At 63.9% G+C, this 56,607-nt stretch carries 53 protein-coding genes (1 of these 53 only partly in view); 28 read left to right on the forward strand and 25 right to left on the reverse strand.

What is annotated here, in order from left to right; translation table 11 throughout:
* From Mgrana_RS08690 to kynA, 6 genes are all read left to right on the forward strand, one after another.
* Positions 1-698 (forward strand): alpha/beta hydrolase (locus Mgrana_RS08690; protein WP_147371290.1); only part of this gene is annotated, 698 nt, incomplete at its 5' end.
* A complete protein-coding gene (locus tag Mgrana_RS08695) occupies positions 695-1,387 on the forward strand; it encodes a TerC family protein (protein WP_119357222.1) in 693 nt (230 codons plus the stop codon). The genes Mgrana_RS08690 and Mgrana_RS08695, both read left to right, overlap by 4 nt.
* 127 nt (positions 1,388-1,514) lie before the next feature.
* Positions 1,515-2,243: a TerC family protein gene (locus Mgrana_RS08700; protein ID WP_119357223.1), complete on the forward strand. Its 729-nt coding sequence runs from the start codon at positions 1,515-1,517 to the stop codon at positions 2,241-2,243.
* Between the two features lie 80 nt (positions 2,244-2,323).
* Positions 2,324-4,630, forward strand: coding sequence for a xanthine dehydrogenase family protein molybdopterin-binding subunit (locus Mgrana_RS08705; protein ID WP_119357224.1), 2,307 nt, complete (start codon positions 2,324-2,326; stop codon positions 4,628-4,630).
* Between the two features lie 54 nt (positions 4,631-4,684).
* The gene (kynU, locus tag Mgrana_RS08710) at positions 4,685-5,923 is read left to right on the forward strand and encodes a kynureninase (RefSeq protein ID WP_119357225.1); all 1,239 of its coding nucleotides are present in this window, start codon (positions 4,685-4,687) and stop codon (positions 5,921-5,923) included.
* Complete coding sequence (gene kynA / locus Mgrana_RS08715) at positions 5,920-6,750, forward strand: tryptophan 2,3-dioxygenase (RefSeq protein ID WP_119357226.1); 831 nt, start codon at positions 5,920-5,922, stop codon at positions 6,748-6,750. The genes kynU and kynA overlap by 4 nt, the downstream gene beginning before the upstream one ends.
* A 35-nt stretch (positions 6,751-6,785) precedes the next feature.
* Here the strand turns inward: kynA and guaB are convergent, their stop codons facing one another.
* Positions 6,786-8,300, reverse strand: coding sequence for an IMP dehydrogenase (gene guaB, locus Mgrana_RS08720; RefSeq protein ID WP_119357273.1), 1,515 nt, complete (start codon positions 8,298-8,300; stop codon positions 6,786-6,788).
* A gap of 79 nt (positions 8,301-8,379) precedes the next feature.
* On the opposite strand from guaB, the gene galE reads away from it, so the two are divergent.
* Positions 8,380-9,384, forward strand: a complete 1,005-nt coding sequence (gene galE / locus Mgrana_RS08725; protein ID WP_119357227.1) for a UDP-glucose 4-epimerase GalE — start codon at positions 8,380-8,382, stop codon at positions 9,382-9,384.
* Here the strand turns inward: galE and Mgrana_RS08730 are convergent.
* From Mgrana_RS08730 to Mgrana_RS08750, 5 genes are all read right to left on the reverse strand, one after another.
* Positions 9,375-10,250, reverse strand: a complete 876-nt coding sequence (locus Mgrana_RS08730; protein ID WP_119357228.1) for an alpha/beta fold hydrolase — start codon at positions 10,248-10,250, stop codon at positions 9,375-9,377. The genes galE and Mgrana_RS08730 overlap by 10 nt on opposite strands.
* A gap of 22 nt (positions 10,251-10,272) precedes the next feature.
* The gene (locus Mgrana_RS08735) at positions 10,273-12,741 is read right to left on the reverse strand and encodes a putative bifunctional diguanylate cyclase/phosphodiesterase (RefSeq protein ID WP_240631296.1); all 2,469 of its coding nucleotides are present in this window, start codon (positions 12,739-12,741) and stop codon (positions 10,273-10,275) included.
* A 155-nt stretch (positions 12,742-12,896) separates the two neighbouring features.
* Entirely contained in the window at positions 12,897-15,146 is a 2,250-nt protein-coding gene (locus Mgrana_RS08740) for an autotransporter outer membrane beta-barrel domain-containing protein (protein WP_119357230.1), read from the reverse strand.
* Between the two features lie 298 nt (positions 15,147-15,444).
* A complete protein-coding gene (locus Mgrana_RS08745) occupies positions 15,445-15,663 on the reverse strand; it encodes a hypothetical protein (RefSeq protein ID WP_240631297.1) in 219 nt (72 codons plus the stop codon).
* Between the two features lie 15 nt (positions 15,664-15,678).
* Entirely contained in the window at positions 15,679-16,290 is a 612-nt protein-coding gene (locus Mgrana_RS08750) for a hypothetical protein (protein WP_119357231.1), read from the reverse strand.
* An 87-nt stretch (positions 16,291-16,377) separates the two neighbouring features.
* Between Mgrana_RS08750 and Mgrana_RS08755 the strand changes: the two genes are divergently transcribed.
* The 9 genes from Mgrana_RS08755 (at position 16,378) to Mgrana_RS08795 (ending at position 28,427) form a co-directional block, all read left to right on the forward strand.
* Positions 16,378-17,181 (forward strand): metallophosphoesterase family protein, encoded by an 804-nt coding sequence (locus Mgrana_RS08755; protein WP_119357232.1) that lies wholly within the window; start codon positions 16,378-16,380, stop codon positions 17,179-17,181.
* Positions 17,182-17,200: 19 nt separating this feature from the next.
* Positions 17,201-18,088 (forward strand): hypothetical protein, encoded by an 888-nt coding sequence (locus Mgrana_RS08760; protein ID WP_119357233.1) that lies wholly within the window; start codon positions 17,201-17,203, stop codon positions 18,086-18,088.
* A gap of 93 nt (positions 18,089-18,181) precedes the next feature.
* Positions 18,182-18,961 (forward strand): PSP1 domain-containing protein, encoded by a 780-nt coding sequence (locus Mgrana_RS08765; RefSeq protein WP_119357234.1) that lies wholly within the window; start codon positions 18,182-18,184, stop codon positions 18,959-18,961.
* Between the two features lie 159 nt (positions 18,962-19,120).
* Positions 19,121-20,314, forward strand: a complete 1,194-nt coding sequence (locus Mgrana_RS08770; RefSeq protein ID WP_119357235.1) for a sugar ABC transporter substrate-binding protein — start codon at positions 19,121-19,123, stop codon at positions 20,312-20,314.
* 121 nt (positions 20,315-20,435) lie between these two features.
* Positions 20,436-21,791, forward strand: a complete 1,356-nt coding sequence (locus Mgrana_RS08775; RefSeq protein WP_119357236.1) for a carbohydrate ABC transporter permease — start codon at positions 20,436-20,438, stop codon at positions 21,789-21,791.
* 1 nt (position 21,792) lies between these two features.
* Positions 21,793-23,175, forward strand: a complete 1,383-nt coding sequence (locus Mgrana_RS08780) for a sugar ABC transporter permease (RefSeq protein ID WP_119357237.1) — start codon at positions 21,793-21,795, stop codon at positions 23,173-23,175.
* A gap of 36 nt (positions 23,176-23,211) precedes the next feature.
* Entirely contained in the window at positions 23,212-24,945 is a 1,734-nt protein-coding gene (locus tag Mgrana_RS08785) for a glycoside hydrolase family 13 protein (protein WP_119357238.1), read from the forward strand.
* An 18-nt stretch (positions 24,946-24,963) separates the two neighbouring features.
* A complete protein-coding gene (locus tag Mgrana_RS08790; protein WP_119357239.1) occupies positions 24,964-25,947 on the forward strand; it encodes an aldo/keto reductase in 984 nt (327 codons plus the stop codon).
* A gap of 215 nt (positions 25,948-26,162) precedes the next feature.
* Positions 26,163-28,427: an endonuclease MutS2 gene (locus tag Mgrana_RS08795; RefSeq protein ID WP_119357240.1), complete on the forward strand. Its 2,265-nt coding sequence runs from the start codon at positions 26,163-26,165 to the stop codon at positions 28,425-28,427.
* Here Mgrana_RS08795 and Mgrana_RS08800 read toward each other — a convergent pair.
* Positions 28,424-30,232 (reverse strand): hypothetical protein, encoded by a 1,809-nt coding sequence (locus Mgrana_RS08800; RefSeq protein ID WP_119357241.1) that lies wholly within the window; start codon positions 30,230-30,232, stop codon positions 28,424-28,426. The two genes, Mgrana_RS08795 and Mgrana_RS08800, sit on opposite strands and share 4 nt — an antisense overlap.
* Before the next feature lie 22 nt (positions 30,233-30,254).
* Here Mgrana_RS08800 and Mgrana_RS08805 point away from each other — a divergent pair, with 22 nt between their 5' ends.
* The 5 genes from Mgrana_RS08805 to Mgrana_RS08825 all read left to right on the forward strand — a co-directional run bounded on the left by Mgrana_RS08805 (position 30,255) and on the right by Mgrana_RS08825 (position 36,040).
* On the forward strand, positions 30,255-31,013 hold the full coding sequence (locus tag Mgrana_RS08805; protein WP_119357242.1) for a PP2C family protein-serine/threonine phosphatase: 759 nt from the start codon (positions 30,255-30,257) through the stop codon (positions 31,011-31,013).
* Positions 31,010-33,043, forward strand: a complete 2,034-nt coding sequence (locus tag Mgrana_RS08810; RefSeq protein ID WP_119357243.1) for a serine/threonine-protein kinase — start codon at positions 31,010-31,012, stop codon at positions 33,041-33,043. Before Mgrana_RS08805 ends, Mgrana_RS08810 begins: the two co-directional genes overlap by 4 nt.
* Positions 33,044-33,161: 118 nt before the next feature.
* Positions 33,162-33,560, forward strand: a complete 399-nt coding sequence (locus Mgrana_RS08815) for a hypothetical protein (protein WP_240631298.1) — start codon at positions 33,162-33,164, stop codon at positions 33,558-33,560.
* Between the two features lie 152 nt (positions 33,561-33,712).
* A complete protein-coding gene (locus Mgrana_RS08820) occupies positions 33,713-34,396 on the forward strand; it encodes a response regulator transcription factor (protein ID WP_119357244.1) in 684 nt (227 codons plus the stop codon).
* Between the two features lie 198 nt (positions 34,397-34,594).
* Positions 34,595-36,040: a sensor histidine kinase gene (locus tag Mgrana_RS08825; protein WP_119357245.1), complete on the forward strand. Its 1,446-nt coding sequence runs from the start codon at positions 34,595-34,597 to the stop codon at positions 36,038-36,040.
* A gap of 3 nt (positions 36,041-36,043) precedes the next feature.
* Here Mgrana_RS08825 and Mgrana_RS08830 read toward each other — a convergent pair whose 3' ends face one another.
* The 10 genes from Mgrana_RS08830 to Mgrana_RS08875 all read right to left on the reverse strand — a co-directional run bounded on the left by Mgrana_RS08830 (position 36,044) and on the right by Mgrana_RS08875 (position 43,434).
* Positions 36,044-36,451 (reverse strand): DUF2089 domain-containing protein, encoded by a 408-nt coding sequence (locus Mgrana_RS08830; protein WP_186813115.1) that lies wholly within the window; start codon positions 36,449-36,451, stop codon positions 36,044-36,046.
* Positions 36,448-37,692 carry an MFS transporter gene (locus tag Mgrana_RS08835; protein ID WP_119357246.1) on the reverse strand — a complete coding sequence of 415 codons (1,245 nt, stop codon included), beginning with the start codon at positions 37,690-37,692 and terminating at the stop codon, positions 36,448-36,450. The genes Mgrana_RS08830 and Mgrana_RS08835 overlap by 4 nt, the downstream gene beginning before the upstream one ends.
* Before the next feature lie 37 nt (positions 37,693-37,729).
* Positions 37,730-38,032 carry a hypothetical protein gene (locus tag Mgrana_RS08840; protein WP_147021162.1) on the reverse strand — a complete coding sequence of 101 codons (303 nt, stop codon included), beginning with the start codon at positions 38,030-38,032 and terminating at the stop codon, positions 37,730-37,732.
* Between the two features lie 31 nt (positions 38,033-38,063).
* Positions 38,064-38,504: an SHOCT-like domain-containing protein gene (locus tag Mgrana_RS08845; protein WP_119357248.1), complete on the reverse strand. Its 441-nt coding sequence runs from the start codon at positions 38,502-38,504 to the stop codon at positions 38,064-38,066.
* 18 nt (positions 38,505-38,522) lie between these two features.
* Positions 38,523-39,323, reverse strand: coding sequence for a hypothetical protein (locus tag Mgrana_RS08850; RefSeq protein WP_119357249.1), 801 nt, complete (start codon positions 39,321-39,323; stop codon positions 38,523-38,525).
* Positions 39,310-40,074 (reverse strand): DUF4097 family beta strand repeat-containing protein, encoded by a 765-nt coding sequence (locus Mgrana_RS08855; protein WP_119357250.1) that lies wholly within the window; start codon positions 40,072-40,074, stop codon positions 39,310-39,312. Before Mgrana_RS08855 ends, Mgrana_RS08850 begins: the two co-directional genes overlap by 14 nt.
* Before the next feature lie 3 nt (positions 40,075-40,077).
* Entirely contained in the window at positions 40,078-40,278 is a 201-nt protein-coding gene (locus Mgrana_RS08860; RefSeq protein WP_119357251.1) for a hypothetical protein, read from the reverse strand.
* A gap of 74 nt (positions 40,279-40,352) precedes the next feature.
* On the reverse strand, positions 40,353-42,116 hold the full coding sequence (locus tag Mgrana_RS08865; RefSeq protein WP_119357252.1) for a M3 family oligoendopeptidase: 1,764 nt from the start codon (positions 42,114-42,116) through the stop codon (positions 40,353-40,355).
* A gap of 103 nt (positions 42,117-42,219) precedes the next feature.
* Positions 42,220-42,678, reverse strand: coding sequence for a hypothetical protein (locus Mgrana_RS08870; protein ID WP_119357253.1), 459 nt, complete (start codon positions 42,676-42,678; stop codon positions 42,220-42,222).
* 66 nt (positions 42,679-42,744) lie between these two features.
* Complete coding sequence (locus Mgrana_RS08875) at positions 42,745-43,434, reverse strand: tetratricopeptide repeat protein (protein ID WP_240631299.1); 690 nt, start codon at positions 43,432-43,434, stop codon at positions 42,745-42,747.
* A gap of 132 nt (positions 43,435-43,566) precedes the next feature.
* Between Mgrana_RS08875 and Mgrana_RS08880 the strand changes: the two genes are divergently transcribed.
* The gene (locus Mgrana_RS08880) at positions 43,567-45,057 is read left to right on the forward strand and encodes a tetratricopeptide repeat protein (RefSeq protein ID WP_119357254.1); all 1,491 of its coding nucleotides are present in this window, start codon (positions 43,567-43,569) and stop codon (positions 45,055-45,057) included.
* Positions 45,058-45,065: 8 nt separating this feature from the next.
* Here Mgrana_RS08880 and surE read toward each other — a convergent pair whose 3' ends face one another.
* The 5 genes from surE to Mgrana_RS08905 all read right to left on the reverse strand — a co-directional run bounded on the left by surE (position 45,066) and on the right by Mgrana_RS08905 (position 49,401).
* Positions 45,066-45,818 carry a 5'/3'-nucleotidase SurE gene (surE, locus tag Mgrana_RS08885; protein WP_119357255.1) on the reverse strand — a complete coding sequence of 251 codons (753 nt, stop codon included), beginning with the start codon at positions 45,816-45,818 and terminating at the stop codon, positions 45,066-45,068.
* Positions 45,819-45,882: 64 nt separating this feature from the next.
* Positions 45,883-46,974, reverse strand: coding sequence for a fatty acid desaturase family protein (locus tag Mgrana_RS08890; RefSeq protein WP_119357256.1), 1,092 nt, complete (start codon positions 46,972-46,974; stop codon positions 45,883-45,885).
* 161 nt (positions 46,975-47,135) lie between these two features.
* Positions 47,136-47,342, reverse strand: a complete 207-nt coding sequence (locus Mgrana_RS08895) for a cold-shock protein (protein WP_119357257.1) — start codon at positions 47,340-47,342, stop codon at positions 47,136-47,138.
* A gap of 98 nt (positions 47,343-47,440) precedes the next feature.
* The gene (ilvA, locus tag Mgrana_RS08900; RefSeq protein WP_119357258.1) at positions 47,441-48,673 is read right to left on the reverse strand and encodes a threonine ammonia-lyase; all 1,233 of its coding nucleotides are present in this window, start codon (positions 48,671-48,673) and stop codon (positions 47,441-47,443) included.
* A gap of 50 nt (positions 48,674-48,723) precedes the next feature.
* The gene (locus Mgrana_RS08905) at positions 48,724-49,401 is read right to left on the reverse strand and encodes a histidine phosphatase family protein (RefSeq protein WP_119357259.1); all 678 of its coding nucleotides are present in this window, start codon (positions 49,399-49,401) and stop codon (positions 48,724-48,726) included.
* An 88-nt stretch (positions 49,402-49,489) separates the two neighbouring features.
* Between Mgrana_RS08905 and Mgrana_RS08910 the strand changes: the two genes are divergently transcribed.
* The 6 genes from Mgrana_RS08910 to Mgrana_RS08935 all read left to right on the forward strand — a co-directional run bounded on the left by Mgrana_RS08910 (position 49,490) and on the right by Mgrana_RS08935 (position 55,134).
* Entirely contained in the window at positions 49,490-51,088 is a 1,599-nt protein-coding gene (locus tag Mgrana_RS08910) for an FAD-dependent oxidoreductase (RefSeq protein ID WP_119357278.1), read from the forward strand.
* Positions 51,088-51,360, forward strand: coding sequence for a copper homeostasis protein CutC (locus tag Mgrana_RS17360; RefSeq protein WP_119357260.1), 273 nt, complete (start codon positions 51,088-51,090; stop codon positions 51,358-51,360). The genes Mgrana_RS08910 and Mgrana_RS17360 overlap by 1 nt, the downstream gene beginning before the upstream one ends.
* Before the next feature lie 56 nt (positions 51,361-51,416).
* Complete coding sequence (locus Mgrana_RS17255) at positions 51,417-51,908, forward strand: copper homeostasis protein CutC (protein ID WP_119357261.1); 492 nt, start codon at positions 51,417-51,419, stop codon at positions 51,906-51,908.
* Between the two features lie 141 nt (positions 51,909-52,049).
* Complete coding sequence (gene gatB, locus Mgrana_RS08925; protein ID WP_119357262.1) at positions 52,050-53,477, forward strand: Asp-tRNA(Asn)/Glu-tRNA(Gln) amidotransferase subunit GatB; 1,428 nt, start codon at positions 52,050-52,052, stop codon at positions 53,475-53,477.
* A complete protein-coding gene (gene purM, locus Mgrana_RS08930) occupies positions 53,474-54,490 on the forward strand; it encodes a phosphoribosylformylglycinamidine cyclo-ligase (protein ID WP_119357263.1) in 1,017 nt (338 codons plus the stop codon). The genes gatB and purM overlap by 4 nt, the downstream gene beginning before the upstream one ends.
* An 11-nt stretch (positions 54,491-54,501) precedes the next feature.
* Positions 54,502-55,134 (forward strand): histidine phosphatase family protein, encoded by a 633-nt coding sequence (locus Mgrana_RS08935; RefSeq protein ID WP_119357264.1) that lies wholly within the window; start codon positions 54,502-54,504, stop codon positions 55,132-55,134.
* A 13-nt stretch (positions 55,135-55,147) separates the two neighbouring features.
* Here the strand turns inward: Mgrana_RS08935 and purN are convergent, their stop codons facing one another.
* The 3 genes in view from purN to Mgrana_RS08950 are tightly spaced (at most 22 nt apart) and all read right to left on the reverse strand, a layout consistent with a single transcriptional unit that may run on beyond the window.
* Complete coding sequence (gene purN / locus Mgrana_RS08940) at positions 55,148-55,771, reverse strand: phosphoribosylglycinamide formyltransferase (protein WP_119357265.1); 624 nt, start codon at positions 55,769-55,771, stop codon at positions 55,148-55,150.
* Positions 55,768-56,421 carry an HAD family hydrolase gene (locus tag Mgrana_RS08945; protein ID WP_119357266.1) on the reverse strand — a complete coding sequence of 218 codons (654 nt, stop codon included), beginning with the start codon at positions 56,419-56,421 and terminating at the stop codon, positions 55,768-55,770. Before Mgrana_RS08945 ends, purN begins: the two co-directional genes overlap by 4 nt.
* 22 nt (positions 56,422-56,443) lie before the next feature.
* Positions 56,444-56,607, reverse strand: the end of a protein-coding gene (locus tag Mgrana_RS08950; RefSeq protein WP_119357267.1) for a YrdB family protein. 196 nt of this gene lie beyond the right edge of the window; only the last 164 of its 360 coding nucleotides appear in the window; its start codon lies off the right edge, out of view; its stop codon occupies positions 56,444-56,446.

A 56,607-nucleotide genomic window follows, 5' to 3' on the forward strand; every position in this document is an offset into this window, starting at 1 on the left:
CCCCTCCCCTACCCCCAACCCCGGTCGAGGTTCAGCGGCACCGGCTGGAGTCCAAGGCTTTTGGCAAAACCCGGCGCTACTATGTCTACCAACCCAGCCGCCCAGCCCAAACCACCCTCTACATCCACGATGGGGTGGCCTACTTCCGCACCGCCAAGTTTGCCGAGATCGCCGAGGCCCTGAGCCAGCGCAATGAACTGCGCCCGGTGCGCATGGTCTTCGTCGAACCAGACAACCGCCGCGAGGAGTACTGGTTTAGCCTGCGCTACGAAGCCTACCTGCTGGATGAGGTGCTGCCCGAGGTCGAACGGAACTATGGCCCAACCCCCGAGCGGGGGCTGTGGGGAGCCAGCTTGGGCGGGCTGGTCTCGCTGTGGATGGCCTGGCGCCACCCCTCCCTGTTCCAGGCCGTGGGAACCCAATCGGCCTGCCTAACCGCCAGCCCTACCGGTGGGGACTCCTTTCAGGACCCAGAGTGGCTCACCGAGCAATACGCGGCCTCGGCCCGACTACCCCTGCGGCTCTACTGCGAGACCGGTCAGATCGAATGGCTTTTAGCCCCCAACCGCCGCTTCGCGGCGGTTCTGGCCGATAAGGGGTACCCCCATGCCTACACAGAGCGCCCCAGCGGGCACAACTGGATGACCTGGCGGCAAGGGCTGGTTCCTGGGTTGCGCTTTCTGTTCGGTGAGCGATGAGCTGGAGCGAGGCCCTGCTCATCGTCCTGACCATTGTGGCGCTGGAGGCCTTGCTCTCTGCGGACAATGCCTTGGTGCTGGCCCTGATCGTCCGGCCGCTCGAGCCTCGGCAGCGCTCCCGTGCGATGTTCTGGGGATGGGTGGGGGCCTTGGCCTTACGGGCGCTTGCCATCGCGCTGGCGGTGTACCTGATTCACCTGTGGTGGGCGGAGGTGCTGGGCGGGCTGTATCTGATGTACCTCAGCCTGAACCACTTCATCGCCCTGCGAAGCCCCCAGGAGCCCTCTGAGCCTGCTCGAGCCCCCCGGCAAAACAGTTTCTGGGCGGTGGTGCTGCAGCTCAATGCGGTTAACCTGGCCTTCTCGGTGGATTCCATCCTGGTGGTGGTGGCCTTCACCCAAAGCTATCCCCTCATCTTCATCGGGGCCTTCCTCGGGATGGCCCTCATCTGGCTAGCGGCCAGCGGGTTGGTGCGGCTTTTGGAGCGCTACCCCACCCTCGAGTCGGTGGCCTTTCTGCTGGTGGGCTGGGCTGGGCTCAAGCTGGCCCTGGAGGGGTGGTCGGGGTTTGCCGAGCAGGTCGAGCACCACCCCAACTGGGCGGTGCATCTGGAGCAGGGGTTCTTTCTGGGGGTGACCGGGGTGATCTTCCTGCTGGGGCTTTGGTATGCCATCCGGCGGGAACGCTGACTCCACAAAGTGAATCAGGCCACAGTTTTATTTTCGGGCGCGGTTACCACTGTAGCAAATTTTTCACTTTGCGTCACCAGCATGGGTCTTGCAGTTGGGCCACCCAAGATCATCTACCCTGAAGGGCGTGGGACTTCCCGAAGCGGTTCTGGCCATTCTGATCATCGTGGCCCTCGAGGCCATCCTCTCCGTAGACAACGCCATGGTTCTGGCCGTGATGGTGCGGCCACTGCCTCCAGAGCTGCGCAAAAAGGCCCTCCTGTACGGCATTATCGGGGCTTATGCGCTGCGCGGGCTGGCGCTTTTGTTCGCTACCCTCATCATCAAGGTGTGGTGGATTCAGCTCCTGGGGGGGCTGTATCTGATCTATCTGGCGGCCAAGTTCTTCTGGAACAGCAAGCCCGCCGAAGACGCAGTACACGCCCCCGAAGACACTGTGGCGCAGGCCGCAGCCCGCTCCTTCTGGCGGATCGTGGTGATGGTCAATGTGATTGACCTGGCCTTCGCGATTGACTCGGTGCTGGTGGTGGTGGCCTTCAGCAAAAACTTCTGGGTGATCTTCACCGGTGTGGCGGTGGGCATTTTGCTGATTCGGCTGGCCGCCGGGTGGATGATTGGGGTGATGGAGCGCTACCCTCGGCTCGAGGCCGTGGCCTACGCGGTGGTGGGGTGGGCGGGGGTCAAGCTGGGGCTCGAGGGCTGGAACCACGGGGCTGAGGTTCTGTTGCACAATCCCAGCCTGGTTCTGGCCTTGCCCAAGGAAATTTTTCTGGGCATCACCTTTGCCATTCTGATCCTGGGCACGGTGTGGGCTTTGCGAAGCGGCAAACCCACCCCCAAGCACTCCAACCCGTAGCCGTTTTTCAGCCGGGGGGCCTGGCATCTAAAGGTGCTCCAGTCCAAAAGTTCCTCAGTGCGCTCTTGTAGCATAGGGTCATGGCGGAAGAGACCCTAACCCGATCCACACCCGAAAAACTCATCGGCAAGCCGATCAAGCGCCTGGAAGACCCCAAGCTGCTGCGCGGCCAGGGGGCCTATCTGGATGACCTGACCCAGACCGACACCCTACACCTGGCCCTGCTGCGCAGCCCCTATGCCCACGCCAAAATCAATGCCGTGGATGCGGCGGGGGCCCTCGAGGTTCCCGGGGTAGTTCATGTGTTCACCGCCGCCGACCTCCCCGAGCTGGCCGCCCCAGGGGAGGGAGCCAGCGGGGCCAGGGTGGTGCAGCATCCGGTGCTGGCTCGAGGCCACGTGCGCTACGTCGGGGAACCGGTGGTGGCGGTGCTGGCCATCTCCGCAGCCGCGGCAGAGGACGGGGTCCAAGCGGTGATGGTGGACTACGAACCGCTGGAGGCGGTGGTGAGCCCGCTCGAGGCCCTAGAAAACCACATCCTGGTGCACCCTGAGCTGGAAACCAACCTGGCCTTTCAGCGCAAAACCACGGCGGGAAACCCCGAAGAAGCCTTTGCCGGTGCCCACAAGGTGGTGGGGGCCCGGCTGGTGCAGCAGCGGGTGGCCCCCGCCCCCATGGAGCCACGCGGGGTGTTGGCGGCCTGGGACCGGGTGCGGGAGAGCCTTACGGTGTGGTCTTCCACCCAAATGCCCCACGCCTTGCGCACCGCTGTGGCCGAGGCCCTGGGTCTCTCGGAAAACCAGGTGCGGGCGGTTACCCCGGATGTGGGGGGGGCGTTTGGGGCCAAGATCAACATCTACCCCGAGGAGATCTTGGTCGGCCATCTGGCCCGGGCCCTGGGCCGACCGGTGAAGTGGGTGGAGGGCCGGGGGGAGAGCTTTCTGGCTACCATTCACGGGCGTGCTCAGGTGGCCGACCTCGAGCTGGCCTTGGCGGCCGACGGGAAAATCCTTGGGCTGCGCGGGCGGGTGGTGGCCGATCTGGGGGCCTACATCCTCGATACCACCTTGGGCAATGCCCCAGGAACGCTGCTGATGCTGCAGGGCCCCTACGTCATCCCGGCGGTCGAGCTCGAGCTCCACAGCGTCTACACCCACGCTACCCCCACCGGGGCTTACCGGGGGGCCGGACGGCCTGAGGCGACCTACTACCTCGAGCGCCTGATGGATTTGGCTGCCCGCGAGCTCGGCCTCGACCCCGCCGAGCTGCGCCTCAAGAACTTCATCCGAGGGCCCTTCCCCTACAAAACCCTCACCGGGGCCAAATACGACAGCGGAGCCTACCCCGAAGCCCTGGAGCGACTGCTCGAGGTTGCCGAGTACAAGGCCCTGCGCGAAGAGCAAGCCCAGGCCCGGGCTCAAGGGCGCCTGGTGGGGATCGGGCTGTGCAGCTATGTGGAGATCACCGGGTACGGCTGGGACAGCGGCGGGGTGCGAATCAACGCCGATGGCAGCGCTACGGTCTTCACTGGTACCTCCCCCCACGGCCAGGGCACGGCCACCGGCTTCGCCCAGATCGTGGCGGAGCGGCTGGGTCTCGAGCTCAACCGAATCCAGATCGTCCAAGGCGATACCCTGGCAATTCCCTACGGCATGGGCACCGCAGGCAGCCGCACCCTCTCGGTGGGCGGCTCGGCCATCCTCAAAGCCAGCGAGATCGTGCGAGAGAAGATCGTCAAGATCGCGGCCCATCTGCTCGAGGCCGCCCCTGAGGACATCGAGCTCAGCCAAACCCCCTCCGGTCAGGCGGCGTGGGGCGTGCGGGGCACCGATCAGGCCATCCCCATGAGCCAAATCCTCAGCACCGCCTTCAGCCATCGCAAGCTGCCTCCGGGAATGGACCCGGGCCTCGAGGGCCATGCCACCTTCGCCCTCAAGGACGCCAACTATCCCTTTGGAACCCACCTGGCCATGGTCGAGGTGGAGCGTGAGACCGGGACGGTGCGGGTGCTAAAGTACGTCTCGGTGGATGATACCGGGCCTATTGTCAACCCGCTTCTGGCCCAGGGGCAGGTGCAGGGCGGGGTCACCCAGGGGATTGGGCAGGCCCTATGGGAGGGAATTGTCTACGACCCGGAAGGGCAGATGCTCAACGGAAACTTCCTCGAGTATCACTTCCCCCAGGCCCTCGAGGTGCCCTGGGCCCAGTGGAACCACACCGAGACCCCCTCCCCCACCAACCCGCTGGGGGTCAAGGGCATCGGTGAGGCCGGGGCCATCGGGGCCACCCCAGCGGTGGTCAACGCGGTGCTGGACGCGCTGGGGGTGGCTCACCTGGACATGCCGCTGACCCCGGAAAAGCTCTGGCGGGCCCTCCAGGCAGGGTGAATCGGACGGGGTTTGGCGGTTCCAGGCCGGGGACAATAGGCGTATCATGCCAGCATGAGCCAGTCCCAGGCTGAAGTTGAACTGCTCGACCGCAATGACCCCTTGGGCCCTAAGCGTGAGGCCTTTCGCATCCCCGAAGGCCTGATCTATCTGGATGGGAACTCCTTGGGGGTACTGCCCAGGGCGGTTCCTGCTCGGCTCGAGCGGGTCATCCAACAGGAATGGGGCACCGACCTCATCCGCAGCTGGAACCTACACGGCTGGATGGAGCTGCCCCTAAAGGTAGGGGCCAAGATTGCCCGCCTGATCGGAGCCCAACCGGATGAGGTGGTGGCGGCGGACTCCACCAGCATCAATGTGTTCAAAACCCTATTGGCGGCCCTGCGGCTGCGGCCTGAGCGGAGGGTTATCGTCTCAGACATAGATAACTTCCCCACCGATCTCTACATCGCCCAGGGGGTGAACGCCCTGCTGAACGGGAAGTATGAGCTGCGCTGGGTGCACAAGGAGGGGCTCGAGGCCGCCATTGACGATTCGGTGGCAGTGGTGATGCTCACCGAGGTGGACTACCGCAGCGGCTACCGCTACGACATGCGCCGGATCACCGAGCTCACCCATCAGCACGGGGCCTTGAGCCTGTGGGATCTGGCCCATAGCGCTGGGGCTTTCCCCGTGGATCTGAACGATTGCGGGGTGGATTTCGCGGTGGGCTGCGGATATAAGTACCTGAACGGTGGCCCCGGTGCACCGGCGTTCGTGTTTGTGGCCCGGCGGCATCAAGCTGCGGCGTTCCCCTTCCTCTCGGGCTGGATGGGGCACCAAGCCCCCTTCGCCTTCCTGCCGGAATATGTGGCCGCCGAGGACATCCGCCGCCTCACCGTGGGAACCCCCAGCGTGTTGGGGATGAGCGCGCTGGACACCGCCCTAGAGGTCTTTGATCAGGTGGACATGGCCGTTCTGCGGGAGAAGTCGCTGCGGCTAACCGACCTGTTCATCGAGCAGATGGAACCCCTGTGCTCCGCGTATGGCTTTCAGCTCATGACCCCCAGGGCGCACGAGCGTCGGGGCAGCCAGGTAGCCTATGCCCACCCTGAAGGTTACGCCATCATGCAGGCCTTGATCGCGTCTGGGGTGATCGGCGATTTCCGGGCTCCAAACATCCTGCGCTTCGGCTTTACCCCTCTCTACCTGCGCTATGCGGAGGTGCTCGAGGCCGTGCGGCGACTGGAGGACGTGATGCGCAACCAGAAGTGGCAAGAACCGCGCTTTCAGGTACGGGAGAAGGTCACATGAACCCCGACCGCTCCTACCAAGAAGCCCATACCGATTTCAGCCGGTCGCTCTCCTACGGCGATTACCTGGCCTTGGACACCCTGCTCTCGGCCCAGCGCCCCCTTACCTCCGCACATGACGAAACGCTGTTCATCGTCATTCACCAGGTCTCTGAGCTGTGGATGAAGCTGATCGTGCACGAGCTTCAGAGCGCGATGGGGCTCCTGGCACAAGAGATTATTGATCCCGCCCTCAAGATGCTTACCCGAGTGGTTCGGGCCCAGGAACAGATGACCAACGCCTGGGAAGTGCTCAAGACCATGACCCCCGCCGACTACCTCGAGTTCCGCAGCGCTTTCGGCCAGGCCTCGGGGTTCCAGTCGTATCAGTACCGCCTGGTCGAGTTCCTACTGGGCAACCGCAACCCCTTCATGATGCGGCCCCACCAACACCGCCCGGAGCACCACCGGCTGCTCGAGCAAGCCCTGACCTCGCCCAGCCTCTATGACCTCTCGCTGCGCATCCTGGCTCAACGCGGACTGGGCATCCCGGCAGAAGTTCTGGAGCGCGACTTCGCCCAACCCTACACACCAACCCCCCAGGTGCTCGGGGCCTGGCTCGAGGTCTACCGCCACACCGAGGCGCACTGGGACCTCTACTACCTGGCCGAAAAGCTCATCGACGTGGAAGATAACTTCCGGCGCTGGCGCTTCAATCACCTCACCACGGTGGAGCGAATGATCGGTTACAAGCGGGGCAGTGGGGGAACCGCGGGGGTAGGGTATCTCAAAAAAGCCCTGGAGGTGGTGCTGTTTCCAGAGCTCTGGCAGGTGCGCACCGAGCTGTAGGCCTGCCCCTGGCCTGGGGTTGGTTGGCGCTAAACCTACCTTGAATAATTGGGGGCTTCCTTGGTCACCACCACATCGTGCGGGTGGCTCTCGATCAGGCCAGCCCCGGTAATACGGGTGAAGCGGGTCTGGGTGCGGAAGGCTTCGATGTCTGCTGTACCGCAATAGCCCATGGCCGCCCGCAATCCCCCTACGATCTGGTACAGCACGTCCCCTACCGGCCCCTTGTAAGGCACCATCCCTTCAATGCCCTCTGGAACCAACTTCTTGGCCTCGACCCGGGTCGAGGCTTTCCCAGGGTCTTGGAAATAGCGGTCTGCCGAGCCCTGCCGCATCGCGCCCAGGCTGCCCATACCCCGGTAAAGCTTGTAGCGTCGCCCCTCACGCAACACCTCCTCCCCTGGGGCTTCCCCGGTCCCCGCCAACATCGAGCCCAGCATCACGGTATGAGCCCCAGCCGCCAGGGCTTTGGCCACATCGCCCGAGTACTTGATCCCACCATCGGCGATGACCGGGATGCCGGTGCCCTCGAGGCCTGCCACCGCTTCCAAAATCGCGGTGATCTGAGGTACCCCTACCCCGGTGACCACCCGCGTGGTGCAAATTGAACCCGGCCCAATCCCCACCTTAACCGCGTCCGCCCCGGCTCCCGCCAAGGCCCGGGCCCCCTCAGCGGTAGCGATGTTCCCGGCGATCACCTGCAGCGCATCGCCAAAGGTCTCCTTCAGGCCGCGCACCGCTTCTAAAATTCCCCTGGAGTGCCCGTGAGCGCTGTCCAGCACCAACACATCCACCCCGGCCTCGGCCAGAGCCTTAGCGCGGTGACGCAGGTCTTTGGAAACCCCCACCGCGGCCCCCACCAACAGCCGCCCTTGGGCATCCTTAGCGGCAAAGGGGAACTTCTGGCGCTTGGTGAGGTCCTTGAGGGTCAGCAGGCCGCGAAGCTTGCCCTCGTGGTCTACCAGCGGAAGCTTCTCAATTTTGTGGGTGCGCAGCAACTCTTCCGCCTCTTCCAGGATGGTTCCCGGCGGGGCGGTCACCAGCTGCTCCAAGGGGGTCATGACCTCAGAGACCTTGCGCTTGAGGTCCCGCTCAAAGCGCAGGTCGCGGTTGGTCACCAGCCCCAGCAGCTTGCCGTAGAAATCCACCACGGGTAACCCCCCGATCTTGTACTCGCGCATCAAGCGCTCGGCGTCCTCGAGGGTAGCGGTGGGGGGAAGGGTGACCGGGTCTTGGATCATTCCGGCTTCACTGCGCTTCACCTTGCGCACCTGAGCGGCCTGCTCCTCGGGGCTCATGTTCTTATGGATGATGCCGATCCCCCCCTCTCGAGCCATAGCGATGGCCATCTCGGCCTCGGTCACGGTATCCATCGCCGCGGAGAGCACCGGAATGTTGAGCCAGAGCTTGGCGGTCAGGCGGGTGCGGGTATCTACCTCTCGAGGCAACACCTCTGAGTAGGCCGGGATCAGCAACACATCGTCAAAGGTTAGGCCCTCCTGAAGGATTTTCTCGGTTTTGGGGCGGGTTTTGTTGGATGATTCCAGCATATTCCAAAAAGTATAGCAAAGCCCCCGGCCCCCCATAAACCTGCCCCCAACTGGCCTCACAGGGGGTACAATCGCAGCCATGAAGGTACTGATTACCGGCGGAGCCGGGTACATCGGCAGCACCATCGCCAGCGCATTGCTCGACCACGGCCACGTTCCGGTGTTGCTGGACTCTTTGGTCACCGGACCGGCGGCCTTCACCCATGGGCGCATCTTCTACCAAGGCGATATCGCCGATAAAGCCTTGCTGGAGCGCATCTTCAAGGAGCACCCCGAGATCCAGGCCACCGTCCACTGTGCTGCGCTCATCGTGGTGCCGGAGTCGGTGGCCGAGCCCTACCGCTACTATCACGAAAATGTCTGCAAGAGCCTGGAGCTCTTCAACCACCTCGAGCGGCTGGGGTATCCCCGGGTGGTCTTCAGCTCCTCGGCCTCCATCTACGACGCGGTACCCGGCTTCAAGGTAACCGAGGAGGCCCCGCTCAAGCCCGGCTCGCCCTATGCCCGCACCAAATACATGATGGAGATGGTGCTGCAAGACCTCTCGCGGGCCACCCGCCTGCGGGGCATTGCCCTGCGCTACTTTAACCCCATCGGTGCCGACCCCAAGCTGCGCAGCGGCATCCACGCCCGCGAACCCTCCCACGTGCTCGGGAAGCTGGTAGACACCGCCCTGGGCAAACTCCCGGAGTTCCAGATCACCGGGGTGGACTGGCCCACCCGGGATGGCTCCGGGATCCGCGATTACATCCACGTTTGGGACCTGGCCATGGCCCACCTCAAAGCCGTGGAGCAGTTTGATCAGGTGCTGGCCAAGGTCCACGACACCTATGCGGTGATCAACCTGGGCACTGGAACCGGGGTAACGGTGAAGGAGCTGGTTGCGGCCTTTGAGCGGGTCTACGGCCAAACCATCCCCAAGCGCGAGGCCCCACCCCGGCCCGGCGATGTGGCTGGAGCCTACGCCAACGCCGACCGGGCCTGGGAGCTGCTGGGTTGGAAGGCCGAGCACTCCATTGACGACGGCATCCGCAGCGCGCTCGAGTGGGGCCAGCGCCGCAAGGCCATCCTGGGTTACGCCTGATCGCTGGCCTCGAGCCCCAAGCGCAGGGCCTCGGCGAAAGCATAGGGCTGGTCAATCCAGGGGTAATGCCCGGCCCCCGCGATCCCCTCGAGCCCACCCCCGGTCAGGTCGGCCACGGTCTGGGCCTCGGGGTAGGCGGTGCCGTCTTGCTCCCCCACAATCACCGTGAGGGGAGCACGCTGCTCGACCAGATAGGCGGTGTAGTCCAGACGCCACAGCCCATTCTTGACAAACATCTGCCCTGGGGTGTCCAGGCCCAGGAGCCCCGCGCCCTCGGCTACCCACTCGTACTCCATGCGGCTGTGGGCGCTGGGAAACATCAGGTGGTCAAACACCGCCTTGGGCTCGAGCGCGGAGAAGGCCTCGGCCAGCAGGGCTTCGGGGTCATGGGGAAGGGCTTCCTCCGGCCCTTGGGGGTCTAAGCCCTGCAGCTCGAGCGCCCCCCGATACAGCTGTGCCGCCAGCCAGGGGAAGTTGGTCCAGGGATTGATCAGGATGAGGTTGCGCACCGGGCCGGGCCAGCGGCGGGCGTACTCCAGGGCCACCAGGGCCCCAAAGCCGTGGCTGAGCAGGGTCCAGGACTCAACCTCGAGATACTCACGCAGGGCCTCGAGGTCTTCTACCAGAGCATCCAGGGTAAATAGCCGGGGCTCCGCCGGGAGCTCCGGGCTCCGTCCCGAGCCGCGTTGGTCAAAGTACAGCACCCGAAAGGCCTCGAGCTCATCCTCCAAGCCCTCCCGCAAGGCGTAGCTCGAGCCCCCCGGCCCTCCGTGCAGCACCGCCAGCACTGGGGCATCCTCCGGGCCCACATCCTCGAGGTACAGCTCCACTTCGCCCAGGTTGACCAGGCCAATCTCTTCGCGCATGCCTTGCAGTATACGCACTCCCTCACAGCACCCGAGTGAGGGCTTTTTCCATGGCCTGCTCCGGGCTCATGGGCAAGCCCACATAGTAGCCCTGGGCAAAGTTACACCCATGCCTGGCCAACCAGTCCAGTTGCAGGCGATTCTCCACCCCCTCGGCCAGGGTCTTGAGGCCAAACGCCTCGGCCAAGCCCAGCACAGCCTCCAGAATCTCCTCCGAGACCTTCCCCTCGCCGATGTCTTGCACGAAGCTCTTGTCAATCTTGATGAGGTCTACCGGGACTTGCTTGAGGTGGGAGAGCGAGGAGTACCCCATCCCGAAATCGTCCAGCGCCACCCGCACCCCCAGCCCGCGCAGGGCCACCAGCCCCCCCAGCCAGCGTTGGCGCTCGGGCAGGAGGGCCGACTCGGTGATCTCGAGCCATAGCCTTCCGGGCTGCATCCCCTCATCCACCAAGGCCCGCACCACCTCCCGCACCCAGCTGGGGTGGGCCAGGGTGGCCGCGGAGAAGTTGATGGTCAGCTCTCCCCCCAGGCTCTTGTGGTCCCGCACGGCCTGGCGCAGCACCGCCAAATCGAGCTCGCCGATCAGCCCCGCCTCTTCTGCCAAGGGCACAAACTCCGCAGGGCGCAGCAGGCCGCGGGTGGGATGGGCCCAGCGCACCAGGGCCTCCCACTTGGCGATGAACTTGTTCTCGATATCTAAGATTGGCTGGTACTGGAGCAAGAACTGCCCCTCGCGGATGGTGGTGCGCAACTCCTGCACGAGCTGCAAGCGCTCGAGGGAGTTGCGGTCTTGCTCCGGGTCGTAGATCGCCACCCCGGCGCGGCCCTGTTTGGCCTGGTACATGGCCACGTCAGCGGCCCGGGCCAGTTCATCCAGGGTACCGCCGTGCTCCGGATACAGGGCCACCCCCAGGCTGCCCAGAATGTGCAGGGAGTGGTCCCCCACCACAAACGGCGCTGCAAAAACCCCCAAAATGCGCCGGGCCGTGGCCTGAGCGCTGGCCCGGTCGGCGGTGGCCAGCAGAACGGCGAACTCGTCCCCCCCCAGCCGGGCCAGGATATCCCCCTGGCGCAGCTCGAGCTTGATCCGGGCCGCCACCTGGCGCAACAGCTCATCCCCGGCCCCGTGCCCCAGGGTGTCGTTGACCATCTTGAAGTTGTCTAGGTCTAGGTAGATCAGGGCGGGGGTCTCACGCTTGCGCCGGTCGGTCACCAGGAGCCGCTCGGCCTCCTCCCACAGCTTGCGGCGGTTGGGCAGCTCGGTCAGGGGGTCGTGGTAAGCCAGAAACTCGATGCGGGCTTGCTGGCGCTTGCGCTCGAGCACATCCCGCACCACCACCATGATCTGGTTCTCCCCCCCTACGGTAAACCGCGTGCCCCGGGCCTCCACCTCGAGGGGCTCCCCGCTTCTGAGCAGCACCGTCATCTCTTCAAAGCAGTCCGGCTCCCCAGACAGGATGCGCTGTACCCGCTCGGCCACCCGGGGCAGCGAGTCGGGGTGAACCAGGCGGGCCAGGGGCTGCCCCACGATCTCCTTGGGGCTCTCGTACCCCAGCGCGGCCACGCCAACCCCATTGAAGTACAGCAGCGTGGCCCCATCGGTGACCCCAATGGGGTGGGGCATGGCCTCGAGCAAGGTGTGGTATAGGCGCTCCTGATCTTGCAGATCGCGGTAGATCTGGGCCCGATCCAGCGAGAGGTTGAGCTGGGCCGCCACCCCTTCCATGAGCTCGGCGTCCCGCTGGTCCAAGGCCGGCCCGGCCACCACCAAAACCCCCCGCACCCGGCCCTTGGCCAGCAGCGGCACCACCAGGCGGGCGGTCTCCCCGTCGCGCTCGAGGATGGTCTGGGCCAGCCGCGTAGCCCGGGCCACGCTCCCCGCCTCCAGCGAAAGGGCCTCCTCCGAGCCCAGGCTGCCCTCCACCGCAACCCGCTCCACCGGTCCCTCCTCCTGCGTGGCCAGGTAGGTGGCCGCCGCCCGGAAGCGCGGGTATGCGCCCAGCACCCGGACTACCTGGGTCATCAGGGCCTGAGGCTCCAGGCCTTCGGCGACCTCCCGCACCTGGGAAAGCAGGCCCAGCTCGAGGGCATGCCGCCCAGCCCGGGCCTGGCTGCCGGCCAGGGCCCGCTCGGCCTGGGCCCGCCGATCGGATTGCAGCCGAAACAACCCCACCGCGACACAGGCGATCAGCCCCGACCCCGCCGTAAGCCCCAGGGTTTCCAGGGTCTCCAGGCTCCACTCCATCTTGCTCAGCCAGAGCAAAAGGGCCTGCATCCCCAGGTTGAGCAGCCCAATCACCACCGCCCCCACCAGGCCCAGGCCCCAGCTCAGCAGCAGCAACCCCGGCAGGGGCAGGAGGAGCAACAGCGCCCCCACCCGCGGGTACAGCTCGAGGAACAACAGGGCATACCCCACCAGGGCCACCAATCCCCCCAGCAGCTCGAGCCACCGGGTTTGCAATCCACGAACCCACCGTCCAGTGTTCAATGCTCAACCCCACATTTCGCCGAGGAACCCCAGTACGACACCCAAAGTGTACCGCAAAGCCCACCGCCTGCGGCCCCCATTTGCGTTACGTCCGGGTTTGCCGGGCCAAAACAGAAAACCCCCGCACGGGGCGGGGGTCTCGAGCGCGGCTGGGTTTAGGGCAAAGCCTTGGTGGCGATCGCGAGGCTGGTGATGCCCACCCGCTGATCCGCCGGGTAGGACGCTGGGATCGCCAGGGTGCGGCCCGCGGTGAGGGTGGTGCCAGGGATCAGCTCCTGCACCGTGCTCGAAGCGCCGTTATCGGTGCCCACCCACAGGTGGCCCTGCTTGTCCAGGAGCAGGCCCGCCGCCTTGGTGAGGCCGGTGGTGAAGGGCGTGCCTGTGGTGATGAGGCCACTTGTGGCGTTGGCCCCACCGGAGAAGGGAATCTCGAACACCGAGCCCGCGGTGTAGTCGGTGGCCCAGAGGGAGTTGCGGTTGGGGTCAAAGGCCAGGCTGAAGATGTCGGCTCCAGGGGGCAGGGTCAGCACGAGGTCGGGGGTGACCGTCTCCGGGGCGTTGTCTGATGCCCGGGGATCGTTGCCATCCCCGACCCCGGTGCCCTGATACTTACAGGTTAGGGCCGAGGCGGGAATGCGGGAGATCTTGGTGGCGGAGGCCACCCACAGGTTCCCCGCGGCATCGAAGGCCAGGGCCCGGGCATCATCCAGAACCCCACCGGCGGCAGTGTAGTACCGCTGGTAGACCTGGAGCTGGGTGGGGTTGGGGTTAGGAGGGGTGGTCAGCTGAGCGTTCTTGGCCTGGGTGAGGGCGGCTTGGGAGTAGCACAGCAACCCGCCGGGCTGCTCCGCACCCGGTGCGGTGGAGCCGCGGGCCGTCACCCACAGGTCCCCCCCGCTGGTGAAGGCCAGGTCGGAGATCGTGGCCGGCTGCCCCGAGTACGAGGTCACGATGGTGAAGCTGCCGTTACCGGTAGGGGCAAAGCCGCTGCCATCGGTGATCCCGGTGTAGCTGGCCGGCGTATACACCTCGATGGCGTCGCAAGAAGCACCACCGAGGCAGGGCGCGGAGGAGCTGATGCGCTGGCGGGCAATGTAGAAGTAGTTGGCCGGGTCCAAGGCCACCCGAACGATGGCCGGGGTGGTGCCGGGGGCATCGGGGGTGAAGGCCGGGTCAGCCACGAAGGAGGGGGTGGGGGTCTCGAGGCTACTCCCCAGGGCCGCCAGGATGTTTTCGTCCCCGGCCAGCTTCCCATTCCCCGCCGCAAACAGCCAACCTTCGCTCTGCAGGGTCACCGGCACGCTGGGGGTATCGTTGCCGATCGGCGCAGGCACTCCCCCCGCGGAGGCATAGGTGTCGATCGCAGTCAGGACCTGGGCGCTCACGGTGTAGTCCACCCCAGGCAAGCCGCTCAGGGTCAGGCTGCCGGTGCCGTTGGCGGTTGCGGTGGCGGTCTGGGTCACCGGGGTTCCGCTGCTAGGGGTGGCGGTCACCACCAGCTTGGCCCCAGCCTTGAAGGCTCCGGTCACGGTGACGGTCAAGGAGCGGGTTCCAGCCACGTAGGTAAGGGCCGCGGTGGTGCTATCCCCGTCATTGGCCAGCGTCGCGGTCGCGTTGGCCGCGGTATAGTTCACCGATCCCAGCGCGACCGCCGCCCCGCTCACGGTATAGGTGCCGGTGGGCACATCGTTAAAGGTCACCGGGCCGTTCGTGCTGACCGGCTGGGAAGCGGTGTAGCTGCCGCCCGCGGTCTGGGTCAGGGTGATCTGAGTCTGGGGCGAGCTGGGGGGCAACCCACTGACGTTGACGGTGATGGTGCCCAAGCCCTGGGTATAGGCCACGCTACCGCTGGCCTCCTGCCCCGCGATCACCGTGACGGTTCCGCCACCGGAGACGGCCTTCTTATACCCCGGTACATCCGGTGCGGTGATGGTGTAGTCACCTGGGGCCAGGTTGGTCAGGGTTTGGGGGGAGGTGGTGATGGACTGGCTGAACCCACCCGGCCCGCTCACCGTAACGCCGGGATTGCTCACCCCGGTCGGCAGGCTCAGGGTGATGGTCAGCTTGCCGGTAGTGGCCGCATAGGTCACGGTTGAGGCGACGGTTTTGCTCGACTGCACCACAACCGTGGCCGGTGAGGCGGTGCCTCCATAGGTGTAGCCGTTGCTCTGTACGTTGGCGGCGGTAATGGTGTAGGTGCCGGGTTTGAGGCTCAAGTTCGCGCTGGCGTTGGCGGAGGAGTTGCCGCTGGGCCCAGAGACGGTGATGTTGGGAGTTACACCGCTGGGAGCGCTGACGGTGAGGGCCAGGGTGCCGTTGGCCGGGCCCGAGGGGGTACAGGCCGCCAACAGCAGCAACAACGAGGCCGAAGCTGCTAAAAGCCAGGAAGTTCGTTTCGGATTCATCTGTGGTTGCCTCCAGGATCAAGCGTAGGGGCTGCGGCGTAATCTGCCCGTTATAGGGTTTCAAGCGATGCGGGCCGCCAAGATGCGCACCGCGTAACCTCGTGCTAAGGGGGGGCTCGAGAGGTCATCAAGTCTTAACGACTAATGTAACGTAGATTAGAGCGATTAGACCCAACTTATGCCCGTCCGGGCTCGCCCAGCCAGAACACGGGGGCATTTTCGGGCTTGAGCTCCCCCGACGGGCCAGAGAGAGAAAGACCCTCCCGCACCCCTGCGGGAGGCCCTGCCCCAAAGGGTCTCAGAAGTGAAAGGTGGCCTGCCCCACCCGCCCCAGCAGCAGCATGACCAGGATGGTCGCAGCGGTAAGGATGATGAGCAACAGGGCAAAACCGATGAAGCGCAGATCGGCGCCTTCCCCCTCATACTCCACGCTGCGCGGACGCAGGGCCAGGTACAACAAGGTCGTGACCAAAACGACCCCGATGGTGAACAAAATAGCCAGTGTCCAACCCAACACGATGTTCCTCCCGTTCTAAACCGTGATTCTCCAGGACGCCAGGAGCGCCTGCAAGCTCTCCTCTAAGCCTATCAGACCCAAGCCATAGGTAGGTATACCCTGCTCCCAGCCCACCGCCCCCACCCGAAACCGGCTCTGGGGCGCCGGGGCCTGGGCTAGGAGCCCAGGCATGGGCTCGGGGGCCTTCCATGGGGCGTAGGCCAGGGTCTCGAGGTACGCGAAATCAGGCCGGGGGCGAACCTCGAGCCGCTCCGCCTCCTTCGGGTTGTCCCAGGGCACCCAGGCCTCCCCCACCTGCTTTCCACCGGGGTAACCCCAGACTACCCCCTCCCCTTCCCCCACGATCAGGGCGTACCGGGGGCTGGCCCAGTGCAGGGCCCGGGCAAAAGGCCCCGCATACCCCGGCGAGGCGTCCAGCCCCAGCACCAGACGACCCTTGAAGGCCTTGGGCAGGGCGGTCAACAGGGCCGGGGCCTCAGCGCGGGCGGCCCACAGCAACACCGTCTCCCCCCCCATGCCCCCTTCGAGGTGGGCATAAAAGGTGCCGTACTCATCCACAAAGGTGCGGGTGTACTGGCTGAGCCGCTGCTCCAGCCAGCCGGGTTCGGAAAGAACGCCGAGGCTCATGGGCTAAAGCATACCCCGCCCAACGGGGGGACAAATGCCGCGCTCCGACCTTTGGCTCGAGCGGCTTTCCGGTATCATTTGGATGTTGTGCGTTACCTAATCGTTTCCGACCTTCACGGCAACTGGCCGGCCCTCGAGGCCATCCTCAACGAGGCCAGAGGGTACGACCAAGTGCTGTTCCTGGGCGATGCCGTAGGGTACTATCCCGATGCCGACCGGGTGGTGAGCTGGCTCCGATCGGTGGATGCCAAAGGGGTCATGGGCAACCACGATGTCTGGCTGCTCGACATCGGCAGCATGAAGGTGGATGGCCCGGTGCTGGAAATCCTGGCCTGGCAGGCCCAGCGCCTGTCCCCAGAAAACCGCGAATACCTCTCCAAGCTGCCCTGGACCCATGAGGTCGAAGGGGCCTTGATGGTCCACGGCAGCCCGCTGGACCCTCTGGCCTACCTCGAGGAGATCGAGCAGGCCCGCGAGGTGTTCAACCGCACCCACCACCGCTGGACCTTTCACGGCCACACCCACCTGGCAGGGGCTTACTTGAGCCTGGAAGCGGCTCCGATCCGTCCCCACGAGGCTTCGGAGGACTCCCCCCCAGCCCCCCGGGGCTATGCCGGGGACGCTGGGCCGCGCAGCAAATGGGTGCGGTATCAGCGCTACGCCGGCGGCGGCGAGCTGATCCTGGCCCCCAAAGCCCGGGCCATCATCAATCCCGGCAGCACCGGCCAGCCGCGAGACGGCGTGCCGGGGGCCGCGTATGCCATCTGGGACAGCCAGGAGGACAGCGTGGAGTTCTTTCGGGTGAAGTACAACCTCGAGCAGGTGCTCACCCGGCTGCACCATGAGAACTTCCCCATGTGGCTTTACGAGCGGCTGGTGCTGGGGAAATAGCCCTTGGGCCGCCCTATCCATGACCATCCTCGGCCACCAACGCATCCTCGAGCTGCTCCCCCGGCTGAACGCCCAGACCTTGCTGTTTACCGGGCCGGAGGGGGTGGGGCGCAGGGCGGTCGCCCAATGGTTTGCCCGTGGGCTGAACTGTTCGCAGGGGTTTCCCCCTTGTGGGCACTGCGAGGCCTGCCGCCAAACCCCGCCCGCCGATTATCGGGAGATCGCCCCCGACCTCGAGACCAAAGGGGGCAAGAGGGCCCGGGCTCCGCAGATCCGCCTCGAGCAGATCGCACCGCGCGAAGGCGAAGAGGGGGAAAACCTGCTGGACTGGATCTCCACCTATCCCCGCTACAGGGTTAAGGTGGCCACGATTGACGGGGCCCATCTGCTCAACGAGTCCGCAGCCAACGCCCTGCTGAAGGTGCTGGAGGAACCCCCGGCCTATACCCGGCTCATCCTGATCGCTCCTGGGCGCGAAACCGTGCTGCCCACGCTGGTCAGCCGCAGCCTCGAGGTGGCCTTTGCCCCCCTGCCCGAGGCGCTGCTGCGCACCCTGAGCCCCGACCCCGAGGTGCTGGGGTTTGCCGAGGGCTCGGTCGGCAAAGCCCGCTGGGCCCTCGAGCACCCTGCGGAGTTTGCCCAGCTAACGGGTCGGGCTGAGGGGGTGCTCGAGGCCCTGCGGACAGGCCCGGCCCCCACCCTGGAGGCCCTCCGGCTGTTGCTCGAGCTAGAGGGGGGCCTCTCCTACCTGAGCCGGCGTCTGCGCCAGGCCTGGGACCCCGAGTCCCCGCGGTACCGGCAGGCCCTGCAGAGCCTGGCCGAGGCCCAGGATGCGCTCGAGGGCTATGTCAGCGAGGATCTGGTGCAAACCCTGCTGGCCCTGCGGCTGACCCGACTGAGCCCCTAAGCTCGATTCCTCGGCCCACTTGGGTTAGGCTATAAAGGGCTACGGTTCAGGAGATCACGTCCACCACAGGGTGGGATGGCAATAGGAGGAATCATGGATTGCGTCGGCGTGAAGTTCACGCACGGACCCAAAATATACGACTACAGCTTTACCGGCGAGGCCCCCCCTCCCGAAAGCTGGGTGGTGGTGCGGAGCAGCCGAGGGCTGGAAATGGCCAAGGTGCGCACCACCCCGCGCTTGGCCCGGGCCTCGGGCGAGGTGGTGCGGATGGCCACCCCCGAAGACTTCAGCGCCCAGGCCCGGCTCAAGGCCAAGGCCCAGGAGGTGCAGTGGTGGCTCAAGGCCCGGCTGCGCCGCGAGGGGGTGCGGGCCAAGGTGTTGGGCTGCGAGTTCACCCTCGAGGGCTCTCATATCGCGGTGCACTACTCCGCTGAGGAGCGCATTGACCTGCGCCGCTGGGTGGGTGAGATCAACCGGCTGGCCGGGGCCCGGGTGGAATTTGTGGCCCTTGGCCCCCGCGACAACACCGCCTACCTGGGGGTCTTGGGGGCTTGTGGCATGGAGGCCTGCTGCTCGAGCTGGCTGCAGGACTTCGCCCAGGTCTCTATCAAGATGGCCCGCGATCAGCAACTGCCCCTCTCCCCAGAGAAAATCTCGGGCCCCTGCGGACGATTGCTGTGCTGCTTGCAGTATGAGCACGAGCAGTACCTCGAGCTGCTGGCCGACCTGCCGCGCAAAAATGCGAAGGTCTGCACCGTAGCCGGGACCTGTGGCAAGGTGGCCAAGCTCAACCCCCTGGCCGGCACCGTGGACCTCCTCACCGAGGAGGGCAGCCTGATCACCGCCCATAAAAGCGAGCTGCGGCGGGAGTGAGGGGCGGGCGAAACCTTGTAATCTTTCCAGGCATCTTTACGGCCGCCGCGGTTCTGGTAAGATACTGCTGACACAGAAGACAGAGGCAAAATTCCCGTTGGGGTCAACGTGGAAACGCTGCCAAAGACTGTCTTCAGGTCGGTGAGAAACGGAGGAGGTATGAGAAAAGCACTGCTCATCGCTGCGGTGGCCGCCCTGAGTCTCGGGCTGGCTCAGGGCAAGCTGACCGTCTGGACCCACTACGGCGGGCCTGAAGTGGCCTGGCTCAAAGATCAGGCCGCCAAGTTCCAAAAATCCACCGGCACCCAGGTCGAGGTGGTTGAGGTGCCGTTTGGAGACATTCAGAACAAGTTCATCCTGGGGGCTCCGCAAGGGCAGGCCGCCGACCTCATCGTGAGCATCCCCAACGACTGGGTAGGGGCCATGGTTCAGGCAGGGGTGTTGGAGCCGATGGGCAAATATGCCACCGCGAGCTACATCAACGGGCTCAGCGATGTGGCCGTGGATGCCCTCACCTACAAGGGGCAGCTCTTCGCCCTGCCGATGTTCGCGGAGTCGGTAGCCCTGATCTACAACAAGAAATATGTCCCGACTGCCCCCAAAACCTGGGATGAGTTTCTAAAGGTAGCCCAGGCCAACACCACCGGTAACCGCTTTGGTTTCCTCTACAACCTCAACGACGCCTATTTCAGCTATGGCTGGTTCACCGCCTACGGTGCCTCGGTCTTTGGCAAAAGCGGCAACACCCTCGACACCAGCCAGGTCAAACTGGGGGGTGAGCCCGGGATCAAGGCCATGACCTTCATCAGGGATCTGCGCTACAAGTACAAGCTGATCCCTGAAGGGGTGGACTACGCGGTAGCCGATGGCGCGTTCAAGGATGGTTCCCTGGCGATGATCATGAACGGTCCCTGGGCCATCGGCGACTATAAAAAGGCCAAGATTGACTTTGGCATCGCGCCCATGCCGGCCCCTCCGGGTGGAGGCCAGTGGAGGCCCTTTGTTGGGGTGCAGGGCGTGGCCATGAACGCCTACTCGAGGAACAAAACCGCTGCGGCCAACTTTGCCAAGCTGCTGGTCTCCCCCCAGAGCCAAATCTCCTTCAACCAGGCCGGGGGCCGTGTCCCAGCCTCTAAGGCCGCAGTGGCCGAGCTCAAGAATGACCCTGTGGTGGCCGGTTTTGCCCCGATTATCGCCTCGGGCTTCCCCATGCCCAACATCCCCGAGATGGGTAAGGTATGGGGGCCCTGGGGCAACGCCCTCTCGCAGGTCACCCAGAAAGCCGACAGCAACATCCCCAGCATCGTGAACAACATGGTCGCAGAGATTCAAAAGAGCCTCTCGGGCAAGTGAGGCCCCCACCCCCGCCAGCAGTGGCGGGGGTTTTCCATTGGGCTCGAGGCGCGCATAAAAGATCAACGGGCAGAGGCTTTGGTATTGTGGGTATCAGCCCAATCCACCAAGGAGCCTAGCTATGTATCGTTCTCCTCCAGGAGCCAGGGGTTTTCTACTCTCCATCGGTTTACTCGGCGGGGCCATGCTGCTGGCCTTTGGCTTGGGCTATCTGCTGTTCCGAGCTTTGGCGCTGGCCCTGCCCCGGCCCATAGACACCCCCTATCCGGGGTATCTGATCCTGATCTTCATGGCGGTGCTGCTGATCCCGCTGCTGGTGCTGATCGCCCGCCGCTACCCCTTTATCACCGACTGGTACTACCTGCTGCCGGCGATCAGCTTCCTGCTGGCCTTTACCTTTTACCCCATCCTGCTGACGGTGTATTTTGGCTTCACCGACTACACCGGGCTTAGGAACGGCAAGCCCGACCGTTCCACCGAGACCCAGGTGGTGCGGGTAGAGGGGAATGTGCTCCTCACCCCAGGCGATGCCGCCGCCAACCTGCGCTGTACCCATCCCAACTGCACTGGAGATCCGCTCGAGCTGACCTCCGAGACCCAGCGGGCTACCGTCACCATAAACCAGGTGGAGGGGAACCGAATCGAGCTGAGCGCCCCCCCTCCTTTTACCCCCAAGCTGGTCTACCATGTCAACGCCTATGGTTTTGTGGGTCTGGCCAACTACCGCGAGATTTTCGCCAACGCCGGTAGCATCCTCATCCCCATCTTCTTGTGGAACCTGGCTTTCGCGGCTGGGATTGTGCTGTTGAGCGCGCTGGTAGGGCTCATCCTGGGGCTTCTGCTCAACAACAAAAACCTCCGCTTGCGCGGCTTCTACCGCACCCTGCTGATCCTCTCCTGGGCCATGCCCACGGTGATCAGCTTCCAAGTCTGGGGGGCCCTGCTCAACGTCAACTTCGGTGCGGTGAACCGCTTCCTGGGGCTGCTGGGGGCTTACCCGGTGCCCTGGACCAGCGACCCGGAGTGGGCTAGGGTGGCGGTCATCCTGATCGGGGTCTGGCAGGCCTTCCCCTACTGGATGGTGGCCACCTTGGGGGCGCTCACCACCATCCCCGACGATGTGTATGAAGCCGCCAAGATGGACGGGGCCTCGGGGTGGCGCACCCTTACCGGGATCACCCTGCCCCTGCTGCGCCCGGCTTTCACCCCGCTGCTGCTCTCCTCTTTTGCCTTCAACTTCAACAACTTTGGCCTGATCTACCTGGCCATCAACCCCCAACCTGCGGTGGAGGGCCGGCCCTCCACTGCCCAGGCGGTGGATATCCTGATCTCCTGGGCGTACAAAACCGCTTTCCAGGCAGATGGAGGGCAGGCCTATGGCCTGGGAGGGGCCATCTCATTCATCATCTTCATCATCACCGTATTGATCAGCCTGGTTAACTTCCGGGTGACCGGGGCGCTGCGGGAGGTGCGATAGTATGGCCACTTCTGAGCGCAACGCCCAAGGAGGGAGGTCGTCCCGGCACAGCCTGGGGGCAACGCTCTCGAGCCTTCTCCTTTGGCTGCTGGGGCTGGCCCTGGGGGTGTGGCTGCTGTTCTTCTACACGCCCAACTTGCTGGGCCGGGTTCAGCCACGGGTGCCCTTCGGCTTCGTGTTCATCGAGCGGGGCTGGCTCTACGCGCTGGGGGGGATCGTCCTGCTGGTAGCCCTAATCCTGGGGTATAGCCTAATCCTCACCGCGCTCAGCAATGCCCGCACTGGCCGGCGGCGAAGCCCCTGGCCGCTGTTCGGCCAAGGGGTCACCCACCTGTTCCTCTGGCTGGTGCTGATCGTCGCCCTGTATCCGGTGCTCCAAATCGTGGCCGCCAGCTTCGACCCCAACAACAGCCTGTACCGGCTGGCCCCCCCTCAGAGCGATAACCTGTTGGTGAGAAGCCGGGTCATCCCGGACTTTGCCCAAGCCAGCCTCGAGAACTACCGCAAGCTCTTCGACGGGGTGCAGATCTACGCTTACCAAGGCGTTCTGATGGCCCTGGCCTTGCTGAGCCTGGTAGGAACCCTAGGGCTAGCGGGGTATCGCCGCCTGATCGGGGACAACCAAGAAGTCAGCCCACTGGCCACTGCTCAAGGGCGGCTGCTGGCCCTTTTCGCCCTGATCGCCTTTGCCCTGGTGCTGTTGCTCTCGCCCGCTCAGTTCACCAGCCCCAACACCGAGGCCAAATTCGTGCTGTGGATCCGCAACACCCTGCTGGTCTCTGGGATCACGGGGGTTCTGGCCGTGCTGCTCACCGCCACCGCCGGGTATGCCTTCGCTCGCTTTAGCTTTCCAGGCCGTTACACCATGCTGCTGGTCTTTATTTTCATCCAGATGTTTCCTGGGTTTCTGGGGCTGGTGGCCATCTACTCCCTCATTTCCAATCTGAGCCTGCTCAATACCTTTACCGGCCTGATCCTGGCCTATTCCGGGGGGATCATCAGCTTCGGAACCTGGGTGTATAAGGGCTTTTTGGAGAGCATCTCCAAAAGCCTGGAGGAAGCCGCCCTGATCGATGGGGCCACCAAGTGGCAGGCCTTCACCCGGGTGCTGCTGCCCCTATCGGCTCCGATGTTTGTGTTCATCTTCCTGCTGCAGTTTGTCGGCACCTACTCGGAGTTCATCCTGGCCAACCTACTGCTCACCGGCAGCGAGAGCTGGACGGTGGGGATGGGGCTGCGCAACTTCACCACCGGGCAGTTCCAGACCAAATGGGGGGTCTTCGCCGCTGCGGCGGTGCTGGGCTCGATCCCCATTTTGGCAATTTTCTATGGCTTCCAGCGCTACTTCGTTTCAGGGTATACCGCAGGAAGCGTGAAGGAGTAACGCCCGGCTGAGTGGTCATGCGATAGGCTTGGTGGCATGCACTATCACGACTGGGAAGCCTTTTGCGTGGAACCCCTGACCCCGGAGCTAGGCCAGGAGGTGGTTTTGCGGGTGCGCACCCCTGCCCGCAAGGGCCTTTTGGTGTTCGAGCAGGGGGGGGAGCTCGAGCGCAAACCCCTCCAGGCAGTATCGGGAGGGCTCGAGGCGCGCATCGCGATGCATGCCTCTCCCCTGCGCTATTGCTTTTACCTCGAGGCCGAGCGGGTGTATCTGACCAGTGCCGGGGTTAGCCCCACCCTGCCCCGCTATGACCGTTTTTTTCACCTGCTGGCCCAGCCCAGTGTGCCGGAATGGGCGGTAGGAGCGGTTTTCTATCAAATTTTCCCCGACCGCTTCCGCAACGGCAACCCCCACAATGACCCCCAGTCGGGCCAGTGGCTTTACGGCGGGAAGCCCATCATCAAGAAGGGCTGGGACGAGCCCGTAGCCCCGCGCGAAGGAGCCCTTCAGCACTACGGGGGGGACCTCGAGGGCATCACCCAATCGCTCGACTACTTGCAAGCTCTGGGGATCGAGGCCCTGTATCTGACCCCGATCTTCCCCTCGCCCTCCTCCCACCGCTATGACGCCTCCGACTACCATCGGGTTGATCCTCATCTGGGTGGAGAGGCCGCCTTCGACCGCCTGGTGCAGGCCTTGCACCAACGGGGGATGCGGTTGGTGCTTGACGGAGTGTTCAACCATATTGGCAACACCCACCCCGACTTTCAAAAAGCCCTCTCCGATCCCACTAGCCCCGAGGCCGGGATGTTTACCTTCCATGCCGATGGCAGCTACGCGGCCTTTTACGGGGTCAAGACCCTGCCCAAGCTGGACTACGCCAACCCCCTTACGGTGGAGCGCTGGGTGGATGGCCCCAAAGCCCCCCTGCGCTACTGGCTGCGCCGGGGCGCCGATGGCTGGCGGTTGGATGTGGCTCACCAGATCGGTGAAGGTGGCACCAACCGTAAGAACCTCGAGCTCCTGCGGCAGATGCACCGCAACTCCAGGGAGGAGGCGCTCGAGGCCCTGGTCTTTGGTGAGCTCTCCTTCGACACCACCGAAACGCTGCGTGCCCACACCCTGGACGGCTCCATGCACTACGCTGGGTTTGCCCATCCGGTGATGGAATGGCTCTGTGGGCAGAACGTGCTGGGCTGGAAGGTGCAGGTGAGCACCCCCGCCCTCTGGGAGACCCTCTGGGACCATTACGCTGCGCTTCCCCTACAAATCCGCCAAGCCATGTACACCCTGATCGGCTCTCACGACATCCCCCGCCCCCTGTGGCGGTTACGCGGCGATACCGAACGGATGAAGCTGGCCCTGGGTCTTCTCTTCGCTTTTCCCGGCAGCCCCGGCCTCTACTACGGCGATGAGATCGGGCTGAATCAGGCCAACCCCTATGACCTGTTCAACGGCGACCCCATGTGCCGGGGCACCTTCCCTTGGGACGAAGCCCGGTGGAACCCCGAGCTGCTCTCCTGGACCAAGCAGCTCATCCATTTGAAGAAGAGCGTTCCAGCCCTGCGGCGTGGCGGATTGCAGCCCCTCGAGGTCCGGGAGGGGCTTCTGGGGTTCAAGCGGCTCTATGCCGGGGAGGAGGTTTGGGTGTACGCGGCCCTGGAACCCCACTTGGTGCGCTTACCGCCGGTGCAGGACTTGCTCACCGGCGAGGAAACCTCGGGCTGGGTCAGGGTTCAGGGGCTAGGGCTGTATAGGCTTCGGAGCTAATTCCGGTAAACTGACCGGGTGGAATACCGTGAGCTTGGACGCACCGGATACAAGGTTTCCGTAATCAGCTTCGGCGCTTGGGCCATCGGGGGCACCTGGGGACCGGTTGAGGATAGCCAGAGCATGGCGGCTTTGCACCGGGCCCTGGAGCTAGGGGTCAATTTCTTTGATACCGCCGATGTATACGGCGACGGGCGCAGTGAGCGCTTGCTGGCTCGGCTACGGCGTGAAAGCCACCAAGCTTTCTTTGTGGCCACCAAGGCTGGGCGCCGGTTACCCAAACAGACCCCCGAGGGGTACAGCAAGGAAAACCTGTACGAATGGGTGGGGCGGAGCCTCAAAAACCTCGAGACCGAGACCCTCGACCTGCTCCAGCTGCACTGTCCCCCTCGAGACGTATACCTTTCGGACCGGGTATTTTCCATCCTGGATGAGATGAAGCGCCAGGGGATGATCCGCCACTACGGCATCAGCGTGGAAACCGTGGAGGAGGCCCTGTTGGGCACCCAATACCCAGGGGTGCAGAGCGTACAAATTATCTTCAACATGTTTCGCCTCAAGCCCGCCGAGCAGTTTTTCCCCCTAGCCAAGGCCCGCCAGGTGGGAATTCTGGCCCGGGTACCGCTGGCCAGTGGCCTGCTCACCGGCAAGCTCCGCCCCGACTCACAGTTCGCCCCCGATGATCACCGCAGCTTCAACCGCCACGGCGAAGCCTTTGACAAGGGCGAGACCTTCTCCGGGGTGGAGTATGAAACCGGTTTGCAGGCAGTGGAGGCGCTCAAGAAAATCACCCCCCCTGGAATGACCCTGGCCCAGTTCGCCCTGCGCTGGATCGCCATGTTTCCCGAGGTGACCTGCGCCATCCCCGGCGCCAAAAACCCTCAGCAGGCCGAGGAAAACGTGTGGGCAGGGGAACTGCCCCCCATCCCCTCACAGACCATGGAGCAGGTTCAGGCCATCTACGACCGCTACATCCGGGCCCAGGTACACCCGCTGTGGTAGCGGCTGGGTAACGCCGTCCATAACGGCATTTGTTGCTTGTAGCACACCCAGCCCCACCCTCCAGCCGTCAAGCTGACCTATGGACTGGCGCTGGATGGTTAAGCAGGTGTTCGTTTGGACCGCGGTGATCGTGGTGGCGGTGGCCTGGGGGTTCATGAACCCTTAGCATCTGCCAATCGGGTTAGGGCTTCCGGCTATACTGGCTGTTTGGAGCTATGCGCGACGCCCTACAGGCTTTGGATTTCACCCGGATCCGCTCGGCTTTGGTCGAGCGAGCCTCAACGTTCATGGGCCAGGAGGCGCTGGCCCGCCTCGAGCCCCAGCCGCACCTCGAGGCTGCGCTCTCGCAGCAGGCCACGGTGGCCGAAGCCCTGGCCTATCCCTATCGGCTGGGGGGGATCCAGGATCTGCGCCCAGCCCTAGCCGCGGCGCAAAAAGGCTTGCGGCTCGAGGGGCCCCAGCTGCGCGAGGTGGCTGGCAGCTTGGAATCTGCTGTAGCGCTCAAGCATGAGCTGCTCGAGGTGGGGGAGCAGCTCAGCCGGCTGGCCCAACAGATTGGGGAGCACACCTTTTTCCTGCGGCGCATTCGTGAAGCCCTGGATGAAAGTGGGAATGTGCGCGATGAGGCTACCCCTCGCCTGCGGGAGATTCGCCGCCAGGTCAACCCCCTGCGCGAGGAGATCCAAAACCGGCTACAGACCCTCTTGGATCGTCATGCGGAGGCCATCCAGGAGCGCTTCATCACCCTGCGCCGCGACCGCTACGTCATCCCGGTCAAGGCCAGCTTCCAGCATAAGATCTCGGGAATTATCCTTGACCAATCCGACTCAGGCCTTACGGTCTACATGGAGCCGGGCGCGATCGTTCCCCTCAACAACCAACTGGCCAGCCTCAAGCTCGAGGAGGACGCCGAGGTTAACCGGGTGTTGTTCGAGCTCTCCGCGATTTTAGCCAACGACCCCGAGCTGGAGACCACCCTCCAGGCCCTCACCTCGCTGGACGTCGCCCGGGCCTCGGCCAACCTTGCCGAGGATTGGAAGCTGGTGCGGCCTCGGCTCAGCCGCGAGGGCCCCTATCGGCTCCGGGCGGCCCGCCATCCCCTGATCGAGCATCCCGTGAGCAACGACCTCGAGCTCACCGAGCAGCACCGCATCCTGCTGCTCACGGGCCCCAATATGGGCGGGAAGAGCGCCCTGCTCAAAACCTTGGGCCTGGCCGTGGTGATGGCCCAGTGCGGGCTGTTTGTGGCCGCCGAAGCCGCCGAGATTCCTTTTCCCGATCGGCTCTTCGTGGATATCGGCGACGAGCAAAGCCTACAGGAAAACCTCTCCACCTTTGCCACCCACTTGCTGCGGCTCAAGGAGGTGCTGGAGCACGCCACCCCTTCGAGCCTGGTGATCATCGATGAGCTGGGCTCCGGTACCGATCCGGAGGAAGGGGCCGCGCTGTCTCAAGCCTTTCTCGAGGATCTGCTGAAGCGCGGGGTGCGCGGGCTGCTGACCACCCATCTCTCCCCCCTCAAGGCGTTTGCTCAGGATACCCCAGGGATCCAGAATGCCTCCATGCGCTTTGACCTCGAGCACCTGCGCCCCACCTATACCCTGGTGGTAGGGGCTCCAGGGCGGAGTTACGCCCTCAGCATCGCCCGCCGGCTGGGCTTCCCCGAGCCTGGGATACACCGGGCAGAAGCGCTGTTGGGGCCGGAAGGTGGGCGATTGGAGCGGCTGTTGGGCTCGCTCGAGGCCGAGCGCGAGCGGCTGCAGCTCGAGCGTGCTCAGGCTGAAGCGACCCGGAAGCAGGCCGCCGAACAGGAACAAGCCTTAAGGCAGCAGCTCGCCGCTCTACAGGCCCAGCGCGAGGAACAGCTCGAGGCCGCCCGCCAAGAGGCCGCGGCCCTGGTTCGAGAGGCCCAGGAGCGGGTACGGCAGGTGCGCGAGCGGGCCAAGCAGGAAGGGCAGGGCCAGGCCCTGCAAGAACTCCTGGCCTTGCGCAGCCGATACCAACGGCCAACCCCTTCGGAACCGGCTCAAGCCGGGCTGGAGGTGGGTTCGGTGGTCCAGATCCCCGAGTACGGCGGTCAGGGCACCCTCCTCGAGCTGCGCGGCAAGGACGCCTTGGTGCAGATGGGCGCGGTACGGCTCAGCCTACCGCTTGCGAAGCTCCAGCCCCTAGAGCCCGCCAAAACCCCTGCCCCGTCCCACCGCAGGGGTGGCTCGAGCCGGGCCAAAACCAAGCTCGGCGGTGAGCTCAACTTGCGCGGGCTAAACGTGGAGGAAGCCCTGCTGGCGGTAAACAGCTACCTGGAGGAGGCCCAGGCGACCGGCACCTCCCCGGTGCGGCTCCTGCACGGCAAAGGCACCGGAGCCCTGCGCAACGCCCTACGCGAGGCCCTCCGCCGCGATAAGCGGGTCGAGAGCTTTAGCGACGCGGTGCCTTACGAGGGTGGGCACGGGGTTACCGTAGTGCATCTAAAGGTTTAGCCCTTCTTATCGGCGGGGAAGGCCTGTTGCGATGCGATCTGGACCAGCACATGGGCCACCCGATGGGCCTCCCGGGCCAGCACCACCCCTCCCTCGGGCACCATCCAGACCATCAGGTCGTGCAGCTTACGGGGAATCAACCCCGTAGAGGACACATAAACCTCGTCGCTCTGGAAACGCAGCGAGAGCACCGTGCTCCCCGCTTTGAGGCTGCTGGGGCTATCCCCAACCGTGGTGCTGCCAATGTCTCCCCCCAAGGTATCGCGCGAGGGGGGCTGGTATCCGAGCCACTCGGAAATCTCGCGGGTCAGGTTTTGCCCGTAGAGCTCGAGCCCCATCGCAGCCGCTGTCTGGGCCAATAAATCCCGCCAATGAGGGGTGCGCTCGATGCGGGCTTTAACGCTCTCGAGACCCTTCCGGGCAAACTCCTGCAGGTTGTCAATGGTGGCCTCGCCATACCTGGCCGCAGACTCCGGGCCGAACTGGGCCACATTGGTGTCCCCCTTAAAGCGCATCGAAAAGGCCCGCATCAGCCTTAAGTAGGCATAGTCTCGCTCGGGCCACATCAGGTGCGCCAAGACCCTCCCTTCGGTCAACAGGTTCGACAGGGTAGCCGCCTCACGAGGCTCCAAACGCAGGTGCAGGTAATCTTTGTAGCGCAGCACCTGCAACTCGGCATCCCGCAAGGTCAGGCTGAACCAGGGCGCCTCGTCCAGGGAGCGCTCCTGGGTTCCCACGCTCAGTCCATACAGCTGCCCGGTCTGGGAGATGGCGATCTCATAGCCCTCCAGCCGTAAGCGCTGGGGTTGGAGCCGCAGGGTAAGGCTTTTGGTACCGGGCGGAACTTCGCTCAGGGCGAACTCTGAACCCTGCGCTCCCAAAATCTTCTGGGGAATCTGGGGCCAGGCCGCCTCGCCGCGGGGAGCCGGCAAGTAGCGTGCGAGCAGCAGGCTGATCCGCTCGATGGCCGCAGCAAAGCGGTTTTTATCCTCCTCTTGAACCAAGGCCAAACGCCGCTCCTCGGCGGCTGCAGCCTGAAGCCGCTCCTCCAGCTCACGAATCTGCCCTGTCCCCAGCCCCTGACGGCGGGCCTCTTCCAGAGCCCGGCGCAGCATATCCACATTGGGGCCCTTGATGCTGGTGCGCAGCGCGCCTTCGCTATCCAGAATTCTGCGGGCGAAACGGCGCAGATAGGGCACAGTTTCCTCAGGGGGCAGGTTCAGCCGGTCGGCCAGGCCGTATACCTGGCGGAAAAGCTCCAGCAGGAGCCGCGTGCCCACCTCGGTGTTCTCGATAGCGACTCGAGGATCCGAGAGGCCAGGAATCGCGTGGGAAAGCGAGAAGCGCGAGAGGTTGTAGTCCCCGGCAAACTGCGGGGTCGAGGCGTAAGCCTCGAGGTTCTGCAGGATGGCATAGGTCATTCGCAGCTCATCGCGCTTGCCCTGGTTAAACTGCTTAGCGGCCCGGCCCAGATCACGCTCGAGCCGCGACCAGTACAGGGCCTCGGCCAACCCGTCCAGCACCTCACGCTCGGGGCTCACCGGGGCCGGGCCTTCATCCTCGATGAAGATGGCCAGCTCCGGGGTTGGTTCTTCGCTCACGCTTTGGTAGCTGGTCCGGCTGGCCTTATAGCGGGCATCGGCTTCCCGAAAGCGCCGGGCCAATGGCCCACTCAGGTTAGAGGCGATCAGGCTCTGGCGCAGCCGATTCAGCGCCGCCATACCCCCCTTGGGGTCGGCGCCCCGGGCCAGGTCTTCGACCTTGTATTCGTAGAGCTCGAGTAATTCGACCAAGCCTGGCTGCATCCTGGCGGTATTATAAAGTGTCATGCGGTTGGCCCGGCTGGAAATTGCCACAGAATCAAACATCGGTCGCCGACGGCGGAATAACGAGGATTTCCACCGGGTGGCCGTTCACCCCACGCCCTCCGGCAACCTGGTCCTGCTGGCCGTTGCGGATGGCATGGGCGGGGCCGAGGCCGGGGAGCTGGCGAGCAAGCTCGCGATCGAAGGGGTCAGCGAGGCCGCCCGCAGCTATGCCGAACTCCTGACCACCGGTCGGCCTGGGGTCAGCCTGGGAACCGTCATGGACAAGGCCCTCCGGCTGGCCCAGCGGCGCATCGTGCAGGAGGGCGAGCGGGTGGTGGCCCGCAAGGGGATGGGTACCACCCTCACCGCGGTGATGCTGACCGAGTGGAACCGCCAGGCGGTGATCGGGCACGTGGGGGACACCCGGGCCTACCGTTTTTCCTCCGGGCGGTGGACCCAGCTGACCCAAGACCATTCCTGGGTGGCCATGCAGGTGCGGCAGGGGGTGCTAAGCGCCGACCAGGCCGATGAGCACCCCTGGCGCCACATGCTCACCCAAGCCCTGGGCTTACCGGATGTGAAGCACGACATCTTGCCGGTGAGCTTCGCCTCGGGTGAGGTGGTCATCCTCACCACCGATGGGCTGTACGGGCTGGTGCCTCCGGAAGAGTGGAACGTGAGCGGCGATCTGCAATCGGCCCTCGAGGACTGGGTGAGCAAAGCCCTGGTGCGTGGGGGCACCGACAACATCACCATAGTGGGGGCGAGGTTTCGATGAGCTATGTGATTGCAATCTTGCTGGTAGGAATCTCCACCGCGCTGCTGCTGCGGGTGGGGCGAGTCTGGCTGATCTTGCTAGGCCTGGCCGCGGTCCTGCTGGCGCTGGTGCCCTTGGGCGCCCATCCCCTGGTCCTGCTTCAGGTCGCGCTGTTGGGGGTGGCCTCCATGTGGACCCCCCGTTCCCAGACCCCGGTGCGCCCCAAAGCCAGGCCCCGGCCCCAAGCCAAGGCCAAGACCAATCCCAAAATTAGCCTGAGCAATGGCCTGACCGGTGGAGGCAACGTGAGCGGTCTCGAGGCCACCTACGACATCCTGGAAAAGGTGGGGATCGGGGGGATGGCCACCGTCTACAAAGCCCGGGCCAAAAAGGATAGCCGGATCGTGGCCCTCAAGATCCCCCAAGAGAAATATGTGGGCGATGCCCGGTTTGTGCGCCGCTTTCACCGCGAAGCCGAACTCCTGGCCCATCTCGACCACCCCGGCATCGTCAAGGTTTACGATCACGGCAATCACGGCGATACCCACTACATCGCCATGGAGTTCCTGGACGGCGAGGGGTTGGATCGCCTCATCGAGAACAAAAAACTCAGCGTGCCCAACCTGGTCGAGGTGATGGGCCGGGTGGCCGAGGCCCTTCAGCACATTCACGCCCAGGGCATCATCCACCGCGACATCAAGCCGGGCAACATCATGGTCTTGAGGAACGCGGTGCGCGAGGATGGCAGCGTGGACCCGCGGGGGGTCCGCCTGATGGACTTCGGGATCGCGGCCGGCAAGGTGCTCACCCGGCTGACCATCACCGGGGCCCGGATCGGCACCCCGGTCTACATGAGCCCCGAGCAGGCCAAGGGACAGCGCATTGACCATAAATCCGATATCTACAGCTTTGGGGTGGTGTTCTACGAGGCCCTGACCGGCCAACCACCCTTTCAGGGGGCCTACGAGGCGGTGATCCACCAGCAGATCACCCAGATGCCGGCCCCCCCCAAGCAGGTCAACCCCGATATCCCTCAGGCCCTCTCCGACCTGGTGTACCGCATGCTCGAGAAGGACCCGGAAAAGCGCCCCGGACTGGAGGCCATCCTAGAGGTCTTGCGCGGCAAATGGAATGAAGACCCTGGCCTCTCGGCCCCGGTCTATCTGGCCCTGGCCCTCGAGACCAAAAAGGGCACCTTGCGGCTGATGGACCCCCAGGGCACCTTGGCGCGGATGTGGAGCGGGGTAGGCAGCGGGCGCGGGATGTTCCCTTCCCCCCCCCTGGCCCTCACCACAGACGACAAGCACGGTTTCTGGATTAGCCTTTTCGAGTATGGCGGGGGCGCGGTGCGCCTGATCCACCGCTTCGACCTCGAGGGGGAGATCACCGCCTCCATAGCCCCCTACGGGATGAAGTTGGGGGAGCTACTCTACCCGGTCAGCCTGGCGGCGGTTCCCAGCGGGCTGCTGGTGCTGGACGGGGAGACCTGCACCATCACCCACTTTGACCGCAGCGGCAACCCTACCGCTCGTTTCGGCGGGGCCGGACCAGGGCGGGGTCTGTTCGACGCTCCCAAGGCCATCGTGGCCAGCCCCGATTACGTTTTCGTTCTGGACAGCGGAAATCGCCAAATCCAACGCCTCACCCATGATGGGCAGTACCTCTCGCGCTACGCTTTCCGCAAAAGCAAGGAGTCTCAGGAGCTGCGGCTGCTGGCGGGGGTGGGGGTTACCCCCGATCATCACCTGTTGATCTATGATGCGGACGGTCAGAAGATCCGTAAGCTTTCCCTCGAGGGCGAAGTAATCAGCTCCTGGCCGCTGCCCCTGGAGGAGGGGGAAGACGCCAGCGCCCAGGTCGAGATGGTGGTGCAGGACGAGATCCTCTACGCCATCCGGCGTGGGGCCAGCAAGGTTCACCGCCTGGGCCTCGGTGGGCAGGCCCTGCCGAGCCTCGAGGTCTACGCCCCCCTGCGCGGGATTGCCCTGTGGAGGAACCCCAAGGTTCATGAGGCAGGCACCGAGCGGGTAGGGGCTCGAGCCGGCGATTAGGGCCGCACAAACAACGCCACGGGTTCGTTCCGACGCGGGTTGGCGGCCCTGGCCCCCAAGGCCTCAGGCTCGGCGTAACATGAACGAATCTTTAGCTTAATTTAGCTACCATAAATCCATGCTCGGGTTTCTCTCCTTTGCGCAGTTGCTGACAACACTGGGCTGGATGGTCGGGTTAGGGATGGTGGCGGGGCTTCTGCTCCTGGTGTGGAAGGGGCCGGAGCTATTCGCCAACCCACAAGACCGGGCGGTGCGCAACCTGGCCAAGATGGCCCGACAGGCCAAACGGCACAACACCATCGTGCGCTACCACTACGGTATACCCTTTGTCATCACCCATCAGCGGCGGGGACTGGTGTACATGCTGAATGGGGAGTTTGTAAGCCGGGAGCGCCTAATCGCGGCCTTGGGTAAGGATGGTCCCGATCTGGTCTATAAGGTTGAGGGTGAGGAGCGCATGAGCATCCCCAACCCCACCCGGATCACCCTGCTGGATCCCCCCAAGATTAAGAACTAGCCCAAGCCCCAGGAGCCGGGTCCCATCCTCCCAAATGACCTTGATTGCGGGATTCTCCCGGAATTGAGCTCTCATGGTTGCGGCTTTTATGAGCCCAGTCTTAGGGGGTCAACCATCCTTCTCATGAGAAACTTGACTACCCTGGGCTGAGTATGGAAAGCACCGACCAACCCCTGATTCTGATTGTCGAAGACGAGAAGGACATCGCGCGCTTCATCGAGCTCGAGCTCCAGGCCGAGGGGTATCGTACTGAGGTGGCCTATGATGGCATCACCGGGCTTTCACGTTTCCGCGAGACCAACCCCAACCTGGTGGTGATGGACCTGATGCTGCCGGTGATGGACGGCCTCGAGGTGGCCCGGCGTATCCGCAAGACCTCGAATGTGCCCATCGTGATCCTGACCGCCAAAGACCGGGTGGAGGACAAGGTGGAGGGGCTGGACGCCGGGGCCGACGACTATCTGGTCAAGCCCTTCAGCATCGAGGAGCTGCTGGCCCGCATCCGGGCCCACCTGCGCCGGGTGACGCCGGCCATTACCGGCGAGATTCGGGTCTCCGACCTGATTATCAACCTCGAGGGCCGCGAGGTGTACCGGGGTGGGCGGCGCATCGAGTTCTCCAACAAGGAGTTTGAGCTGCTGGAACTGCTGGCCAAGAGCCCCGGCAAGGTCTTCAGCCGCTTCGAGATCGAGGAAAAGGTCTGGCCTGGCTACCAGGGCGGCTCCAATGTGGTGGATGTGTACATTGGGTACCTGCGCAAGAAGCTCGAGGGCACCGGCGAGCGCCGGCTGATCCACACCGTGCGCGGGGTGGGATACGTGCTGCGCGAGGACTAAAGGCCCAGGGGGACAGAGACGCTCTGCCTCACCCGTTTTAGGCTCTTATACCGGATTCAAAAAGACTGTTTTCAAAACCAAAAGCCATGAGGTTGTCTTTTTGAATCCTAGAGCACTCCCTTCAGTCGGGTTTGTTCATCATCGTTCGGTGATGAACAAACCGAATCTGGTATTAGCCCGTAGGCTTTAAGTCTATCCATGACCCTGCGCACCCGCATCACCCTGCTGACCCTGGCGCTGCTGGCCTTCTCCTTGTTGCTGATCGGGGCCTCGGTGTACGGCACCCTGCGGGGAACCCTCTATAACAACCTGCGCAATGAGCTGCAAGACGCTTCACAGACCGCGGTCACCCTGATCAAAAACAAGGGCTCGCTGGCCGATCTGCCCAACAACGTCTACGGCACCGCGCTGTTGATCCCCCCAACCATTCCTGCCCCCACCCCAGACGACATTCTGGGAGGGGCCGCGTTCCTGATCCCGCCCTCGGCCTCCTTAGGCAGTTCAGGCCTTGGTGAGAACGCCCTGCTCGGAATCTCCCCCCAAGCCCTAAACGAAATCCTGACTGCAGGTGGGGTATACACCAGCACCCAGCTGGTGCAGCCCAGCGGTGCGGTGGTCCCGCTGCGGGTACGGGGCCAGCGGGTGGTCACCGAGGTTGCGGGGTTTCCGCTGGGGGCCTCACAAGTTATCTTACTGGTGGGCAAATCCACGGAGCCGATCGAGACCCTACTCCACGACTTTGCCCAGATCTACACCGCCACCGCGCTTCTGGTGCTGATTTTCGGGGGATTCCTGGCCTATCGGTTGGTGCGCTCTACCCTGGAACCCCTCGAGTGGGTGGCTAAAAAGGCGGAGGAGATTGGGGATAAGTTCGAGGAGTTACCCCAGCTCGAGGGCAACAACGAGGTGGCCTCGCTGGTACGCTCATTGAACCGAATGCTGCACCGCTTGGAGAGCGCCTGGCAAACCCAAACCCGCTTCCTGCTCGATGCTTCGCACGAGCTGCGCACCCCCGTAACCGCCATCTTGGGTCATGTGGGCTATCTGATGCGCCGAACCCAGCTTACCCCTCAACAGCGCGAGAGCCTCGAGGTCGTAGCCCGGGAGGGCGAGCGGATGCGCAAGCTGGTAGGGGATCTGCTCGAGCTTTCCCAGACCGGTGGCTGGAGGGTTGAGTTAGGTTCGGTGCACATCCCCACCGTGCTCTACGAGATCCAAGAGGAATATGGACGCAGCTTCGAGGGCCGCATCGAGGTCGAGGCCCCGGACAATCTCTGGGCCGTGGGGGACCCTGAGCGGCTGCACCAGGTGATCGCCAACCTGGTCTCCAATGCCATCAAGGCCAACTCCACCCAGATCCGGCTGGTGGCCAGGGATCTCTCCGAGCGTCTGGTGATCCGGGTTGAGGACAACGGCGAGGGCATCCCCCCGGAGCACCTGCCCCACCTCTTCGAGCGCTTCTACCGAGTGGACAAAGCCCGCGACCGCGAACGGGGTGGAAGTGGGTTGGGGCTGGCCATCGTGCGCTCGATTGTGGAGGCCCACGGGGGCAGCGTTTGGGTGGAAAGCGAGCCGGGCAAAGGCTCGGTCTTCAGCGTCTCCTTGAAGCGGGCCGAGGCCCCACAACCCGAGCTGGCCGGATAAACCCTATCGCCGCTTCAACCCCCGCAGCCGTTCGGCTGCCTCTGCCGCGCTGATTTCCCCCTTTTCAAGCGCAGCCAGTACCGCCTCTTTTTCCTCCGCCGAGGGACCGGAGGAAGGTTCGGGTTCCTCCTCCATATCCTCATATCCCAAAGTCCGCAGCATCCCGTTAAAGCGGGAGATCACGGTGGGGTACGAAACCCCCAGAATTCCCCCCACCTTGCGCAGGTTGCCCCGGGTCTTGATGTAAAGCCGCATGAACTCGAGCTGCTCTGGCGGCAACAGGGCGAACTCATTGGGGGCGTACTCCCCTCGGATTTCAGTGCGGCACTCAGGATTAGCGCAAATAAGCCCCGATACGCGTACCTGACCCCCACAGGCTGGGCAGAAGGTGGGCATGGGATAGATTTTCATGGTGAACCTCCAGCAGCAGCGGGATTGGAGGGGGCTGAGGACGGCTCAGGCACGGAAAACGCCGCCCGCACCGGGCGTTGTAAAAACGCCAGCGAGACCAGCATCAGCAACACCCCCATCACCCCAAACAGGTTGCGGAGGCCGAGCCAGCCCACCAGCGCAGAGCTGGCCCCCAAACCAAGGGGCTGTACGCCCATGTTGAGGCCCTGGAGCACCCCAGAAATCCGACCCATCATCTCCTTGGGGATCACCTGCTGCAGCAGGGTAATGGCTTGAACGTTCATGAACGAGGCCGCAACCCCAAACAGGGCCAGCAATCCCAGAGCCAGGCCCGGGGTAGGTGCCCAGGCCAGCAAGGCCACCGCGCCCCCCAGCACCCAGGTGCCCACCATCCAGGTCAGGAACCGATTCCTAACCTGGATGAAATTGAGCGCAACCAAGCCCAGCAGCTCCCCAACAAAGAAACCGGTAGAGAGCAAGCCATACTGGGTGGCGCTTCCGCCCAGTAGCTTGGCTAGTGGGGCCAGCAGTGGGCCGATCGGGGCTAGGATCAGGTTGAGCAGCATCGCCATCCCCATCAGCCAAAACACCACCGGGGTGCGCCAGACAAACCCCAAGCCCTCGGCCAAGGCCCCCGCCGGTTGGACCGGCTTCTGGGTGGGGATGGGTTTCGGCTCCCGCATGGGCAGCAGCGTCAGGATCGAAAGGGCGATCAGCAGGAGCCCCACCAGCAGCGCTCCCGAAACGCCCAGCCAACCCGTCACCGCCCCTGCAGCAGCGAATGAGGCGGCCATCCCCACCGTCACCACCAGCGACATCACCGCGTTGCCCTGCTGGTACTGCTCCACCCTGAGGAGGAGCGGCAAGAGGGCCCCCAGGGCCGGGCTGCGCAGGTTGCCAAATAGGGCCGAGAGCCCTACCAGCAAGTATATCCCCCCTAGGGTTAGGCTGTGGCTGGCCACCGCCCAGATCAGGAGGCCTTGGATCAGGATATCGGCCAGGAGGGTCAGGCTGATCTGCCGCTTCTTGTGGCCCACATCCGCCCAAACCCCTCCCAGAGGGGCGGCCACCAGCGCCCCAAGGGCACCGATCAGCGCTACAGTGGCCACCAGTGAGGCCTGACCGGTCTTCTCGAGCACCCACCACATCAAGGGCACCTCGGCAAACCCCAGGCTCAGGTTGCCCAAAACCCGACTGATCAAAAGCCAGCGAAAATCACGGTTGTGCAGCGGGTGGTTCATCTCGGTTCCTCTTCCAAATCTCGCCAACGGGACCTGCTTACCAGAGGCCCATCTTCAGCCGAATTTGCCCCCGAACCTCCACCTCGAGCAGGGCCAGCGGCGGCAGTTTCCGCAGGGCCCAGCCCTGCCTCCGCAACCCCTGCAGCAGCAACCGCAGCGGTTCCGTCTGGGGCCGGCCCTGGCGCCGAAGAATCCAAGAGGCCACGGGTGGGGCCAGCTCGAGCAGGCTGAGCGGGAACACCAAGAGCACGGGGAGGGGAATCTCTTTGATCTCAGCCCGCAGGTAGAGAAAGCGCGGGCGCAGCAGGAGGAGGCTTTGCCAAACCGGGAAGCGGTTCACAGCATCTGCTCGAGCCACCGTACTCCCCACCTCACACCACCTCGATCAAGACCTTCATCGGCCCGCTCATCTTGCCGCTGGTATCCCCCATCTTGGCGATGTCGTTGATCTCCACATCCACCAGCCGCCCCTCGGGAAGCTCCCCCTTGAGCATGTCCAGGATACCGGCCAGGTCTATTCCCTGGGCCGTCAACTGGTTTTGCGCGTCTACCGGGATGAAGTTGGCGGCAAACTTGGCCAGCGAGGCCGGAACATTCACCTTCACCTTGATGTCTTGTCCGTCCACAACGATCCGAATCATCTTGGCGATGCCCTTGGCCGGCGCGGTGGCAACGGCTTGGTTGTAGGCGTAGGCGGGGCTTTGTGTGGGCTTGGGCTGGGGACGGTCCATCGCCTCGATCAGCCGTAGGGCTTCCTCAACCGAGATGCGCCCCTCTTTAACCATATCCATAATGCGTTTCTTGTCTTCCATAAGAGCCCCTTTGGCGGGTCACTTGGCCTTAATTTCCAGATTGCCCATCCGCACCGCGACCTCGAGCGCAGCCCGGCCCTCCCCCACCTGGGCGTTCCCCCCTGGGCCGGATAAGCCCCGCAGATCAAGGTTGCCCATGCTGACGTTGGCCGCAACCCGGGCGCTCGAGCCCTCTTCCAGTTTCAGCTCGGCATTCCCCAGGGTTACCCGCAGGCGGTGTGCGCCCTCCAGGAGCCGCAACGAACCCTCTACGTTTCCAGCCGTAACCTCCAGGTCGAGGCCCTCTACCCCATCCAGCTCGACGTTCCCCGCCGCCACCCGGCCTTTCAGGAAGGCGATGCGGCTGGCCTCGATCTGGGCGGCTTTGGTGTCAATGTCCAGGCCCCAGCCGCTCGGCAGGCGCAGCTCGACGGTGCCCACGTTGCCCAGCATCCCCAGAAAGTTTCCCACCGGCAGCTTGGCCGTGACCATCAGGTCCTGCCCTTCCTGATACACCTCGGCGTGCCCCTCGACCTGGGGCTGGGTCAGGCTCTCGTCGAGCTTGGCTTCCAAGGCCCCGGCCAGCAGCCGAACTTTTACCCAGTGCAGCGACTTGGCCTCGTCCTGAGCTGCCTCCGCAGAGGCGCGCGGTTCGCTCGAGGCTTGGGGCGTACCTTCCCGAGCGAACCCGGCTTTCCCGGCCACCGTCTGGTTCACGGCCTGGTCGGCCTCGTTTACGGCCTGGTCGGCTTCCTCGAGCGCCGAGAGGAGCAGGTTGGCTTCGTCCTGGGTGATTTTGCCCGCTTCCAGCAAGGCTCCGATGCGTTCACGCTCTGACATGTTCGTCCTCCAACGCAAGGTCACCGCTGACCACTTTGAGCCGCAGCCTGGCCTTGCCTTCCCCTACCGTGCCGCTCACCTTGTGCTTCTCCTGAATGAAGTTCCCCCGAGCCTCGAGGTCCCCGCTGCTGAGCTGACCCACCACCTGTACCGAGCTATTCCGAAAGCAGATCTCGGCATCCCCGTGGGTCACCTCGAGGCGGTGCTCCCCCTGGGTGAGGACGAGCTGGGCCTCGAGGTCTCCCGAGGCCACCACCAGGTCTACCCCGTGCACCTCCAGCAGCTTGGCATCCCCGCCGGTAACCCTGCCCCGCACGAAGGGCAGCCCGCTCACCTCGAGGTCTCCCGAGGCCAGCTCCACCTCGAGGCCCCAGCCCTCGGGCAGGTAGACCACGGGGTCGCGTCCAGTGCTGAAGTCGAAATCCCAGTTGAGGTTCAGGCCCAGAAACTGGGTTGACCCCCGACGGCGAGACCCCGTGCCGCGGGATAGGACCAGGTCTGGGGCCTGCTCCTGCACCACCACATCCCCCTCTACCCGAGGCTTTTGCAGCCGCCGGTCGAGATGCACTTCGAGGTCTTCGGAGTCCAGCTGCACCTTGAGCCAGCGTAACCCCGGCAAACCGTCAAGATGCGCCAGCGGAGCCCCAGGAGCGGCCTCGATCTCGGCCAGGGCGTCCAACAACAAGGCGGCCTCCTCGGGGGTGATCCGGCCCTCCCGGACCAGCCGAATGATGCGTTCGCGTTCGGCCATGGTTCACCTCGAGAGGGGCAGGCTTTCCCGGACTCCCCGGGCCTGGGGGGGCTCGAGCCACTCCGCCCAGGAACGCAGGGCCTGAGCGACCTGATGGCGCCAAGAGGACTTGGGTAACGACCTCGCCACCTCAGCCTCGGCCCAAAGAGCATGGGTCTTAGCCTCGGAATAGGATCGGATTTTCTCGAACTCGCTACCCAACATAATGGCCTCCCTGATTTAGGAGTATAAACCAGAGATTTATATTATGTCAAGTTGAGTTTTATTTTTTTATAACCTCAGCTTGTGGCCTTTTGGATCAGGGCTTCAAAGCGGTTGATCCTCTCGACCAAGAGGGCAATCCCGCCTTGCCAGAAGGCCTCGGTCTCGAGGTCAAACCCGAAGCGGGCCGCGAGTTCCCCAGCCGGGAACTTACCCACCGAGGCCAGCAGGTCGTCGTAGCGGGCCACAAAAGCGGGCCCCTCCTGCTGATAGCGGCGGTAGAGGGCTAGCCCAAAGAGCTGTCCGAAGGCGTAGGGGTAGTTGTAGAAGTTGCTGCCATAGTAGTGGCCCTTCACCGCCCACATATAGGGATGACGGCTGGCCAGCCCCTCGCCGTAGGTGGCATCCTGGGCCTGGACCATGAGCTCACAAAACTCTTCGGGCGAGAGCTCGCGCGTACGCCGCTGGGCAAACACCGACCGCTCGAAAAGAAAGCGCGAATGGATGTCCACAATCACCTGAGCCGCCCCTTGCAGGCTGGCCTCGAGCACCACCAACCCCTCGGATTCCGGAAGCGCGGCCAGTGCGGCCTCTACCACCACGGTCTCGTTCATGATGCTGGCCGTCTCCGCCAGGGTCATCGGTTCGGAGCGCAGCAGGTAGGGCACCCCCCGCAGGCAGTGGTTGTGGTAGGCGTGGCCCAGCTCGTGGGCCATGGTGGAGACCGCATCGAAGGAGTCTTCCCAGTTAGTCAGGATGCGTGAGACCCCACCCCCCACTGAGGCGCAATACGCCCCACCCACCTTGCCTCGCCGGGGCGGAGCATCTATCCAGCGTTCGGCATAGGCCCGCTGGGCCAGCTCCGCATCGGCAGGGGAAAAGCCGGCCAGGTGCTCGAGGATGAAGCGGCGCCCCTCCTCCCAGCTCCAACTGCGCCCCCCCTTACCTACCGGGGCCGACAAATCCCACCACTCGAGCCGGGTTTTGCCCAGAGCCCGGGCCTTGGCGGCGAAGTAGCGCCGCCACTCCGGAAAGCTGGCCACCATTGCCGCCTGCATGGCCTCGAGGGTCTCGCGGGTGATGCGGTTTTCCACCAGGCTGGGGGCTATGTCATCTTCCCAGCCACGCTTGCGGTTGAGCGTGGAGACCTCCCCTTTGTAGCCATTGAGCGCTGCCGCCAGGGGGATCTCATGGGCTTTCCAGGCCGCCAGCTCGGCTTCGTAGGCCGCCTGGCGCAGCGAAGCGTCCGGGCTGTTGGCCAGGTTGCGCACGGCGGGCATCGGCAGCTCTTTGTCCGCCAGGCGCACCATGATCTGGCTGGTCAGGTTGCTGTGCAGCTTCACCCATCCCCGGCTCCCCGAAAGGGAGAGCTCTGCGGCCAGGGCCTCCTCGGCCTCGGACATCTGGTGGCGGGCCAACACCTTGGCTTCTTCCAGCAGGATGCTGTACTCTCCTGCTCCCACCGCACTGGGCTCGAGGCCGGCCAGCCAGGCGACGAAACGGGGGTTCAGCTTTTGAAACTCCACGAATCGGAGCTCTAGCTCGGAAAGCTTGGCCTGCGAGGCCGTGTCGCTGCTGTCGGTGTCCACCCGCATGATCAGGTAGTTAAGGAGCGGGGTCAGAGTCTCGCCGAAAGCGTTGATCCGCTCAATGAGGGTTTCGAATACCTCCCGATCGGTAGGCCGAGCGGGTCTCGCGCCGATCTGATGCTGATCGTATAGGGCTTTCAGCTCGCCCAGTTGGCGCTCCAGCTCCGCCCAGGCTTGCTGAAACTTCTCCGACTCAAGGCCAGGAAACAGAGGATCGAGGTCCCAACGGGGCAGTTCGGCTACCGTGCTCATCCCCGCAGTATACGCTTCCGCCCAGGCCCACCCTGAATGGGCCGGGTGGATCGCGGCCAGGCTGGCCTAACCACCTGCCCGTCTCGAGCTGCCCAGTGCAAGGCTAAAACACCGCGCTGATAAACCCCACCGTAAAACGGGTAAAGGTGTCGCTGCCAACGTACTGGCTGAGCTCGATATAGGGGGTATAGCCCCGGCTGGGGAACTGGACCCCAGCCGTCAGGATGCCGTAAACGCTACCCCCAAACCGCAGGCGCAGCTCGGAGTCCGCTGTGTAGGCGCTCAGGCCCACGGCCAAGCCACCCCCTAGGTAGGGGCGCAATAGCAGGTAGATCGGGAGCGGATACAACACCTCACCGCTCAGGAACAGGCCCTGGGGGGCCCCAAACACCAGTTGCGAGCGAAAATCCACCGGGAAGCCCTCGAGGTATACCCCCAGGTGTCCCATGAAGGACCCGTTGGGGCCATTGCGCACCGACACCCCAAAGTCCAGCCCGCCCGCCAAGGATAAGCCGGTCAACACCACCAGCAGAGCCATCCCGCGCTGTAGCCCAGACCTCATCCCCCCACCATACCCCAACCTTGGGGCACGGTGCTGTGAGCGCTTCGCTGAAGGGGCGGTACCTCGCTACTTTAGCGCGTCCAGTTCTCGCTTGGCCCGCTCGAGATCGTAGCGGTCGGCGGCGGTTTTGGGCGCGATGGCCAAGGCGGCTTGATACTGGGCTCGAGCTTCATCCTTTTTGCCCATCTGGGCCAGTACGCCGGCGTACTCGACCCGGTGGATGATGGTATTGGGCTCGAGGGCAATGGCCTCCTGGAAGAGGGGAATCACCACATTGCCATTCGCCCCATAGAGCCACCCCACCCCTTTAGACACCAGGGACTGGTTCCATAGGGCCAGCGCCACCTTAGCCCCAGCGTGTTTGGGGTTGAGCTTGAGGGTCTTGTCCAGCGCGTCTTTGATGCTGCTGGCCAGCCCCAAGCTTTCCAAGATTCCCCGGTACTGGGCCAGCCTGCCCTGGGCTCGAGCCAGCTCGAAGTAGGCCTCAGGGCTTTGGGGATCGGACTGAATGGCCTTTTTGGCCGCCGCCTCGGCTTTGCCAAACCACTCCGCCTTCTCGTTGTCCCGGGCCTGATAGGTGGCGTAAAAGCTAGCGGCCTGCGCCGCGTCCACCCAACCGGCGGTGTTTGCCTGCTTGATCCCGGCCTCGTAGGCTTCCTGGAACTTGCCATCGGCGATCAGCTTATCCAGCGGCGAGAGGCCCTGAGCCAAAATTGGGGCAGCACCCAACATGATCCATACAACCAACCACTTCATGGATGATTCCTCCTGCGGATTGCGCGATCTGATTCTATCTCAAACCCTGAAAAAGCTCTGCCTCAGCAGGGCCTTTCCCAAGCATGTGCATCTGCGGTCGGGGCGGGCCACCCCACGTGTTACACTACGCCCATGGTGGCGTTACGAGCGGTTCTTTTTGCCGTAGGAATCGCCCTAATTGGAATTACAGCGGCAGCCCCGATGGGGGCCGATGGATATTACGCTCAGTGCCGCGCCCTTTACGAACAGCGGGTGCTCGACAGCGCACAGGCCACCTGCGAGCTGGCCCTGACCGCCGATCCCAACCATCTGCCCAGCCAAAAGCTGCTGGCCCGGATCTGGCTCGAGCGCGGCCAGGTAGCCCAGGCTCAGCCCTACCTGGACCGCATCGTCCAAGCGGCCCCCGAGGATCCCGAGGTGCGCTACCTCGAGGCCAAAGCCGACCTGCTGCAAGGCCGTCCCGCCGAGGCCTTGAAGATACTGCCGCCCATCCTTTCCACCGAGGTGATCCTGGCCCAGGCCGAGGCCTATGAGGCCCTGGGGCGCTACGAGGAGGCCCTCGAGACCTACCGCAAAGCCCCCTCCTCGGTGGAAGCCCGGCTGGGGGCGGCGCGGCTGGCAGAAAAGCTGGGGCGGCCCGCTGAGGCCTTGAGCTGGCTGGGGGACAGCCCCGCAGAACAGCTGGCCGAAGCCCGATTGATGTGGCTGAGTGGGCAGACCGAGGCCGCCGCCAAGACCCTCGAGGCAGTGTTGCCCAAGCTGGGGCCGCTCGAGCCGGACTACACCAAAACCCTGGGGCTCTTAGCGGTTATCTACTACGGCCAAGGCCAGGCCGAAAAAGGTGCCCTGGTGCTGCGCCAGCTCTCTTCGCGGGTCAGCCTTCCCTCGGCCCTGCTAGCCAAAATCTGGCCCTGGCTGGTGGTGCTCCTGGTTTTTTTGGCCCTGGTGCTCTTCGGCGAGAGCCGGATCGAACCCATGCGCACCGTGGAGATGAGCGCCGAGCGGCAGTTTGGGCCCGGCTCGCTATACCTCTGGCTGATCGCTTCTTTGCTGCTCTCCGGCATCCTGGTGACCCTGCTGGGGCACACCCTCTACGCCAACATCCTGGCCGCCTTTACCCCGGTACAAGCCGACGTGATCCGGCCCGTGTTCTACCTGCTCTATGGGGCTTTGGCCCTGCTCATAGCCTGGCGTAGCGTGGGGCCAAAGGGGCTCGCCGCCTCCTTGGGGCCACGCAGCACCTGGGTGGAGGGTAGCTGGGCCGGGTTGGTGCTGCTGGTGCTGCTGGTGCTGTATGGCTATATCGCCAAACCCCTGGGTTTAAGCACCCTCGATGCCCTGTATCCGGTGTTTTTTGGACTGGCGCTGCTCGAGGTGGTAATCCGGGGTCTGGGGTATAGCTTTCTTCGAGAGCGCTACCGGGAGCTGGCCAGCTTCATGGTGCCGCTGCTCTTTGCCTTAGCGATCCCTGGCCCTACCCTCTACTTCTTGCTGGTGAGCATTTTTCTAGGATGGTTGTTCCGTCGCACCCGCGGGGCCCTGGCTGGAGCAGTGGCCTGGGTGGTGGCGGGGATCATCCTGGCCCTGGTGGGCAACTTACCTTTGATGCGTACCCTGCTCTAACCTGATCCCTAGCCGGTGAACAGCGGTTTGTCGCCGAGCTTCTCGAGCAAAGCGTGGTTGGTATAGTCCATGCTCACCGGTGTGACCGAGATAAAACCGTTGCTCACCGCCCAGAAATCGGTGCCCTCCTCGAGGACCCCGCTAGGTTTTCCAGCCACCCAATAATAGGGCCGCCCCTCGGGGTCTTCACGCTCAAACACCGTGTCCTCGTAGCGGCGGGTGGAGAGCCGGGTCAGGCGCACCCCTTGTGGTGGGCGGTTGGGAAAGTTCACGTTGAGGAGGGTCTGGGGAGGCAGCCCGTGCTCCAGCACCCAACGCGCAATCGGGAGGGCATGTTTCGCCGCCTCCTCGAATTGGAGTTCATCGGAGGAGGCGTCTAGGCTAAAGGCGATCGAGGGCACCCCGATGCTGGCCCCTTCAATCGCCGCGGCCACCGTGCCGGAATGGGTCAGGTCGAGGCCCATGTTCACCCCGATATTGATCCCCGAGACCACCAGATCCGGCCTCCCCAGGATTTGGGACCCCAGCACCACGCAATCGGCGGGGGTGCCGTCCACCCGGTAAGCGGGGATCTCGCCAAACCCCGCCGAGGCGGTGTGCTTAAAGCGCAGCGGGCGGCGGAAGGTAATGCTGTGTCCGACCCCAGACTGCTCCACATCAGGAGCTACCACGCTGACCTCGCCCAGCGCGCGCAGGGCCAAGGCTAAGGCCTTGATACCGGGGGAGAAGATGCCATCGTCGTTGGAAACTAGAATGTGCATGGGAAATAGTCTAACCCCCAACCCACAAGGCGCCCCGCCTCATGAGGTCTCGAGGCCCCTCAGATCAGCTTTTGGCGTTCGGCTTTGGGCGCTTGGGGGCGACCATCTGGGGTTTAGCCCTTGCCGGGCGCATCCTCGAGTCATCCAAGCCAAAGCCTAAAGTGCCAAAAACCTGCCCGGTAGTGGGCTCGATCAGGTTGCGGTGATCTCGGTACAGCCGGGGGGTCTTCCAAAGATAAAAAAGCGCCTTCCAATGCGGAAGCTCATTGTAACGCTCAGGCCAGAGTTTCTTGATTTCAGCGGCCACTCGAGCCGCGTATTTGGGGGAGAGCACCGGAAAGACATGGTGTTCGATGTGCAATCCAAAGCCCAAGGTGAGCCACTCGAGCCAACCCGGGTTCCTCACGGTAAGGCTGTTCATCAAGGGGTCGTTGGTCTCCGTGATGGGGTTCAAAAGGTGGTTGGTGGCAATAAAGCTCATGGCCATAAAGTTGGCCCCCAGCAGAGGCAACAGGTAGATGAATACAAAGTTGAGCGGCCCCACCCAAAAGAGCACCCCAAGCCAGACCAGCGGCGGCAGGATGGCCTGGAACAGCACCACCCGGCGCTCAGCCGGTTTGAACTCGGGAAGAAAGCGCCGCAGCATCTGGGTGGCATGAAAGGTAAACCAGAAAGTGAAGGAGAAGAACAAGAAAGCACTGCGCAAGGCTGGGGCTTGCTTGAACAACCACTTAACCACTGGGCGCTGCACCGCGGATTCCAAGGCCCCCATGGCATCGGGGTCATCGTGGGGGTGCTGGGTCTGGCCGTGGTGCTCCACGTTATGCCATTTGCGCCACAAGCGGGCCCCCACCATCAAGGGCATAAAGGCCAGGGTGCCGCTGATCGAGCGCAGGAGGGGGTTCTTGGTTACCGCCCCATGCAAAATCTCATGGGCCAGAAACCCCATCCCGATGAAGGCATAGGCTATTCCCACAGACAGGAGCAGCTTGAGGGCCACGTAAGGGGTGATCAGGATGCCCCAGGTGCACAGCCCGAACAGGGTTAAAAATATCGGCAAATAGATCATTCGAGCCGGTACCGGCTCAAAGTAGTGGCGGGGTAGGCGGGCCTTGAGGGCTTTGGTGTACTCGCGTAGGTGTTGCTCTTCCGTCATGCTGCTTCTCCTGAGTCGGGTTTGGGGCTTGTCGGGCAGTATACCTGAGAACTTCAGGGAGTTTTGCTTGTACCGTGTACAGACTCGAGCCCAGGCCTCGGTATAGGGATAAACGAGAACGGCTCCCGCTCGAGCGAGAGCCGCCCTAAAGTTAACTGGCTTTAAGCTTTCTTGACGTTCTTGGCCTGGGGTCCCTTGCCATTCTTGCCCGGCTCAATCTCAAACTCCACCACGTCACCCTCGTTGAGCGAACGGTAGCCGCTGCTCTGGATGGCGGTGAAGTGAACGAATACATCCGGACCACCGTCCTGAGCAATGAAGCCATAGCCCTTTTCAGCGTTGAACCATTTGACCGTACCTTTGTTCATGCACTACTCCTGATGTCCTTCAAAAAACCCGCTGGTTTTTGGGGGACAATGGAGCCTAGCACGGCAGACCAGGGAAAGTCAAATCCCCCGGAGTGGGGTTAATCCGGCCAAAGCCCCAGCCCCTCCCGCTCAACATGGTATCCGGCGGCCTCGAGCCCCTCCACCACACTGCGTCCGTGAGCCTCGTCGCGCACCTCGAGCACCAGCTCCACCCCCACCTTGCCCAATGGCGCCAGCCACAGGGCACGGCGGTGAAAGATGTCGATGATGTTGGCCCCCGCCTCGGCCACCTGGGTGACCACCCGGGCCAGCGCCCCAGGGCGGTCTACAACCGAGAGTTTGAGCAGGATATACCGCCCCTGCCGCACCATGACCTGCTCAATGACCCGGGAGAGCAAGTTCCCATCGATGTTTCCCCCACACAGCACCGTAGCCAGGGTCTGCCCCGGCTGCACCCCCACCTTGCCGCAGAGGATGGCGGCCATCCCCGCAGCCCCCGCACCCTCCACCACCAGCTTGAGGTTTTGTACGCAGTGCACGATGCCCCGGGCGATCTCATCATCCGAAACCTCAACCACTCGGTCCACATAGGCCTCGATGATCGGCAGGGTCAGCTCGCCAGGTCGCTTCACCGCGATCCCATCGGCAATGGTTTGGGCAGCCGATACGCTCACCGGGTGCCCGGCCTGTAAGGAAGGGTTGACCGCAGCGCAGCCCTCCGCCTGCACCCCCACGATGTGGGTCTGGGGGCGCAGGGCTTTGATCGCGGTGGCGATCCCCCCGATAAGCCCACCCCCTCCAATTGGCACCACCAGCACCTCCAGGTCGGGAAGGGCTTGTAACAGCTCGAGCCCGATGGTGCCCTGCCCGGCGATCACTTTTTCATCGTTGAAGGCGTGAACGTAGGTCAGGCCCCGCTCTTCGGCCAGCTGATAGGCATGCGCCACCGCATCGTCAAAGCTCGAGCCGTGCAGAATCACCTCGGCACCGAAGCGTCGCGTGGCTACGACTTTGGTCAGGGGGGCAAACTCCGGCATCACAATTACGCTCCGAATGCCGTGCAGCCTGGCTGCCAGGGCCACCCCCTGGGCATGGTTCCCGGCTGAAGGAGCGATCACCCCCCGGGCTTTCTCCTCCCCGGTGAGGGAAGCGATTTTGGTGTAGGCCCCACGGATCTTGAAGCTTCCGCTTTTCTGCAGGGCTTCGGCCTTGACATAGACCTTGGCCCCAAGCTCCGCCGAGAGCAGCTCATCGGGCAAGGTGGGCGTAGGGGCAATGATGCCGTGCAGGAGGGTCTGGGCGGCACGAATATCCTCGAGGGTAACCGGCATAACCCTATCGTTCCCCGTTTGGCACGGATCGTCAACGGTGCCCTCGGCCCTCAGGCCTCAGCGTCGTTGACCGGGGCCGGCGGAATCTGGGCCAGATGGCTCACATCCGGCGAGCTCCAGAACAAGCGCCCCTCGACCAGCTGCATCCGCACAATCGCGGCGTTGGGGATCCACAAGGCCTCATGGAACAGGGCATAGCGCCGCATGGCCGCCCCGTCAATCCGCTCGGGCTGGGCCAGGAGCCACCACAGCAGGGCCCGCATGAACAGCCCATGCCCAAAGAGAAGGGTAAACCCCTCCAGCCGCCGCATGCGCCCGACCGTCTCCTCCACTCGAGCCATCAAGTTCCGAAAGGTCTCCGCCCCTTCGCCGTCAAGGTAATCGGGATCTAGGCGGCTCCAGTACTCCTCGAGCAGCGGAAGCCGCTCCAGACCGCTGGTGTGGTTGCGGTTGGCAAACGATAGCTCGGTGAACTCCTGAATGGGCCACTCCTCTTTTCGCACCCCAGGGAAGCGCTGCAGAAGGGGCTGAGCGCTCTGCTGAGTACGGATAAAGGGCGAGGTGACCACCAGGTCTGGAGCCCGATCAACGGCCTGGAGTAGCGCCCGGGCTTGCTGCCAGCCCCGTTCGGTCAGCACCGGGGCCGCGGCGCTGGCGGTTCGGGCTCCAGCGTTGGAGTCACTCTCGCCGTGGCGAATCCACCAAATTTGCACGGGATCGGCAGGCATCGAAAACCAGTTTACCGCCTGGGCTTCATCGGCTCATCGCTATGGCTATCCGGTGATGGGGCATCAGCGATAAGCTATGGGCGACACCATGAATCGCAACCACCTGCTCGAGCAACTCTCCACCCAAACCTTCGACCTGCTGGTGATCGGCGGAGGCGCCAGCGGCACCGGAGTGGCCTTGGAAGCCGCCTCCAGAGGGCTCAAGGTGGCCCTTTTGGAGCGCTACGACTTCGCCGAGGGCACCTCTAGCCGCAGCACCAAGCTGATCCACGGCGGGGTGCGCTACTTAGAGATCGCGGTCAAGACCTTTGACCGGGTCCAGCTCAACCTGGTGCGGGACGCCCTGCATGAACGCAGCATCATGCTGCGGAACGCTCCGCACCTCTCGAGGCCCCTCTGGCTCCTCACCCCGCTCTACAAGCCCTGGGAGGTGCCCTACTACTACACTGGGCTCAAAATCTACGAGCTGCTCTCCGGGCCTCAGCACCTGGGGCGCTCCCACTACCTCTCACCTCAAGAAACCCTAAAGCGTTTCCCGGAGGTACAGCAGGCAGGACTCAAAGGCGCGGTGGCCTATCAAGACGGGCAGTTCGACGATGCCCGCTTCAACCTCGAGCTAGCCCTTACCGCAATCCAGCAGGGTGCGGTCGCCCTCAACAACACCGAGGTCACCGGATTGCTCAAGCGGGAAGGGCGGCTGGTGGGGGCTGCGGTCAAGGATCGTTTGGGGGGAAGGGAGCTCGAGGTCACCGCCAAGGTGGTGGTCAACGCCACCGGCCCCTTCTGCGACACCATCCGTCACCTGGATGACCCTCAAGCCCCACCGATCCTCAAGGCCAGTTCAGGGGTACACATCGTTTTGGACAAGCAATACAGCCCCCCCGACACCGGGCTTCTGATCCCCCATACCGAGGACGGGCGGGTGGTCTTTGTGCTGCCTTGGCAGGGGGGCACCCTGGTCGGGACCACCGACAACCCCGCTCCCGTCAGCGATCACCCCAAGGTCAGCGAGGAGGAAATACGCTACATCCTGCGGCAGGTACAGCCCTACCTGGGGGAAATTCCCCGTCCGGCGGTGCGCTCGAGCTGGTCGGGCCTACGCCCGCTGGTGAGCCGCCCCGATGCCGACACGGCCAAGCTGGCCAGGGACCACCTGGTCCAAGAAAGCCCCTCTGGCCTTCTCACCCTAACCGGGGGCAAGTGGACCACCTACCGCAAGATGGCCTTGGACTTGGTGAACTATGCCGTTCGGCGCTTTGGGCTACCGGCCGGGGAGTCCCGTACGGCCAGCCTCCCGCTGCTGGGGGGGCAGGGCTTCGACCCTGGGGGGGCGGAACGGCTCAAGGCCCAGGGGTTTCCCGGCGATGTGGCCGAACACCTGCACCACGCATTCGGCTCCCGTGCCGCCGAGGTGGCCAGAATCGCTGCTGAAGGACATGCGGAGCGTTTGGCCCCCAACTGGCCTTACCTCGAGGCTGAGGTGCTTTACTCCACCCGTTTTGAGCTGGCCCACACTCCCCTGGATATCCTGGCCCGGCGCACCCGCCTGGCTTTCTTAGACACCCAAGCCGCGCTGGCCGCGATCCCCCGGGTTTCCGCCTTGATGGGCCAGGAACTCGGCTGGAGCCCCCAGGAAATCGCCAATCAGGCTGAGGCCGCCCAGGCTCAGCTCCTCCAAGCGATCTGATGTCGGTGCGGCTCGAGGTTTGTGTGGACTCTCTGGAGTCGGCTGTGGCTGCCCAAGAGGGCGGGGCGGATCGGATTGAGCTGTGCAGTGCGTTATCCGAAGGAGGCCTGACCCCGAGCCTGGGCCTGATAGAAGCTGTACGGGCCGCGCTCTCCCTTCCAATCCACCTGATGATCCGCCCTCGAGCCGGGGGGTTTGGCTACTCAGCCGCTGAAATTGCCCTTAGAGCGCTCTTCACAAAAATCGAGCCATCCGGGACAAAGGATTCTTAGTTCTGGACAGAACAGTGGCCGCCGGGAGGGGCGGCCACGTCTGTGAAGGGCGTGATATGCAGCGAGATATTCAACTTGCCAAGGCCACCGGCTGTGATGGGGTGGTCTTGGGGGCGCTGCACCCGGATGGAAGGGTGGACGAGGCCCGAACCAGGCAGCTTCTGGAGGTGGCTCATCCCTTGAGCGTGACCTTTCACCGAGCCTTCGACCTGACCCCCGACCCCCTCGAGGCCCTGCAGGTCCTAATCAGGCTGGGCCTGGACCGAGTGCTGACCTCAGGCCAGGCCACCACCGCGCTCGAGGGGCTGGGTTGCATCACCAAGCTGGTCCAGGCTGCACGGGGGCGTATTTCCATCATGCCCGGAGGTGGGGTGGAACAGGGGCTCGAGGCAATCCTACAGGGAAGCGGGGCCAAAGAAGTACACCTTTCCGCCCGCAAAAGGCTGCCGGGCTCTGGCCGTTCAGTCCTGGAGGGGCACTTCGGCCCCCATTCCGTTGCAGACCGAGAGCGCATCGCCCAAATCAAAGCCGCTCTGGCCCGGCTATAGCCCCGTAGCCCACCTCCCCTGCATAGCCTTGACGCATGCCGTATATCCCGGTATTCTATAGTTATAAGCCTCGGAACTTTCCGAGGGGTTTTTGTTTAAGCAGCCCCGAAGGTCGTCCGGCCAGCCTATATAATCTTCGCTATGTCGGAGTACGAAGCCGTCATTGGCTTGGAAGTCCATCTCCACCTAAAAACTCAGACCAAAATGTTCTGCGGCTGTGCGGCGGAATACTTTGGAGACCGCCCAAACACCCACAACTGCCCCATCTGCCTGGGGCTGCCCGGGGTTCTGCCCAGCATCAATCAAAAAGCCGTGGAGTACGCCATTTTGATGGGATTGGCCCTGGGCTGCCAGATTGCCCCCTGGACCCAGTTTCACCGTAAGAACTACTACTACCCGGATATGCCCAAAAATTATCAGATCTCCCAATACGACCTACCCATCGCCGCTCAGGGGAGCCTCGAGGTCGAGGGGAGTCGGGTAGGGATCAAGCGGATTCACCTCGAGGAGGACGCAGGGAAATCGGTGCATCCCGCCGGGGCCGAGTACAGCCTGATCGACCTTAACCGCGCGGGCTCGCCGCTCATCGAGATGGTTACCGAGCCGGACATTCACAGCCCCGAGCAGGCCCGGGCGTTCTTGGCCCATGTGCGCTCGATCACCCAAACCCTGGGGGTCTCCGATGCCAACCCCGAGGAAGGCAAGATGCGGGCGGATGTAAACGTTTCGCTGCACCGGCCTGGGGAGCCTTTAGGGGTGAAGGTCGAGATCAAGAACCTGAACTCCTTCCGCAGCGTGGCCAGGGCCCTGGAATACGAGATCAAGCGCCAAACCGAGCTGCTTAGGAGCGGGCGGGCTGTTCAGCAGGCCACCTTGGGCTGGGACGAGGGAGGGGGAAAAACCTACCTCATGCGCCTCAAGGAGGGCGAATCCGATTACCGCTACCTGCCCGAGCCAGACCTACCCCCCCTGAAGGTGGACGAGGCCTGGATCGCCCGCCTGAGGGCGGGAATGCCCGAGCTTCCCGCCGATAAATACACCCGCTATGTAGCCAGGGGGATACGCGCTTATGATGCGGAAATCCTGGCCTATACCCCGGCCTTGGCTCGAGTCTTCGACCGGGCCCTAGAGGGGTATCCAGGAAACCCACAAACCCTGGCCAACCTGCTCAACGCTGAGGTCAGCGGGTATCTCAACGAGCGCGGGCTCGAGCTGAGCCAGACCCGGCTTACCTCCGAGTCCCTGGCCAAGCTGGCCCTGATGTTTGAGCGGCGCAGCATCACCAACCGGGTGGTAAGCCAGCTCCTGCCCGAGCTCATGGAGGGGGCCGACCCCGAGGTTTTGGTGGCCGAGCGTGGACTGGCCGTGGTATCGGATGAAGGCTCGCTCCAACCGGTGGTGGAGCGGGTAGTGGCGGCCAATCCCAAGGTGGTTGAGCAGATCAAAAGCGGTAAAACCCAGGCCGCCAATGCCTTGCTGGGTCAGGTCATGCGCGAGACCAAAGGCACCGCCAAGCCCGAGGTGGTCAAGAAAATACTCGCCGAACTGATGGGGGTGGAGCTGGCATGAACTACGAAGAGGCTGGCGTGGACATCCGCCGAAAGGCCAAGGTTCTCCAAGCGGCCACCGCAGCCATCAAGGCCACCTATACCCCTGAGGTGTTGCGCGGCATTGGCGCCTTCGGCGGGATGATGGAGGCCTCCCGGCTCAAAGATCTGGCTCAGCCTGTCCTGGTCGTCTCTACCGATGGGGTGGGGACCAAAACCCTGCTCGCAGCCCAAACCGGGCGCTGGGGCGGCCTGGGCTACGATATCGTGAACCACTGCGTCAACGACCTATTGGTACAGGGTGCCAAGCCGCTGTTTTTCCTGGATTACATCGCCAGCGCGCGGCTCGAGCCCGAGGTGCTGGGTATGGTTCTGACCTCGCTGGCCCAGGCCTGTCAGACCGTAGGAATTCCCCTGCTGGGTGGGGAGACCGCCGAGATGCCCGGGATCTACCGGGAAGGAGGGCTGGATTTGGTGGGCACCATCGTGGGGGTGGTGGACAAAGCCCACCTCGTGGACGGAGCGAAGGTGCAGCCTGGGGATGTGTTGCTGGGGTTACCCGCTTCGGGACTGCACACCAATGGCTACTCGCTGGCCCGCAAGGTTTTTGAGGGGTGGGATCTGGAGGAGCCCCGCCCTGAACTGGAAGGGTATAGTCTGGCCAATGTCCTGCTCGAGCCCCACCGCTGCTACCTCGAGCCGGTCTCCCGGCTTCTAGAAGCCCACATTCCCATCAAAGCAATGGCCCACATCACCGGGGGAGGGGTTTACGAGAACCTCCCTCGAGCGCTGCCGGAAGGGTTGGGGGCAGAGCTCCAGAGCGGGAGCTGGCCCGTGCCTCCGATCTTTCGGCTCATTCAAGACCGTGGAAACATCGCCCCCAACGAAATGTACCGGGTGTTTAATATGGGTTTGGGGTACATTTTGGTCTTGGACGAAACCGAGGCCCAAAAGGTGGTTTCGCTACTACCTGAAGCCCAGCGGGTAGGCTATATCATGGATCAGCCTGAGATCCGGGTCAGCGGACTCTCATAGCAAACCCCCGCATGAAAGAACTCTGGTTCATCCGACACGGTGAAACCCCCTGGAACACCGAGGGGCGCTTTCAGGGGCATCACGACGTCAACCTCTCCCCTGAGGGCTTACACCAGGCCTATCGGGTGGCCGAGCGGCTAGCCGCCAGCGGCAACTTCTTTGACGGGCTCTACAGCTCCGATCTCCAGCGGGCGGCCCTTACCGCCAAGCCCATCGCCGAGGCCCTCGAGCTGCAACCGGTTTATGATCCACGCATCCGCGAGATCTATGCCGGAAAACTGCAGGGCCTGTTGCAGCAGGAAATTGAAGCCCAGTTCCCCGAGTTCCAAGCCGCGATCAAAGCCGATCCCTGGCACACCCGGCGGCCTGACGGGGAGAGCATGGCCGACCTATCCCGGCGGGTGCAGGCCTTTTTGGATGACCTTCCTGAAGGCCGGATGATCATCGTCACCCACGGCGGGGTGATTCGGGCAGCGCTCAAGCTGATCCTGGGACTGAACGACTCCGTGTGGCGCCGCTTTCGCATCGGCAATGCCTCCATTACCCGACTGCTCTACCCCGAGGGGGTAGCCCTCTCGGTGGGGGATGTGGGGCATTTGGAAGCCTGGGCCGACTGGCTCAGCGATGAAGTGACCATGGCGTAAAGCTTCTGGACTTCTATCTGAAATCTCCCGCCAAAAGCATCCGCACCGCCTCAGGGTAGGCTTGGTGTTCTTGCTCGAGAATCCGGGCGGCCAGGGTTTCCTCGGTGTCGCCTGGCAGCACCGGCACACGTCGCTGCAACACGATGGGGCCGGTGTCCATGCCGGCATCCACAAAATGCACCGTACAGCCCGACTCAGACACCCCGGCCTCCAAAGCCTGGCGCTGGGCGTGTAGCCCTGGGAACTGCGGCAAGAGCGAGGGATGAATGTTGAGGATGCGCCCCTGCCAGGCCTGCACGAACGCGGGTGACAGCAGGCGCATAAAGCCCGCCAGCAGAATCAGGTCTATGCGGTGGTCGTGCAGGAGTTGGCCTGCTACCTGCTCAAACTGCTCGCGCCCGGTCTGGTAGGCCACCCCCTGGTCGCGGCTCTTAGGCCAGGGCACGTATTCGGCCTCGACTTCGGCCTCTACCGCTTTTTGCAGGGCCAGGGCCTCGCGCTGATCGGAGAGGACCAGCACAATGTGCCCGAGCGGGTTGTCGTGGGGAAACGCCTTCAGCAAAGCCTCCAGGTTGCTCCCCCGCCCCGAAGCCATCACTGCGATTCGGGCCGGACGCGGCAACGGAAAATAGCTCATTCAACCACCCTCCAGTTGCGCTCTACAGCCAGTTGGCGCAGCCGGGCCTCGGGATAGACCACTACCGGCTCTTCGGCCAGCTCGAGCATGGGCAGGTCGGGCAGGCTATCCCCGTAGGCCGCAAAAAGGGCCTCGCCCCGCAAGAATGCGCGAAGCTGCTCGGCCTTGCGGGCCCCCGAGCGAACCGGCCCCCGCAGTCGCCCGGTAAAGACCCCGCCTTCAATCTCGAGGGGCGTTCCCAGGGCGACCACCCCCTCCCCCATTCGCCTCGCAAATGCCTCCAGGATGGGCTGGAAGGTGGCTGAACACAGCACCAGCCGCCGCCCCTGCTGCTGAATCTTCTGAAGTTCGTCGAGCACTTGGAGCCGCCGCCTGGGCCAGAGTTCGTTGGTCACCACCCACTCGCTTACCGCGTGTAGCTCTTCCTGGCTAAGCCCGGCCAACAGCCCGGCAGCCCCTTCCATGAAGCGATCCTGGAAGGCGCGTTTGTCCCCAAAGCCCAGCCGCGCCATCACCGCCCCCAGCAGATGCCGGTAGAAAAACCTCCGGTACTGCCCCGCCCGCCCATGCGCCTGCATCCAGGCAGCCATACCCCGCCAGGTTTCGCCGGTGGTGAGGGTACCTTCCAGGTCTGCGGCGATGGTGTTCATGGCTTCCTGTTCATAAGGAAGGTTACTGTTTCAGCAACCATAGGATGCGGTCTGACGAAAAGATGTAGTGAACCACCACTATAGTGCCAAAAATCCAAGCCAATATCACAGCCTGTACGCTGTAGAGCGACCATGTGGCCAGAGCAAACAAACCCAGTTCAAAAATCAGGCGAAGAATTCCAGGCA

This window comes from Meiothermus granaticius NBRC 107808, from assembly GCF_003574355.1.
Classification (GTDB): Bacteria; Deinococcota; Deinococci; order Deinococcales; family Thermaceae; genus Meiothermus; species Meiothermus granaticius.

Bases quoted from the DNA above. Each gene is read 5' to 3' on its own strand.
- Mgrana_RS08780 (WP_119357237.1), top strand. From the start codon at position 21,793: ATGGCCACTTCTGAGCGCAACGCCCAAGGAGGGAGGTCGTCCCGGCAC.
- gatB (WP_119357262.1), top strand. From the start codon at position 52,050: ATGTCGGAGTACGAAGCCGTCATTGGCTTGGAAGTCCATCTCCACCTA.
- Mgrana_RS08875 (WP_240631299.1), bottom strand. From the start codon at position 43,434: ATGAAGTGGTTGGTTGTATGGATCATGTTGGGTGCTGCCCCAATTTTG.
- surE (WP_119357255.1), bottom strand. From the start codon at position 45,818: ATGCACATTCTAGTTTCCAACGACGATGGCATCTTCTCCCCCGGTATC.
- Mgrana_RS08845 (WP_119357248.1), bottom strand. From the start codon at position 38,504: ATGGAAGACAAGAAACGCATTATGGATATGGTTAAAGAGGGGCGCATC.
- Mgrana_RS08830 (WP_186813115.1), bottom strand. From the start codon at position 36,451: ATGAAAATCTATCCCATGCCCACCTTCTGCCCAGCCTGTGGGGGTCAG.
- Mgrana_RS08860 (WP_119357251.1), bottom strand. From the start codon at position 40,278: ATGTTGGGTAGCGAGTTCGAGAAAATCCGATCCTATTCCGAGGCTAAG.
- Mgrana_RS08890 (WP_119357256.1), bottom strand. From the start codon at position 46,974: ATGACGGAAGAGCAACACCTACGCGAGTACACCAAAGCCCTCAAGGCC.
- Mgrana_RS08870 (WP_119357253.1), bottom strand. From the start codon at position 42,678: ATGAGGTCTGGGCTACAGCGCGGGATGGCTCTGCTGGTGGTGTTGACC.
- kynA (WP_119357226.1), top strand. From the start codon at position 5,920: ATGAACCCCGACCGCTCCTACCAAGAAGCCCATACCGATTTCAGCCGG.
- Mgrana_RS08800 (WP_119357241.1), bottom strand. From the start codon at position 30,232: ATGCAGCCAGGCTTGGTCGAATTACTCGAGCTCTACGAATACAAGGTC.
- Mgrana_RS08945 (WP_119357266.1), bottom strand. From the start codon at position 56,421: ATGAACACCATCGCCGCAGACCTGGAAGGTACCCTCACCACCGGCGAA.
- Mgrana_RS08850 (WP_119357249.1), bottom strand. From the start codon at position 39,323: ATGTCAGAGCGTGAACGCATCGGAGCCTTGCTGGAAGCGGGCAAAATC.
- Mgrana_RS08740 (WP_119357230.1), bottom strand. From the start codon at position 15,146: ATGAATCCGAAACGAACTTCCTGGCTTTTAGCAGCTTCGGCCTCGTTG.
- guaB (WP_119357273.1), bottom strand. From the start codon at position 8,300: ATGCTGGAATCATCCAACAAAACCCGCCCCAAAACCGAGAAAATCCTT.
- Mgrana_RS08810 (WP_119357243.1), top strand. From the start codon at position 31,010: ATGAGCTATGTGATTGCAATCTTGCTGGTAGGAATCTCCACCGCGCTG.
- Mgrana_RS08765 (WP_119357234.1), top strand. From the start codon at position 18,182: ATGGATTGCGTCGGCGTGAAGTTCACGCACGGACCCAAAATATACGAC.
- Mgrana_RS08730 (WP_119357228.1), bottom strand. From the start codon at position 10,250: ATGCGCGAAGAGATTGGCCTGGTCAACCTGGGCGAAGTGGAGCTGTAC.
- Mgrana_RS08835 (WP_119357246.1), bottom strand. From the start codon at position 37,692: ATGAACCACCCGCTGCACAACCGTGATTTTCGCTGGCTTTTGATCAGT.
- Mgrana_RS08880 (WP_119357254.1), top strand. From the start codon at position 43,567: ATGGTGGCGTTACGAGCGGTTCTTTTTGCCGTAGGAATCGCCCTAATT.
- Mgrana_RS17360 (WP_119357260.1), top strand. From the start codon at position 51,088: ATGTCGGTGCGGCTCGAGGTTTGTGTGGACTCTCTGGAGTCGGCTGTG.
- purM (WP_119357263.1), top strand. From the start codon at position 53,474: ATGAACTACGAAGAGGCTGGCGTGGACATCCGCCGAAAGGCCAAGGTT.
- Mgrana_RS08805 (WP_119357242.1), top strand. From the start codon at position 30,255: ATGCGGTTGGCCCGGCTGGAAATTGCCACAGAATCAAACATCGGTCGC.
- Mgrana_RS08855 (WP_119357250.1), bottom strand. From the start codon at position 40,074: ATGGCCGAACGCGAACGCATCATTCGGCTGGTCCGGGAGGGCCGGATC.
- kynU (WP_119357225.1), top strand. From the start codon at position 4,685: ATGAGCCAGTCCCAGGCTGAAGTTGAACTGCTCGACCGCAATGACCCC.
- ilvA (WP_119357258.1), bottom strand. From the start codon at position 48,673: ATGCCGGTTACCCTCGAGGATATTCGTGCCGCCCAGACCCTCCTGCAC.
- Mgrana_RS08865 (WP_119357252.1), bottom strand. From the start codon at position 42,116: ATGAGCACGGTAGCCGAACTGCCCCGTTGGGACCTCGATCCTCTGTTT.
- Mgrana_RS08785 (WP_119357238.1), top strand. From the start codon at position 23,212: ATGCACTATCACGACTGGGAAGCCTTTTGCGTGGAACCCCTGACCCCG.
- Mgrana_RS08795 (WP_119357240.1), top strand. From the start codon at position 26,163: ATGCGCGACGCCCTACAGGCTTTGGATTTCACCCGGATCCGCTCGGCT.
- Mgrana_RS08825 (WP_119357245.1), top strand. From the start codon at position 34,595: ATGACCCTGCGCACCCGCATCACCCTGCTGACCCTGGCGCTGCTGGCC.
- Mgrana_RS08775 (WP_119357236.1), top strand. From the start codon at position 20,436: ATGTATCGTTCTCCTCCAGGAGCCAGGGGTTTTCTACTCTCCATCGGT.
- Mgrana_RS08910 (WP_119357278.1), top strand. From the start codon at position 49,490: ATGAATCGCAACCACCTGCTCGAGCAACTCTCCACCCAAACCTTCGAC.
- Mgrana_RS08760 (WP_119357233.1), top strand. From the start codon at position 17,201: ATGACCATCCTCGGCCACCAACGCATCCTCGAGCTGCTCCCCCGGCTG.
- Mgrana_RS08905 (WP_119357259.1), bottom strand. From the start codon at position 49,401: ATGCCTGCCGATCCCGTGCAAATTTGGTGGATTCGCCACGGCGAGAGT.
- purN (WP_119357265.1), bottom strand. From the start codon at position 55,771: ATGAGCTATTTTCCGTTGCCGCGTCCGGCCCGAATCGCAGTGATGGCT.
- galE (WP_119357227.1), top strand. From the start codon at position 8,380: ATGAAGGTACTGATTACCGGCGGAGCCGGGTACATCGGCAGCACCATC.
- Mgrana_RS08770 (WP_119357235.1), top strand. From the start codon at position 19,121: ATGAGAAAAGCACTGCTCATCGCTGCGGTGGCCGCCCTGAGTCTCGGG.
- Mgrana_RS08815 (WP_240631298.1), top strand. From the start codon at position 33,162: ATGCTCGGGTTTCTCTCCTTTGCGCAGTTGCTGACAACACTGGGCTGG.
- Mgrana_RS08820 (WP_119357244.1), top strand. From the start codon at position 33,713: ATGGAAAGCACCGACCAACCCCTGATTCTGATTGTCGAAGACGAGAAG.
- Mgrana_RS08895 (WP_119357257.1), bottom strand. From the start codon at position 47,342: ATGAACAAAGGTACGGTCAAATGGTTCAACGCTGAAAAGGGCTATGGC.
- Mgrana_RS08705 (WP_119357224.1), top strand. From the start codon at position 2,324: ATGGCGGAAGAGACCCTAACCCGATCCACACCCGAAAAACTCATCGGC.
- Mgrana_RS17255 (WP_119357261.1), top strand. From the start codon at position 51,417: ATGCAGCGAGATATTCAACTTGCCAAGGCCACCGGCTGTGATGGGGTG.
- Mgrana_RS08695 (WP_119357222.1), top strand. From the start codon at position 695: ATGAGCTGGAGCGAGGCCCTGCTCATCGTCCTGACCATTGTGGCGCTG.
- Mgrana_RS08935 (WP_119357264.1), top strand. From the start codon at position 54,502: ATGAAAGAACTCTGGTTCATCCGACACGGTGAAACCCCCTGGAACACC.
- Mgrana_RS08750 (WP_119357231.1), bottom strand. From the start codon at position 16,290: ATGAGCCTCGGCGTTCTTTCCGAACCCGGCTGGCTGGAGCAGCGGCTC.